We start from the raw sequence: 56,601 nt of genomic DNA on the forward strand, positions 1-56,601 counted from the left end.
GCCCCCCCCCCCCCCCCCCCCCCCGGGGGGGGGAACCGGCTGCGCACGGGCTTCATCGCCTCCCGGGCTCGGCCCGGCGTCGAAGGATCCGCACCGGTGACCACGCAGGCGGCGATCACCGGGCCGCGACGGCTAGAGGACGCTCCGGTACACCTCGAGGGTCGTCTCGGCGATTGATCCCCAGTCGAAGTGGCGTTCAGCACGCTCCCGTCCCGCTGCGCCCATCTCCCGGGCCCGTCCGGGATCACCGACCAGGGCGTTCAGCGCGGCTGCGAAATCCGCGACGAAGCGCTCGGCGTCCAGCGGGGTCCCCGTACCGTCCTGCACCTGCTCCAGCGGCACCAGGGTGCCGGTCACGCCGTCGTCGACGACCTCCGGGATCCCCCCGGTGGCCGAGGCGACGACGGCTGCGCCGCACGCCATGGCCTCGAGGTTGACGATCCCGAGCGGCTCGTAGATGGACGGGCAGGCGAAGACGGTGGCGTGGCTGAGGATCTGGACGACCTCGCGCCGCGGCAGCATCCTCTCGATGAGGATCACGGAGTCCTCACGACCCCGCTGCTCGCGGAGGGTGCGGATGAGCACCTCGGTCTCCGCGGCCAGCTCCGGGGTGTCCGCAGCGCCGAGGCAGAGCACCAGCTGGACCTCGGCGGGCAGGTGCACTGCTGCGCGCAGCAGATACGGGACGCCCTTCTGGCGGGTGTTGCGTCCGACGAAGACGACGCTGGGCCGGCCCGGATCGATGCCGTGGGCCCGGAGGGCGTCGTCGTCCTCGTCCCGCGTCCAGGTCGCCACGTCGATGCCGTTGTGCACCACGTGCACCTTCGCCGGGTCGACGTCCGGGTAGCTGCGGAGGATGTCGGCGCGCATTCCGGCCGAGACGGCGATGACGGCTGCCGCGGCCTCGTAGGAGGTCTTCTCGGCCCACGAGGAGAGCGCGTAGCCGCCCCCGAGCTGCTCGGCCTTCCAGGGGCGCAACGGCTCCAGGCTGTGGGCGCTCAGCACATGCGGGATGCCGTGCAGCAACGAGGCGAGATGCCCGGCCATGTTCGCGTACCACGTGTGGGAGTGGACGAGGTCCGCCCCACCGATGCCGTCGAGCATCTGCAGGTCCGTGCCCAGCGTCTGCACCGCCGCGTTGGCCTGCGCGAGGCCTTCCGGCACCCCGTAGGAGAACACGGCCGCGCCGTGGTAGTCCCCGGGACGCGGCGTGCCGAACGCGTGCACCCGCAGGTCGACCTGCGGCGCGAGCACCCTACTGAGCTCGGCGACGTGCACCCCCGCGCCACCGTAGATCTCGGGCGGGAACTCCTTGGTCACAATGTCTACTCGCACCGAACCAACGTAGTGCAGTGCGGCGGAGTCCTCTAGTGTGAAGTGACCGGAGGGGTTCCGGAACGCGGACCTACGCTTGATCGACCACCGGTCGTGGACGCAGAACACTCGAGGAAGAGCGGGGGGTCACCAGTGGCACCGAAGAAAGTACTTGCCGTGGTCTTGGCAGGCGGAGAAGGCAAGCGGCTCATGCCGCTGACCGCGGACAGGGCCAAGCCGGCCGTCCCGTTCGCGGGGAGTTACAGGCTCATCGACTTCGCCCTCTCCAATCTCGTCAATTCCGGCTACCTGCAGATCGTGGTGCTGACGCAGTACAAGTCGCACAGCCTCGACCGCCACATCTCCGAGACCTGGCGCATGTCCACCCAGCTGCAGAACTACATCGCGTCCGTCCCGGCGCAGCAGCGACGCGGCAAGAGCTGGTTCCTCGGCAGCGCCAACGCCATCTACCAGTCGCTGAACCTGATCCACGACGCGCAGCCCGACATCGTCGTCGTGATCGGCGCCGACCACGTCTACCGCATGGACTTCGAGCAGATGGTCGACGCCCATGTGAGGAGCGGGGCATCCGTGAGCGTCGCGGCCGTCCGGCAGCCGATGAACCTCGTGGACCAGTTCGGCGTCATCGAGACAGCGCAGGACGATCCGGGCAGGATCGCGGCCTTCGTCGAGAAGCCGGACTCCACCCCCGGCCTGCCCGACGACCCGAACAGCTTCCTGGCCTCGATGGGCAACTACGTCTTCACGACGGACGCGCTCGTGAAGGCACTCGAGGACGACGCCGCACGGCTGGACACGAAGCACGACATGGGCGGGGACATCATCCCCTACTTCGTCGAGCGCAACGACGCCGCGGTGTACGACTTCACGCAGAACGACATCCCCGGGGCCACCGACCGGGACCGGCAGTACTGGCGCGACGTCGGCACCATGGACTCGTACTACGACGCGAACATGGACCTGATCTCGCCGCTGCCCCTGTTCAACCTGTACAACCTGCAGTGGCCCATCTACACGCGGCAGAGCGTGTCCCCACCCGCGAAGTTCGTCCGCAGCTCCTCGGGCCAGTCCGGCGAGGCGCACGACTCCATCGTCTCCGCGGGCGTGGTCGTGTCCGGTGGCGCCGTCCAGAGCTCCATCCTCGCGACCGACGTCTTCATCGCGGAATCGGCCGAGGTCACCGGGAGCGTGCTCCTCGACAAGGTCAACGTCGGAGCGGGCGCCGTGGTGCGCCGGGCCATCATCGACAAGAACGTCCGCATCCCCGCAGGGGCGACGATCGGCGTGGATCCGGAGCTGGACCGGCGCCGGGGCTTCTCCGTCACGGAATCGGGACTGACGATCGTCAGCAAGGGACAGGCCGTGGAACCGGCCTGATCGGACAGCCGACGCGCCGGCACGAGGCGCCGTCAGAGCGAGAGCCCCGGCGTCCGCCGGGGCTCTCGCTGTGTCAGGACCCCACGTGACCGGATCCGACGTGACCGGATCCGACGGCCGGTAGCACGGCCGGCTACGCGACGCGCGTGATGGCCACCGTGACGTTCAGGGTTGATCCGCCGCCGCCGGACAGGATGCCCTTCAGCGGCGATACGTCCCGGTAGTCACGCCCGCGGGCCACGGAGACGTGGAAATCGCTGACGGGCCCGCTGTTCGTCGGATCCCAGCCGCGCCATTCGCCGTCGTACCACTCGACCCAGGCGTGGGACTGTCCGGCGACCGTCTCACCGACGGCCGCCGAGCGGCGCGGATGCAGATAGCCGGAGATGTACCGGGCGGGGATGCCGAGGCTGCGGAGCGCTCCGATCGCGACATGGGCGAGGTCCTGACACACACCCTTCCGCTCGGCCCACGCGTCCTGCGCGTTGGTCTGGACGCCCGTGGCCCCCTGCACGTAGTCGATCTCGGACCGCAGCCGGTCGAACACCGCGCGCGCGGCCTCGTGCGGGTCGAGGCCGCGCGCGGTCTCCGCCACGAGCTCCCGCACCTCGTCCCCGGGCTCGCTGAGCGCCGTCTGGCCGAGCCAGTCGGCGAAGTCGTTGGTGAGGGCCGGTGAGGCGAGGTCCTCCCAGGAGAGGATGTCGCCCTCGGCCGGGACGCGCTCCGTCCGACTGACCTCGACGGTGGAGACCGCAGTGACCTCGAGATGCTCGTGCGGCACGTGCACGTCGAAGGACGTCACCCTGGTGCCCCAGTAGTCGCGGTAGGTGGCGACGGCGGCACTGGACGGGGTGACCTTCAGCGTCGACTCGAGCACCACCTGCTGGGGATCGGTCAGCGGCGTCATGCGCGCCTCGTTGTAGGACAGGGACACCCGGCGGAGGTAGTCGTAGCCGGTGCGGTGTTCGATCAGCAGGCGTGTCATGAGACCTCTCCGACCCAGGGCAGCTCGTCGGCCTGGGAAAAGTACGTACGGGACACGGCGTCGGACGCCTTGGCGCAGGCCTTCTGCACGCGGTCCATGTGCTCGGGCAGCTCCGCCATGAGGTCCCGCGTCTGGTGGAACTCGAGGAAGGTCCTCGCCTGACCGACGATCCGGCTGGCGTCGTTGATGAAGCCGACACGCTGATAGGCCGGATTGAGCTGGGTCAGGCACTTCTCCGCGTCACTGAGCGCGTACACGATCGATCGCGGGAAGAGCCGGTCCAGCAGGAGGAACTCCGCTGCCTGCTGGTCGCCGAAGGCCGCCCGCCGGGTCCGCAGGAAGGACTCGTAGGCGCCGGCGCACCGCAGCATGTTGACCCAGGACAGTCCGGCCGCGTGGACGTCGTGGGTCGAGAGCATGCGCGCGGTCATGTCCGCCCGCTCGAGACTGCGCCCGAGCACGAGGAACTGCCAGCTCTCGTCGTGGCTCATGGTCGTGTCGGACAGGCCGCGCACCATGGCGGTGCGCTCCACCACCCAGTGGCAGAAACGGTAGGTCCCGACGACGTCCTTGCGGTGCTGGGTGAGGCCGTACCAGGTGGTGTTCAGGCTCTCCCAGACGCTGCTGGAGACGGTCTCGCGGGCCCGCCTGGCATTCTCGCGTGCGGCACCGAGCGCGCCGGCGATCGACGTCGCGCTCGTGCGGTCGTACGCAAGTGCCTGGAGGAGGTCCGAGAGCTCCAGGTCCTGCTTCTCCGGGCGGCTGCCCATGACGCCGAGCAGCTGGCGCGACGTCTCCCGCTGCTGCGGGAGCGGCATCTGGTTGAGCCGTTCGAGGTGCACGTCGAGGATGCGCGCGGTGCCGTCGGCCCGCTCCACGTAGCGGCCGATCCAGAAGAGCGATTCAGCGATGCGGCTGAGCATGGGTCCTGCCTTTCCGAAGGGGTGCTGGGACGTCCGGCGCTGGAAAACGGGTCATTGCTGCTGCTGTTCCGACTGCTTGTCCTGCCAGTTGGTCTCGATCGGCCACACGCTGGTCCGTTCCCGCACGCTGACGGAGGGCCGCTCGGCGGGGACGCTGCCGTCCGCGGGGCGCCGCACCTCGCCGTCGACCACCCACGTGTCCTTCGAGCCGCCGCCCTGGCTCGAGTTGACGATCAGCGAGCCCTCCTTCATGGCGACGCGCGTGAGCCCGCCCGGCAGCACCCAGACGTCCTCGCCGTCGTTGACCGCGAACGGGCGCAGGTCCACGTGGCGCGGGCTGAACTGGCCGCCGGACATCGTGGGCACGGTCGAGAGCTGCAGGACCGGCTGGGCGATCCAGCCGCGCGGGTCCTCGAGCACCTTCGCGCGCAGCGCGTCGAGTTCGGCCCGGGTCGCGTCCGGCCCGATCACGAGGCCCTTGCCGCCGGAACCGTCGACGGGCTTGACGACGAGTTCGTCGAGGCGGTCCAGCACCTCCTCGCGCGCGGGGGCGTCCTCGAGGCGGTAGGTGTCCACGTTGGCGATGATCGGGTCCTCACCCAGGTAGTAGCGGATGAGGTCCGGCACGTAGGTGTAGACGAGCTTGTCGTCCGCGACACCGTTCCCCACCGCATTGGCGATGGTGACCATCCCGGCACGTGCGGCGTTCACGATGCCGGGGCAGCCGAGCACGGAGTCCGCACGGAACTGCAGGGGGTCGAGGAACTCGTCATCGATCCGCTTGTAGATGACGTCGACACGCTGCTCCCCCGCCGTCGTCCGCATGTACACACGGTTCCCGCGGCAGATGAGGTCGCGGCCCTCGACGAGTTCGACACCCATCAGCCCCGCCAGGAGCGTGTGCTCGAAGTAGGCGGAGTTGAACACTCCAGGGGTGAGGACGACGACGGTGGGGTCGTCCACGCCCGGAGGCGCCGTCTTCCGGAGGGCTGCGAGGAGACGTCGCGGGTACTCCTCCACGGGGCGGATGTGCTGCTGGCCGAACGCCTCCGGCAGGCCCTTGGCCATGGCCCGGCGATTCTCCAGCACGTAGCTGACGCCGCTCGGGACCCGGACGTTGTCCTCGAGCACCCGGAAGGTGCCCTGCTGGTCGCGGACGACGTCGATGCCCGAGATGTGCACGCGCACGCCGCCCGCCGGGCTGAACCCGGCGACCTCCCGGTGGAAATGGGCGCTCGAGGTGATCAGCCGGCGGGGGATGACACCGTCGGCCACGACCGCCATCTTGTCGTAGACGTCGCCCAGGAACGCCTCGAGGGCTCGTACCCGCTGGGCGACACCGCTCTCGAGGACGTCCCAGTCGTCCCCGGCGATCACGCGCGGCACGATGTCCAGGGGGAAGGGCCGCTCCTCCCCGGCGAAATCGAAGGTGACGCCGCGGTCGAGGAAGGTTCGCGCCATGGAGTCCGCGCGGGCCGTCACATCGGCCAGGTTCAGGGCATCCAGGGCTGCCGCCACCTGGCCGTACTCGGTACGCGGTGACTGCCCGACATCGAACATCTCGTCGAACGCGGGCGTCTTGCGGGCGGCGGCTGCATAGTCAGCGAAGAGCTCGGACATGGGTCAACAGTGCCATGGATGACCCCGCCGGACACAGCCGTACACACCGCCTCCGTCACCGTTAACCTCCCGGAAACAGCCGCTGGGCCCCCTGCGGGCGCGTGGTTGAATGGCCGGATGGAGAACGAGAACCTGAGCCGGGACGAGGCGGCCGCCCGATCGGCGCTGCTGCGGACCGAGACCTACGCCGTCGAACTGGACCTCTCCGAGGCGCGGGACGCCCGGGAACGGACCTACCGGACCACCACCACGGTGGTCTTCACCTGCCGGGAGCCGGGTGCCTCGACCTTCCTCGACTTCATCGGCGACGTCACCGCCGTGGAGCTCAACGGAACGGCCCTCGACCCCTCCTCCGTCCGGGACGGAGCCAGGATCCACCTCGAGGCACGTGCCGGGCGGAACACGGTCACGGTCACCGGCCAGGCGCACTACAGCTCCAGTGGCGAAGGGCTCCACCGCTTCGTCGACCCCGCCGACGGCGAGACCTACCTCTACACGCAGTACGAGCCGGCCGACGCGCGCCGCGTCTTCGCCACCTTCGAGCAGCCGGACCTGAAGGCGTCCTTCTCCTTCACCGTGCTGGCCCCGAGTGGCTGGACGGTCGCCTCCAACGGCAGCGAGAGCGCCAGGGAGCAGGTCTCGGACACTGCGGCGCGCTGGACCTTCGCGCCGACCGAGCGCATCTCCACCTACATCACCGCCGTGCTGGCGGGACCGTACCACCGGGAGACGGACGTCTGGACCGGTACGGCCGGCACGGCGGGAGAGGGCCTCAGCATCCCGTTGGCCCTGTACAGCCGCCGCTCCCTCGCCCCTGCGTTCGATGCCCCGGAGATCTTCGACACCACCAGGCGCGGGCTCGATTTCTTCCACACCCTCTTCGACTACCCCTACCCGTTCGGGAAGTACGACCAGGCCTTCGTCCCCGAGTACAACCTCGGCGCGATGGAGAACCCCGGGCTGGTGACCTTCACCGAGAGCTACGTGTTCCAGTCGGCCGCGACCGACGCCCAGCGCGAGGCACGCGCGAACACGATCATGCACGAGATGGCGCACATGTGGTTCGGCGACCTCGTGACCATGACCTGGTGGGACGATCTCTGGCTGAAGGAGTCCTTCGCCGACTACATGGGGGCGCTCGCCGTGGCGGAGGCGACCCGGTGGAGCACGTCGTGGGTCAGTTTCGCGAATCGCCGCAAGTCCTGGGCCTACGTGCAGGACCAGCTGCCGACGACGCACCCCATCGTCGCCGATATCACCGACCTCGAAGCCGCCAAGCAGAACTTCGACGGCATCACCTACGCGAAGGGCGCCTCGGTCCTGAAGCAGCTCGTCGCCTTCGTGGGTCGGGACGCCTTCACCGACGCGGCCCGCCGGTACTTCCGCCGGCACGCGTACGGGAACACCACGCTGGCCGATCTGCTCGACGTGCTGGCGGAAGCCACGGGCCGCGACCTGACCGCCTGGTCGCGGTCCTGGCTGCAGACCTCGGGGGTCCCCGCGCTGCGCGCCGAGGTCGCGGTGCAGGACGGTGTCCTCACGGACGTGACCGTGGTCCAGGACGCCGTGGACCCCGTGACCGGCATCGACGAGTACCGGCCGCACCTCGTGCGCGTGGGCCTGTACGCGTTCGACGACGACGGCGCCCTCGTCCGGTCGGGATCCGAGGAGGTCACGGTCGACGGCGGACGCACGCGGGTCGCCGCACTGGTCGGTGTCCGGCAGCCGGACCTGCTGCTGGTCAACGACGACGACCTCACCTACGCCAAGCTGTCCTTCGACGAGCGATCGCTCGCCACGCTCCTGACCTCGATCGACCGGCTGCAGGATCCGCTGGCCCGCGCAACGTGCCTCACCGCGCTGTGGTCGAGCACGCGCGACGCAACCCTGCCCGTGCCGTCCTACCTGGACGCCGTCATGCTCGCCGCACCGGCTGAGACCGGCGTCGGGGTCCTCCAGGTCCTCCTCGCCAATGTCCGGACGGCCATCGGCAGCTTCGCACCCGCTTCCGAACGACCCGGGCTGTGGGAACGCGTGGGCGCCTTCCTCTGGGACGGCCTGCGTGGCGCGGAGCCGGGCTCGGACCTCCAGCTCGCCTGGGCGCGGGCGCTGGCTGCCACGGCGCGCTCGGCCCCCGCGGCGGCGGACCATCTGCGTTCGGTGCTCGACGGCGAGGAGAAGGTGCCGGGCCTGCGGCTCGACGCCGAACTGCGCTGGTTCTTCCTCCAGGGCCTCGCCGCGCAGCAGCGCGTCCTGCCCGGGGAACTGGAGGCGGAGAAGAGCGCGGACCCGACGGCGTCAGGACGGGTGGGCTTCGCGCTCGCGTCGGCCGCACTGCCCGACGCGGCGATCAAGAAGGCCACGTGGGACGAGGCCGTGCACGGGACGCGTCTGTCCAACGACCTCCTCAGCGCCGCCGTCGAGGGGTTCATGCTGGGGTCCCGGGACCTGCTCGGGGCGTACGAGGAGCCCTACTTCGCAGCGCTGCGCGACGTCTGGGCGACCCGTGGCATCGAGATGGCCAGCAGGATCGTGCGCGGACTGTACCCGGGTCACCAGGACCTCGAGGGTGAGCCCGCGGACCACTCCGTCGTCGTCCGGACCGACGACTGGCTGGCCGCCAACGCCGAGGCGCCCGCCGCGCTCCGCCGCATCGTCGTCGAGGAACGGGACCACCTGCTCCGCGCACTGCGCGCACAGGCTCAGGGGACGCGGTAGAGCCACTCCTCGGTTCCGAACTTCCGCTCCACGAGGTCCTCGGCCCGCTGGAGCTCGGTGGCGGACAGGGTGGCGTCCACGGCTCCGTAGCGCCGGCGGAACGTGGAGATCATCACCTGGATGATCTCCTCGCGGGTGATCCCGGTCTGTCGCCGCAGCGGGTCCACCCGCTTCTTCGCGCTGCGCGTGCCCTTGTCGGACATCTTCTCCTTGCCGATCCGCAGCACCTCGAGCATCTTGTCCGCATCGATGTCGTAGCTCATGGTGACGTGGTGCAGCATCCCGCCGTTGGCCAGGCGCTTCTGCGCGGCTCCCCCGATCTTCCCGAGGTCCGTCGCGATGTCGTTCAGGGGCTGGTACCACGCGGTGATGCCCAGCTTCTCCAGCGCCTCCATCACCCATGCGTCGAGGAAGGGGTAGGACTCGGCGAAGCTGAGGCCGTCCACGAGGGACTGCGGGACGTACAGCGAGTAGGTGATGGCGTTCCCGTGCTCCATGAACATGGCGCCTCCGCCGCTGATCCTCCGGACCACCGTCACGCCGTGGCGTTCCGCTCCGGCCGGATCCACCTCGTTGCGCATCGACTGGAAGCTCCCGATCACCACCGACGGGGACTGCCACTCCCAGAAGCGCAGGGTCGGGTTGTGCGCGCCCGTGCCGACGTCGTGCGTCAGGACCTCGTCCATGGCGACGTGCATCGCCGTGGACAGGGGCGTCGGCGGGATGATCTCCCACTGGTGGTCAGCGAAGCCGGTGGCCCGCCCGAGTGCACGGCGGACCGCCGTCGCGATGGCCTCGGCCGAGAACCCGAACAGGACCGCCGACGGGTCGAGCCGTGCGGTGACGGCTGCGGCGATCTCACCCGGTGCCGTGTCGGCGGGCAGGCCCTCGAGGGCGGCATTGATGTCCAGCAGCGCCTCGTCCGGTTCCAGGAAGAAGTCGCCGTTGACCGAGACCCCGGACAGCCGACCGTCGCGGACCGCGAGGTCGACGGCCGTGAGCTTCCCGCCCGGTGTCTTGAACTCGCCGTGCAGGCCGTCGGCGTCGGGGTGCTGGGCCATGGTCTGGTCCTCTCGTGTCGATCCGGCCGCGGCGGTCGGTACCGGCCGGCGGTCGGGGTGCTTCTCCTGGGTTAACGCAGCAGGAGCCGCGCCGGACCGGCGTGGCTCCTGCTGGTGGACCAGGGCATGCGCCCTCGGTCCGTGTCCCGTCGGGGACGTCCTACTTCTTGCCGCCGAAGCCCTTGAAGCGGGCGTTGAAGCGCTCGACGCGACCGGCGGAGTCCATGATGCGCTGCTTGCCCGTGTAGAACGGGTGCGACTCGGACGAGATCTCGACCTCGATGAGGGGGTAGGTGTTGCCGTCCTCCCATTCGATGGTCTTCGCGGAGCCGACCGTGGACTTGGTCAGGAACGCCTTGTCGGAGGCCAGGTCGCGGAAGACGACGGACTGGTACTTGGGGTGGATATCAGACTTCACAGGACTACCTTCTCTGGTTGCCTGGATTTTGCCAGGCACGGGACGTACGAAAGGGTGGCGGATGCGCCAGCTGTCCATACTAGCGCAGCCCGTGGCGGGCGGCTAAACGGCGGCTAGACGGTGGAGGACGCCGACGGCCCTGCCGGCGCGGAGCGGCACTCCCAGAAGGCGACGGCGGCAGCGGCGGCGACGTTCAGCGAGTCCACCCCGCCGTGCATGGGGATGGTGAGGGCGACGTCGGCTGCACCGAGGGCGTCCGCGCTCAGTCCGTCGCCCTCCGTCCCGAGGAGCAGGGCGAGGCGCTCGTGGTCGCGGCCGGCGAAGGCGTCGAGGCTGACGGCGCCCGGCACCAGCGCGAGCGCGGCGATGGTGAAGCCGGCGGCCCGGACCTCGGCGAGGTCATCGGGCCAGGAGGCGAGCCGGACCCAGGGAACCTGGAAGACACTGCCCATGCTGACCCGGACGGCCCTGCGGTACAGCGGGTCCGCGCTGCGGGGGCTGAAGAGGACCGCGTCGATCCCGAGGGCCGCCGCCGAACGGAACACCGCTCCGAGGTTCGTGTGGTCGACCATGTCCTCGATGATGGCGACACGGAGCGCGGTCGCGAGCACGTCGCCCAGGGTCCGGCCCGGCGGACGGTTCATCGCGGCCAGCGCACCCCGGTGCAGGTGGAAGCCCGTGATCGCTTCGAGGGTCGATTCAGGGGCGACGAACGCGGGCGCGGCGGGGAAGCGGCCGACGACGTCCTCGAGGTCAGGCAGCCACTTGGGGGCCAGCAGGAAGGACCGGGGAGCATGCCCCGCGTCGATCGCCCGGCGCAGGACCTTCGAGCTCTCCGCGATGTAGAGGCCTTCGGCGGGTTCCCTGGCGAGCCGCAACTGGACGTCGGTCAGGTTCCGGTAGTCGGCGAGCCGGGGGTCATCGACGGAATCGAGGTGGACCAGCATCAGGACCCCGGGGACGGAGAGCCTGCCGCGGTGCGGCAGGTCACGCCCGCGCGACCGCGCTGTAGCGGCCGTTCTCCTCCGTGACCTTCAGCGCGACGTCGAACGCGGCGCTCAGGTTGTCCTCGGTGAGGACGTCGGCGAGGGGTCCTGCGGACACGACCTTGCCGTCGCGCAGGAGGAGGGCGTGGGTGAAGCCGGGCGGCACCTCCTCGAGGTGGTGCGTCACGAGGACCATCGCCGGCGCGTCCTCGTCACGTGCCAGGTCCGTCAGACGGCGCACGAGGTCCTCGCGTCCCGCGAGGTCGAGGCCAGCGGCGGGTTCGTCCAGGAGCAGCAGCTCGGGATCGGCCATGAGTGCCCGCGCGATCTGCACGCGCTTGCGCTCCCCCTCGCTCAGGGAGCCGAAGGAACGGTTCATGTAGCGGGACATGCCCCACGTGTCCAGCAGGCGGAAGGCCCTGCGCTCGTCGAGGCGCTCGTACTGCTCGCGCCAGCGGCCGGTGACGCCGTAGGAGGCGGTGACGACGACGTCCAGCACGGTCTCGTGGTCGGGCACCTGCGAGGCGAGGGCCGCCGAGGCGAGTCCGATCCGCGGCCGGAGTTCGAAGACATCGACGGCACCCATGACCTCGTCGAGGATCCCGACGATGCCGCGCGTGGGGTGCAGCCGTGCGCCCGCGAGCTGCAGCAGTGTGGTCTTGCCCGCCCCGTTGGGGCCCATGACGACCCAGCGCTCACCCTCGCCGACCTGCCAGTTGATCCCGTCGAGCAGGGTCTTGCCACCCCTGACGAGGCTCACTCCCGCCAGTTCCAGAACGTCACTCATGGTCCTAGACACTAGGCTAAGGAGCGGCTTCGTGGCGAAACCACCGGCCTTTCGGGAGAGGCGCCGACCGCGGCGGGACAGGAGCGTACGGAGTGATCAAGGCACGGGTGGTCGCCTGGGCGGCGCGGCTCGACGACGCCCACCGCGACGGGCTGGCCACAGGACTCGAGCGCGCCGGCGCCGTCGTCGAGGTCGGGTCCCTGCACCGCGGCGCGACGTACGACGTCCTGACCCTGGAGGTGCGGGCCGGAGACCTCGACGCGTCGTTGCGGACCGGACTGGCCGCGTGGAGCGCGGCCTCCGGCATCGGCGCCGCCCTCGTACCGGAACCCGTCTATGCGCCCGCGCGCAAGCTGCTCATCATGGACGTCGATTCCACGCTCATCAAGCAGGAGGTCATCGAACTGCTCGCGGCCCATGCGGGACGCGAGGCCGAGGTCAGGGCCGTGACGGAGGCAGCGATGCGGGGCGACCTCGACTTCTCGCAGTCCCTGCACCAGCGGGTCCGTGCGCTCGAGGGCCTGCCCATGTCCGTGATCGACGAGGTGGTGTCCCGGATCGAGCTGAGCGACGGTGCGGAGCAGCTCGTCGCCGCCTACCGGGACGCCGGCCATGTGGTCGGCGTGGTCTCCGGCGGGTTCTCCCAGGTCCTCGCGCCTGTGGCGGAGCGGCTGCGCCTGTCCTTCGCGCGCGCCAACGAGCTGGGGCTCCAGGACGGGATGCTGACCGGCCGGGTGTCCGGCGCCGTCGTGGACCGTGCGGAGAAGGAACGCGTCCTGCGCTCGGAGGCGGAGCGTGCAGGGGTCCCCCTGGCCTCGACCATCGCGGTGGGTGACGGCGCCAACGACCTCGACATGCTCGCGGCCGCGGGACTCGGCGTGGCGTTCAATGCCAAGCCGGCCGTGCGTGCGACCGCGGATGTCGCGCTGGACCTGCCGGACCTCGACGTCGTCCGCCACCTGTCAGGACTCTGACAGGGCTGCAGCGCCGGACCTCGGACCGGCGCAGACGGCCCGGATCCTGCGGCGGACAGCGGCCCGGAACGAGCACGCTGCGATCCGCGCGGCGCGGCCAGCGGCCTGTGCTGCTCGGCCCCGCGCGGCCGGCGACCCGACGACGCCCATTCCGCGTCGGTCCGCGGTCACGCTGCGACCGCCCGCCCCGAGCCGGCCGCAGCGTCCCGCCGTGGGTGGACGTCAGCTCTTGGCGAGGAAGTCCTCCGCACCGCCGACGTACTCGGTGTGTCCGGTGGCGATGTCGGCCGTGGCCATCCGGACGATCTCCGTGGCGAACTCCGCCACGGAGTACAGCCGACCGGCTTCCTGGCGGCGGGCCTCGATGGCGCCGGGGGTGGCGCGGTCCAGCAGCGTGGCCGTCACCGTCCCCTCGATCATGTCGCCGGACACGACGACGAGCGAGATGCCCCTGGCCTCGAGGTCGGGTATGAGTGCGCGGAGCGCGTCCTCGCCCGCGCGCTTGCTGCGCGCAACCGGCTCGTAGGCATCCATCGTCTCGACCTTCTCGATGAAGTGTGCCTGGTGGCTCGTGATGAAGACCACGCGGGAGCCGGCCGGCATGACCTCTACGGCTGCGGTGAGCATGGCCACCTGCGCGTCGCGGTTGAGCCGGAGTGCGTAATCCTCCCCCATGGAGGTCTCCATGCCCCCGGACGCGTTCAGCACCAGGAGGTCGAGCCCACCGAAGGTCGAGACGGCGGCGTCGACGAGGGCCGCCGGGCCCTCCGGCGTGGTGAGGTCCGCGCCCACGGCGACGGCTTTGCCGCCGGCTGCCTCGATGCCGGCGACGACCTTCGTGGCGCGCGGTGCCTTCTGCCGGTAGTTGACGACGACGGCAGCGCCCTGCGCTGCGAGTTGCTGGGCGACATCGGCGCCGATGCCGCGCGACGAGCCGGTGACGATTGCAGTGGTTCCCTCGAGGGTGGACATGGTGCTCCTTGTTCTGGGGGCTGGTGCGGAAAAGGGTGCTTCGGGTGGCCGGGGCGAGCCTTCTGCGTCAGTGCCCCATGCCGAGGCCGCCGTCGACCGGGATCACGGCGCCGGAGATGTACCCCGCGTCCTCACCGGCGAGCCAGGACACGACACCGGCCACCTCCTCCGGCGAGGCGAACCGGCCGGCCGGGATGGTGGCGAGGTAGCTCTTGCGGGTGTCCTCGTGAAGTTCCGCCGTCATGTCGGTGTCGATGAACCCGGGCGCGACGACGTTGGCCGTGATGCCGCGCGAGCCGAGCTCCCGCGTGAGGGAGCGGGCGATTCCGATGAGCCCCGACTTGGAGGCCGAGTAGTTGATCTGTCCGGGCGCGCCGTACAGGCCGGTCACGCTCGAGATGAGGATCACCCGACCCCGGCGGAGCCGGATCATGCCACGGGAGGCGCGCTTGACCACACGGAAGGCACCGGTGAGGTTGGTGTCGATGACATCGGTAAAATCGCTCTCCGTCATGCGCAGGAGCAGCGTGTCCCGCGTGATGCCGGCGTTGGCCACGAGGACCTCCACCGGACCGTGCTCGGCCTCGACCCGGGTGAAGGCGGCGTCGATCTGCTCCTCGCTGGTGACGTCGGCCTTGACGCCCAGCATGCCCTCGGGAATGTCACCACTTCGGTAGGTGATGGCAACCTTGTCGCCGTTGGCTACGAATACCTTGGCGATGGCCAGTCCGATCCCACGGTTACCCCCGGTGATGAGGACGCTGCGGCCGGTGGCCGTCGTCGTGTTGTCTGCACCAGATGCCACGGGAAGAACTCCTCTGTCTGCGGGCCGGAAAGGGGTCCGCGTTGTCCGTATCGACGATCGTCGCGAGCGATCCGGCGGGGATGTACCGCGTCCCGCCGGCCCCGTCCGCGCATGTCCGTCGAACTATCCCGACGATCCTATCGGCGCATCCCTCGACTTCGGGAACGAAGCCCGAAGTGAGACAATAGAGGGAGTCTCTTTGGAGTGTGATGAGTAAACAAACGAAGCACAACACAGACGTCCACAGCATCTCAGACGCACGTGAATCACACAGCGATGAAATGCGAACCCGAATGATCCGCTACACGGTCTCGATGAGTATCCGCCTCGTCTGCTTCATCCTGGTCTTCGTCGTTCCCTACGGCTGGCTGTCCTGGGTCATGATCGCGGGCGCGGTCTTCCTGCCGTACTTCGCGGTCGTGGTCGCCAACGGCGGCGGTGACACGAGCAACATCCGGCACAGCGATGCGCTGATCGACCGTGCGCCGGTCCGCGAGATCGAGGCGAAGGTGGTCGACGCCGGTCCCGAGGACGACGACGACATCCTGAGTGGCGAGATCGTCGACGACAGCGTCGACCCTGCCCATCACGGATCACGCGCGGCGCGCACCGGAGGACCGGGCACGGATGCCTGACGTATCACCGCTCCCCCGACCCGCGGTCACCCCGACCGCGGGTCTCGGTCTGTTCGGTGTGCACCCGGCACCCGGCGACGCTCCGGTCTGCTCCCGCAAGGGATGCCGCGAGCGGGCCACCTGGCAACTGCTCTGGAACAATCCGCGGATCCATGCACCCGGGCGACGCAAGGCCTGGGCCTCCTGTCCCGAGCACGTGACGTGGTTCGAGGAGTACCTGCGCGAGCGCGGGCTGTGGAAAGAGACGCTGCCCCTGACCGCCGGCCGGCCGATGGGAGCCCGCTAGATGTACCGGTTCCTCTTCTCCGCACGCTGGTTCGGCTGGCTCGCCATGGTGATCGTGCTGGCAGCCGGCTGCGTGGGGCTCGGCCGCTGGCAGCTCGACCGGCGGGAGGCCGTCGTGGAGGACATCCAGCGCATCGAGGCGAATTACGACGCGGCGCCCCAGCGCTACGTCCCGGGCGAGAACGGCTTCGACAGGTACGACCCAGCACGCGAGTGGACCCCCGTGACCTTCATCGGTACCTATGACGTGGACAACCAGGTCGTGGCACGGAACCGTCCCCTCAACGGCCAGCCCGGATACGAGGTGCTCACGCCGTTGCGGCTCGACGACGGCACGGCCGTCATCATCGACCGCGGCTGGCTGCCGATCGGGAACATCGAGGCTGGCCGGCCCGATGAGATCCCGGCCCCTCCGTCCGGGCAGGTCGAGGTGACCGCGAGGATGAAGCCGGGTGAGCCGGCCGTCAACCGCGGAGCGCCGGAGGGCCAGGTGGCGTCGATCGACCTCGTCGCGCTGTCCGACCGCCTCAACTACCCACTGCAGGACGCGGCCTACGGACTCCTCGCGCTCGAGCGGCCAGGAGCCGCAGTCACGCCCGTCGCGGCCCCCAAACCGTCGATCGACGAGGGCCCGCATCTGTCCTACTCCCTGCAGTGGTTCGCCTTCGGGGTCCTGGCCTTCGTGGGCCTCGGGTACGCAGCCCGGCAGCAGCGACGCAGCAATGCCGAGCTGGACGGGACCGCCCCCGACCTGCCGACGCGGCAGCGCCGTCGTCCCTCGTCCGAGGAGGAGGAGGACGCCATCCTCGACGCACAGGGGATCCGCTAGCTCCGGATGCCGGGCTTCCGTCAGCGACGGAGCCAGCCGAGCGCAGCACGCTGGACCACGGGCAGCGACGAGACGACGAGGTCGTAGGAGTCCTCGATCAGGTCGCGGAGCATCTCCTCGTCCAGGGCGCCGTCGAGACGCACACCGTTCCAGTGCTTCTTGTTCAGGTGCCATGCGCCGGTGATCTCCGGATGGGCGGAGCGGAGCTGCACGGCGAGGGCGGGGTCACATTTGAGGGAGATGGAGAGCGGTTCCACCTCCACCCGGACGAGGGCGAAGATTCTGCCCGGGCCGGGCGGTGCGGCCCGTCCAGGGACCCGCACCCGGAACACGGCGATCTCCGGGCCGAACGGATAGTCCTCATAGGCACCGGTGAGTCCCAGGCAGGCGGCCCGGAGCCATTCGACGTCCATACGGCCACCCTAGTCCTGACGTCCGTGACTGCGCCGCCGGACCGGTGGAAAGTCGTCCGAGAAACGTCGGAGCTGATCGGTTCGACAGCCCCCTGAGGAGTTATGCTGACGGACCCTCGTGCTGATCACCTCGTGACCTGATCCGAGATCATCCCTTCTGGATACTCAGCAGTGCGATCGCGCTTTCGGCCCCGCCCCTCCGCTGGAAGGCGAACCTTGAAAAGCAGCAGTACAGCACGCCATGCCCACTCCCGCCCGAGCCGACGGGCGCCCGGCGCCCTGGCGGCGGGGGCGCTCGTCTTCACGCTGCTGGCCACGGCCAGCGGCCCCTGGTCGGCGTCCGCCGCCGAAGCCCCCGTGGGCCTCGGCACGGCCGGGTCCTACTCCGTCCTCGGCGGTGAGACCGTCACCAACACCGGTCCCACCACCCTCACCGGCAACCTCGGCGTCAGCCCCGGGTCCGCGATCACGGGCTTCCCGCCGGGCGTCGCGTCCGGAACGATCAATACCGCGAACGCCGAAGCACTTCAGGCGCAGTCCGACGTCGGGATCGCCTACGACGACGCCGCGAGCAGGGCCCTCACCGAAAGCGTTGCGGGCGATCTGGTGGGGCGCACGTTCCCTGCGGGCGTCTACAACTCCACCGGCCCGCTGGCGCTCAGCGGCACGGTGACCCTCGACGCGCAGGGCGACCCGAATGCCGTCTTCATCTTCCAGGTCGCGTCGACGCTCATCACGGCGTCCGCGAGCAACGTCGCCCTCATCGGCGGGGCCAGCGCCTGCAACGTCTTCTGGCAGGTCGGTTCTTCCGCGACCCTCGGGACCGCTTCCTCCTTCACGGGCACGATCCTCGCCCTCAGCTCGATCGCGGTGACGACATCCGCCACCGTCGACGGCCGGGCGCTCGCGCGGACCGGTGCCGTCACCCTCGACGACAATGTCTTCGTCACCGACTCGTGCGCCGCCGTACCGACGGCGGAGCCCACCGGGAGCCCCAGTGCGACGCCGACCGCCACGCCGACCGTGCCCCCCACGGCCACGCCGACGGTCACGGCCACGCCGACGCTCACACCGACACCCACGGCCACTCCCACTGCCACACCGACACCTACGGCCACTCCTACTGCCACTCCGACGGCCACTCCTACGCCGACGCCCACTGCCACGGCCACGCCGACACCCTCCCAGCAGCCGACCGCTCCCCAGCCGACGACCGGTCCCTCCGACGCGCCCGGCGCACCGATCCTGCCGGGCACTGGGGACGGTACCGGTGGTTCGGGCGGCACGGGCGACGGCTTCGGCGGATCGGGCGGTCTGGGCGGCGGCACCGGTGGTTCGGGCGGTATCGGCGGCGGCTCCAGCGGGTCGACCGACGATACGGCCGGCGGCGGCAGCAGGTCGCTCGGCATGAATCGCGGGACGAACGTCCAGACCTCGGCCACTGTCGCGGGCCCGTCGACGCCATTCACTCCGACGTTCGCCGGCGCTGCCCTGCTGTGCGCGGTCGCCGCGCTCGGCTCGCTTAAGGACGTGGGAATCAGGCGCACGGCGCGATCGCACCGCCGGCACTGACCCGCATCGGGCCACGGACCGGGCGCATCATCCGTCCGGCGTCGCGGCTGTTCTCGGGCCCCAGGTCGGTCGACGTCGGCCCGGACAGACCTGTCCACCGGTGCGAGGGTGCGGCCTCCGGGCCCACCCTCGTCCCTGTGGGTCCGCCGTCTCGGCTCAGCCGGTGACGGCGAGAGCAGCCGCTGACCTGTTGTTCCCCGCCGGTGGTTCGCCGCCGGTGGTTCGCCGGCGGTCGTTCCGCGGTCGATGGATCCATGTCACCGGCGCGTCCGTTCCGCGGACCGCCGCCGGGTGACGCGGATCAGGCCACCTGACGGATCAGGCCAGGGTGACGAGCTCCAGGTAATCCTGGTTCCAGAGGTCCTCGACGCCGTCGGGCAGTAGCACCACCCGCTCGGGGTCGAGCGCATCGACCGCACCCTCGTCGTGACTCACCATCACCACGGCACCGCTGTAGTTCTTCAGCGCCCCGAGGATCTCGGCGCGGCTCGCGGGATCGAGGTTGTTGGTGGGCTCGTCCAGGAGCAGCACATTGGCCGAGGAGGCGACGATCGTGGCGAGGGCCAGGCGGGTCTTCTCACCACCGGACAGCACTCCGGCCGGCTTGTCGACATCGTCACCCGAGAAGAGGAACGAGCCGAGGATGCCGCGTACTTCGGCGTCCTGCATGTCGGGGGCCGAGGACTTCATGTTCTCGAGCACGGAGCGTTCCGTGTCGAGCGTCTCGTGCTCCTGGGCGTAGTAGCCGACCTTGAGACCGTGACCGGCGATGACCTTGCCGGTGTCCGGCGTGTCGACGCCCGCGAGCATGCGGAGCAATGTCGTCTTGCCGGCTCCGTTGAGCCCGAGGATGACCACCTTGGAACCGCGATCGATGGCGAGATCGACGTCGGTGAAGATCTCGAGCGACCCGTAGGACTTGCTGAGCCCCTCGGCCGTCATCGGGGTCTTGCCGCAGGGCGAGGGCTCGGGGAAGCGGAGCGCCGCCACGCGGTCCGAGGCGCGGACGGCGTCGAGCCCGCCGAGCAGCCGCTCGGCCCGCTTGGCCATGTTCTGCGCAGCGACGGCCTTCGAGGCTTTCGCGCGCATCTTGTTCGCCTGGTCCATGAGGACCTGCGCCTTCTTCTCCGCGTTGGCGCGCTCGCGCTTCCGCGCGCGCTCGTCCGTCTCGCGCTGCAGCTGGAATCGCTTCCAGCCCATGTTGTAGATGTCGATCGTGCCGCGGTTCGCGTCGAGCTGGAACACCTTGTTGACGGTCGCCTGCAGCAGTTCCACGTCGTGGCTGATCACGATCAGGCCGCCCTGGTGGTTCTTCAGGAATTCACGCAGCCAGGTGATGGAGTCGGCGTCGAGGTGGTTGGTGGGTTCGTCGAGGAGCATCGTCTCCGCGCCGGAGAAGAGGATCCGCGCCAGCTCGACCCGGCGGCGCTGGCCGCCCGAGAGCGTCTTCAGCGGCTGGTTCAGGATGCGCTCCGGCAGGGCGAGGTTGGAGGAGATGGCCGCGGCCTCGGCCTCTGCCGAGTAGCCGCCACCGGCGAGGAATGCCGCCTCGATGCGGTCGTAGCGGGCCATGGCCTTGTTCCGCACCGACGTCTTCTCGCTCGCCATGTCCTCCTGCGCCTGGCGCAGTTCGGTCACGACGGCGTCCAGGTTCCGGGCGGAGAGGATGCGGTCCCGGGCGAGCTGCTCCATGTCGGGCGTGCGCGGGTCCTGGGGGAGGTAGCCGATCTCGCCGGACCGGGTGACAGTGCCTCCTGCGGGCAGCGACTCCCCCGCCAGGACCTTGGTCAGCGTCGTCTTGCCTGCGCCGTTCCGGCCCACGAGGCCGATCTTGTCGCCCTTGTCCACGCGGAAGGACACCTCGTCCATGAGCAGGCGAGCGCCGGCCCGGAGCTCCAGGTTCGATACGTTGATCACGGTCAGGGCCTTTCGATGGTGTGCCTGAGACGGCGGTTTGTTGTAGGAATCCCACAAGGGATCCCCTGGTGACCGGCGCTAGTCTCGGTACAGAAGCAGTTACGGCTGGAGGAAGTCGACAAATCACCGGAGCAACCGGTGCGACTCCGGCCCGCTGGAGGAGCGTGTGCCATGCAGCCGACCGAGAAGACCTCTCCCGGACCTGTCACCGACGGCCGTCCGTCGTCCCGCAAGCGGTGGGACACCACCGATCTCTCGCTGGTCGCGGTCTTCGCCGCCCTCATCGCCGCCCTTGCAATCGTACCCGGTATCCCGGTCGGCCCGCTCGGCGTGCCGATCACCCTGCAGACGCTCGGCGTCATGCTCGCCGGAGCGGTCCTGGGTCCAGGGCGCGGGACCGCCGCCGTCCTCCTGTACCTCGCCGCCGGACTGATCGGCCTCCCCGTGTTCAGTGGCTTCAGCGGCGGCTTCGGCGTCCTCGCCGGACCGTCCGCCGGCTACCTCATCGCCTTCCCGCCGGCGGCACTCGTCGCAGGACTGCTCGCCAGGGCGGTCCTGCGCAGTGCCACCCGTTTCCGCGCCGTCCTGCTCTTCCTCGCGTGCGTCGTCGCGAGCCTGTCGACCATCCATCCGCTCGGCGTGGCGGGGCTCATGGTGAACGCCGAGCTGTCCCTCCGTGACGCCGTCCTCGTCGACGCCGCATACCTGCCGGGTGATGTCGTCAAGAACGTCCTCGCGGCCCTCCTCGCGGTGTCGGTGCATCGCGCCTTCCCGCGGCTCCTCGCCCGACCCCGTGCCTGAGCGCCCCGACTGCCGAGCCCGCCGACGATGATCGAGTTCATCGGAGCGGCAGTGCGGTCGGACGACGACCGGCGCACGCTGCTGCACCCGCTGACCCTGTCCCTGGTGGAACGACGGATCTCCGTCATCGGCGCCAACGGCTCGGGCAAGTCGACCCTCCTCCGCCTCGTCAACGGATTGCGGCTGCCCTCGCAGGGGCGGGTCGAGGTCCTCGGTCGGGACACCCGGAAGGCCGGCAGCACCGTCCGCAGATCGGTGGGGTTCGTCTTCACCGATCCACTCTCGCAGCTGGTGATGCCCACGGGACGCGAGGACGTCGAGCTGTCCCTCCGGACCCGCAAGCTGCCTGCCGCGGAGCGCCGGCTGCGCGCCGGCGAGGTGCTGCGGCACTTCGGCCTGGAGCACCTCGCCGACCGCAGCATCTACGACCTCTCCGGCGGTGAACGGCAGATCCTCGCCCTCGCCGTGGTCCTCGCGGTCGAGCCGCACATCCTCCTGGCCGACGAACCGACCACGCTGCTCGACCTGCGGAACGACAGGGCCGTGCGAGCCCTGCTCGCCGGCCTCGGGCAGCAGGTGGTGTTCACCACCCACAACCTCGACTTCGCCCGGGAGGCGGAGCGTACCCTCGTCATCGACGGCGGACGGGTGGTGTTCGACGGCAGGCCCGACGACGCGGTGTCCTTCTACCGGGCGTTGTCCGCCCAGCCCGACGGCGGCCCGGCGGGCGACGGACACCTCCTGCCGTGAGGGGATTCGGCAGCACGCTCGGCCTGTACCGTCCGGGAGCGGGCCTCCTGTACCGGTTGCCGCTTGCACCGAAAGCGGCGGCGTCACTCGGTTGCGCGATCGCCGTCGTCGGGTGGGGTTCCGTGCCCACCACGAGCACCGTCCTGGTACTCGCGCTCGCCGGCCTGCTGATCGGCGCCCGACAATCCGTGCTGCAGACGGCGCGGATGCTGCTTCCGGTGGCCCCCGTGCTCGGGATCCTCGCGCTCTACCAGGGCTTCTCGCAGGGCTGGGTCCAGGCGTTCGTCGTGGTGGGCGGGATCGCGGGATGCCTCCTCGCGGCGCGGTCGGTGACGCTGACGACTCCCCTGCAGGTGCTGCTGGACGGCACCGCGTCGCTCGCCCGCCCGTTCCGGCGACTGGGCGCCGACCCGGAACGCTTCGCCCTGGCCCTGTCCATCATGCTGCGGAGCATCCCCTACCTCGCAGGCCTGTTCGTCGACGTCCGGGAGGCAGCACGCGCCCGGGGCCTGGAGCGGAGCCCCCGGGTCGCGGTGACCCCGCTGGTCCTCGGCGCCGTCGCCTACGCGCACCGGACGGGTGAGGCGCTGGCCGCCCGGGGGCTGGGTGAGCACGACGACGAGGAGGACGACCGCGGGCAGGACCACGGGAGCGTCGTCGGATGAAACCGCCGGGTCCGCAGAAGGGCGGTCCCGGTCGTCGCCGGAACCGCCCTCCATGTCCATCACGCCCGTCTGCAGCCGACATCGGCAGCCGGCGTCGGACGATCAGATGTTGAAGCCGAGTGCCCGCATCTGGTCGCGGCCGTCCTCGGTGATCTTCTCGGGACCCCACGGCGGCATCCACACCCAGTTGAGGCGCCACTCGTCCACGACGCCGTCCAGCGCCTGGCCGACCTGCTCCTCGAGCACGTCGGTCAGCGGGCAGGCCGCCGTCGTCAAGGTCATGTCGATCAGGAGGGCACCGTCCTCCGCGTACTTCAGGCCGTAGAGGAGGCCGAGATCGACGATGTTGACGCCCAGCTCGGGGTCGATCACATCACGGAGCGCTTCCTCGACGTCGCCCAGCGCGGTCTGCGCCTGCTGCACATCAGTCATCGAACTGTTCCTTTCGCGTATCCCGACGGCGGTCGGGAGATCGGAGTGGTCCTAGGCCTCGACCGGAGTCTGGGCCGTGAACCGATCGTAGCCCTCGGCCTCGAGCTGGTCGGCGAGTTCGGGCCCGCCCTGCTCGGCGATGCGACCGGCGACGAACACGTGGACGAAGTCCGGCTTGATGTAGCGGAGGATCCGCGTGTAGTGCGTGATGAGGAGCGTGCCCATCTCGCCCTTCGAGTGCTCACGGTTGATACCCTCGGAGACGACCTTCAGGGCGTCGACGTCGAGGCCGGAGTCGGTCTCGTCGAGGATGGCGAACTTGGGGCGGAAGAGCTCGAGCTGCAGGATCTCCACGCGCTTCTTCTCACCACCGGAGAAGCCCTCGTTGACGTTGCGCTGGGCGAAGTCCGCATCGATGCGCAGCTGGGCCATGGCGGTCTTGACGTCCTTGGTCCAGTGGCGGAGGCTCGGCGCCTCGCCGTCGAGGGCGGTCTTCGCGGTCCGCAGGAAGTTGGTCATGGTGACGCCCGGGACCTCGACGGGGTACTGCATCGCGAGGAAGAGGCCGGCACGCGCACGCTCGTCGACGCTCATGGACAGGACGTCCTCGCCGTCGAGCGTGATGGAGCCGCTGTCCACCGTGTAGCGGGGGTGGCCGGCGATGGTCGACGCGAGGGTCGACTTGCCGGAGCCGTTGGGCCCCATGATGGCATGGGTCTCGCCCGTGTTGATGGTCAGCGTGACGCCCTTGAGGATGGGGACATTCCCCTGCTCGGTGTCGATGCTGACGTGCAGGTCCTTGATTTCAAGTGTGGACATCGTGTTCTTTCTCCTTCGCCTGCTGGTGCAGGAAGAGTGCAGGAAGTAGGGGGTGCGGGACGGCGTTCCGTCAGCCGAACTGCGGTGCCGGCGCCCCGTTGGTGACGGTGGTGACATCGACGTAGACGTTGCCGTCGTGGATCTCCAGCGCGAAGACCGGGACCGGCTCGTACGCCGGGAGCTGCAGGGGGGCGCCGCTGCGCAGGTCGAACTGGGAACCGTGGCCCCAGCACTCGATGGCGCACCCCTCGACATCGCCCTCCGAGAGGGAGATGTCCGCGTGGGAACAGGTGTCCCCCAGCGCGTGGATCTCCCCGTCGGAGTCACGGACGACGGCTACGGGGTAGTCGTCGATGAGGACCCTCAGGGCCTGCTTGACCTGGATGTCGTCGACGCTGCAGATCAGCTCGCCGCGGGGTTCGGCAGCCATCAGAGGTTGCCCGCAGCGAGCTCGCGCTCGACGGACTCCGACAGGCGCTCCTCGAGGGCGGGCACCTTGATCTGCTGGATGACCTCGGTGAGGAACCCGCGGACCACGAGGCGGCGTGCAGCCTTCTCGGGGATGCCGCGTGCCATCAGGTAGAACAGGTGCTCGTCGTCGAAGCGGCCGGTGGCGCTGGCGTGGCCGGCACCCTCGATCAGGCCGGTCTCGATCTCGAGGTTCGGCACGGAATCCGAGCGCGCACCGTCCGTGAGAATCAGGTTGCGGTTGGTCTCGTAGGTGTCGGTACCCTCGGCGGCCTTGCGGATGAGGACGTCGCCCACCCAGACGGTGTGCGCGTCGTCGCCCTGCAGGGCGCCCTTGTAGGTGACGCGGGACTTGCAGTTGGGTACGGCGTGGTCCACCAGGAGGCGCTGCTCGAGGTGCTGGCCGGCGTCGGCGAAGTACAGCCCGTACATCTCGACCTCCGCGCCGGGCGCGGTGAAGATCGACGACGGCGTCAGCCGCACGAGGTCGCCGCCGAGGCTGACGACGACGTGCTTGTAGCGCGCGTCGCGGCCCACCTTCGCCTGCTGCGAGGAGACGTGCACGGCGTCGTCGTCCCATTCCTGGACGCTGACGACGGTGAGCTCCGCGCCGTCGCCGACCACGATCTCGACGTTCTGCGCGAGCGTCGCCGAGCCCTGGTGGTCGAGGACGACGACGGCCTTCGAGAAGGCCTTCGCGTCGATGAGTATGTGCTGCGCCGAGGCTTCGGCGTGCGTCCCCCGGACGCTGACCATGACCTCGCCGTCGGCCACGGTCTCCTGCGGGACGGTGATGACGGTGGCGTCACCGAAGGCGTTCCACGCGGCGGCGGACACGCGGTCCTCGGGGGTCGCCGAGGCGCCGAGCCGGACGTCGTCGCGACCGACCGTCTCGACGGTCACGTTGCCGGCCCCGGTGACCTCGACCGCCGGCGCAGCGGCGGACAGCGCCTCCGTGTGCAGGCCGCGCAGGCGCTTCAGCGGGGTGAAACGCCAGTCCTCCTCGAGCCCCGTGAGGGTCGGGAAGTCCGCGATGTCGAAGGACCTGCGACGCTCACCGCGAGACGCCTCCGGGATCACCGGGGCATTGCCGTGGCTGTGCTTCTTCAGGCCGAGCTGCTCGCTGCCGGTGTCCCCGGTCGAGAGGGACTCGCCCTCCTCGGTGAAGCCGTCGATCGCTCTCGAGCGGTCGACGGCGCCTGCGGGAGCGCCGAGGCGCGCCTTCTCGTCGAGGTCGCCGAGATCGGTGACCTCGGCGTCAGGCGCGGTGTCGGGTGTGGATTCCGTGTGGGTGGTCTCAGCCATTACTAGCCTACGGCCCCTTCCATCTGCAGTTCGATCAGCCGGTTGAGCTCGAGCGCGTACTCCATGGGCAGCTCGCGTGCGATGGGCTCGATGAACCCGCGCACGATCATGGCCATGGCCTCGTCCTCCGGCAGGCCGCGGGACATCAGGTAGAACAGCTGCTCCTCGCTGACGCGCGACACCGTCGCCTCGTGGCCCATGGTGACGTCGTCCTCGCGGATGTCGACGTACGGGTACGTGTCCGACCGCGAGATGGTGTCCACCAGGAGGGCGTCGCACCGCACCGTGTTCGCGGAGTGCTTGGCTCCCTCGCGGACCTGGACCAGACCGCGGTACGCGGCGCGGCCACCGCCACGGGCGACGGACTTCGAGATGATCGAGGACTTCGTGTTCGGCGCGATGTGCACCATCTTCGACCCGGTGTCCTGGTGCTGGCCCTCGCCGGCGAAGGCGATCGAGAGCGTCTCACCCTTGGCGTGCTCGCCGACCAGGTAGACGGCCGGGTACTTCATGGTGACCTTCGACCCGATGTTGCCGTCGATCCACTCCATGGTGGCGCCCTCGTGCGCGATGGCGCGCTTGGTCACGAGGTTGTACACGTTGTTCGACCAGTTCTGGATGGTCGTGTACCGGACGCGCGCGCCCTTCTTGACCACGATCTCGACGACGGCCGAGTGCAGGGAGTCCGAGGTGTAGATCGGGGCGGTGCAGCCCTCGATGTAGTGCACGTAGGAGTCCTCGTCCGCGATGATCAGCGTGCGCTCGAACTGGCCCATGTTCTCGGTGTTGATGCGGAAGTAGGCCTGGAGGGGGATCTCCACGTGGACGCCCTTGGGGACGTAGACGAAGGAACCGCCCGACCACACGGCCGTGTTGAGCGACGCGAACTTGTTGTCCCCGACGGGGATGATCGTGCCGAAGTACTCCTTGAAGATCTCGGGGTGCTCGCGCAGCGCGGTATCGGTGTCGAGGAACAGGACACCCTGGCGCTCCAGGTCCTCACGGAGCTGGTGGTACACCACCTCCGACTCGTACTGGGCAGCGACGCCGGACACGAGGCGTGCACGCTCCGCCTCGGGGATGCCGAGCTTCTCGTACGTGTTGCGGATGTCCTCGGGGAGGTCTTCCCACGTGTTCGCCTGCTTCTCCGTGGACCGCACGAAGTACTTGATGTTGTCGAAGTCGATGCCGGAGAGATCTGCACCCCAGGCGGGCATGGGCTTGCGGTCGAAGTACTTCAGGCCCTTGAGGCGGAGGTCGAGCATCCACTGGGGCTCGTTCTTCTTCGCGGAGATGTCACGGACGACCTCCTCGCTCAGGCCGCGGCGGGCGTTGTCGCTCACCTCGTTCTTGTCGGCCCACCCGTACTGGTAGGTACCGATGCCCTCGAGCTCCGGGTTCTTCTCCAGGATGTCGCTGATCACCGACTCCGGCACTACCGACGCGGCTGGCTTGCGGTCTACTTGATCCGTCATCACGGCCTTCCTTGCTGATGGATAGAAGGGGTTGCTGGATTGCTGGGCGGCGCGGCTTCCGCAGCCGCCGTGGATTCGGCGGCGCCGGGAGCATCCGGGCTGGCCGGCGCGGCAGGTGCCGCCGTCGTCCGTCCCAGGGGAATGTGGGTGGTGCAGACGTGGCCGCCTGCCGCCAGGGTGGAGAGGCGCCGGACGTCGACGCCGAGCAGCCGGGAGAACACGCCGGTCTCCTGCTCGCAGAAGGCGGGGAAGGCCGAAGCGAGCCCCTGGATGGGACAGTGGCCCTGGCAGAGCTGCACGCTCAGCATCACCGGCCTGGCCGAGGACGCGACGGGGCGGGAGCCCCGAAGCTGCGGCAGTCCGACGGTCTTGGTCGACCCGACGAAGCCGTCAGCGGTCAACGCACCGGCCAGCGCCCGGGCCCGTGCCTCGAGGTCCGGACCCGCGGCCTCGACGACGGGCCGGTAACGCTCCTCCATCCCGGAGAAGCGCGCACGGGCGAACTCCTCGATGGCCTCCGGGCCCGCGGCCGCACCGAGCTGCGCCAGCGCAGCGGTGGCGATGTCGAGGTAGTCGTCGCCCATCTCGGTCTGGCCACGCCGGCTGAGCACGTAGCGGCGTGCGGGGCGTCCCGCGCCGGTGGCGGAGCTCCGCGCGCGCTTCACCTCGATCAGGCCGTCCTGCGACAGTGCGTCCAAGTGCCGCCGCATGGCTGCGGGGGTGAATCCGAGACTGTCACCGAGTTCCGCGGCGCTCACGGGGCCGCACTCGAGGACCGCGGACAGGACCCGGTCCCTGGTGCGCTCGTCGGGATCCGGGGAGACGATCTGGGCCGTCCGTTGCGCTCTGCGCGGGCCGGCCGCCGTCGCGGGATCCGGAGTGGAGAAGGCGGCGCGTGGCGATACGGTCACAGTCCATTCCTTCCGTCGGCGACAAAATACACAACACAAGCATGACCTAATGTATTCCGGCCGACCACTTAGGCGAGGCTACCCATCGAGGACCCTCCGCAGCACTACTACCTGTCGTAGAATATGAGGGTGCCGACTACTGCCCCCGCCCTCGAGATCGACGGCCTGATCAAGGACTTCGGTCCGGTCGGCTCCCTCGACGGGCGCATGGTCCGCGTGCTGGACGGCGTGCACCTCCGGGCGTCGCACGGGGCGGTGACCGTGCTCCTCGGCGCGAACGGAGCAGGCAAGACGACCACTCTCGAGTGCGCGCAGGGACTCCAGCGCGCCGACGGCGGCGTGGTGCGACTCCTCGGCCAGGACCCGTATCGTGCATCGCCGGACCTGCGCGCCCGCGTCGGCGTGATGCTGCAGGACGGCGGATTGCCTCCGTCGGTGCGGCCGCTGGCACTGCTCCGCCACGTCGCCTCGATGTACAGCGATCCCCTGCCGGTCGACGACCTCGCCGGGCGCCTCGGGCTCGACGAATTCGGCGCCGTCTCGATCCGCCGGCTCTCGGGCGGGCAGAAGCAGCGCCTGGCCCTCGCCTGCGCCCTGGTGGGTCGGCCCGAGGTGGTGTTCCTCGACGAACCCAGTGCAGGTCTGGACCCCCAGTCGCGGACCATCGTGTTCGATCTCATCAGGGAACTGCGAGCGGACGGCCTCGCGGTCGTCCTGACCACGCACCTGCTCGACGACGCCCAGAAGCTGGCCGACTACGTGTACATCGTCGAGGGCGGCCGGACCGTCGCCGAAGGGACCGTCGCGGAGCTCACGGCCGACAGCGAGACGGACGGGATGCGCGAGCTGCGCTTCGAGACCGTCCCCGGGCTCACACTCCCGCCCGGCCTCCTCCCCCATCTGCACCAGCTCGAATCCGAACCCGGGCAGTACGTCCTGCGGGGCACGCTCACGGCGGAGGACGTCGCACACCTGGCCACCTGGTGGGCCTCCTGCGGCGTCATGCCCACGACCATCTCCCTGGCGCCCCGATCCCTCGAGGACGTCTTCCTGGACATCTCCGGACGGAGCATCCGATGAGCCGCCCCGACACGGCCTCCGGCCTTCCTGCCGCGCCCCTCCCCCGCGGCAGGACGACGTCGGGGACGGCCGCGCCACTGTCCGCGCGGGTGCTCCGGCACGGCGGCTACGAGGCGCTGGCGATGCTGCGCAACGGGGAGCAGCTGGTGCTCGCGATCGTGCTGCCGCTGCTCGCCCTCGTGGCCCTCGTCGTCACCCCCCTGCTGGACGCCTACGGGCCGAGCCGCATCGACGTCGCCGCCCCGGGAGTCCTGGCCCTCTGCACCATGTCGACGGCCTTCACGGGCCAGGGAATCGCCACGGGCTTCGACCGGCGGTACGGGGTGCTCCGCTTCCTCTCGACCACTCCGCTCGGTCGATCGGGCCTCATCCTCGGCAAAGCCGTCGCCGTGGCCGCCGTCCTCGCCGTGCAGCTCGTGGTGATCGGCGGAGCCGCGCTGCTGCTGGGATGGTCTCCCCGGCCGGAGGGGATCCTCCCCGCCGCCCTCCTGCTGCTCGTCGGCTCCGCGGCGTTCACCTCCCTCGGACTCCTCGTCGCCGGCACGCTGCGGCCCGAGGCGACCCTCGCGGTCACCAATCTCGTCTGGATCCTCCTCGCCGCCGCCGGCGGCGTGATCATCCCGGCCACGGGCCTCCCCGCCGCCGTCGAACCGTTCGTCTCGATCCTGCCGTCCTCCGCACTCGGCGACGGCCTGCGGAACGCCCTCGTGGACGGCGCCCTCGACCCTCTCGCGTGCCTGGTGCTCCTCGCCTGGGCCACCCTCGCCGGCCTGGCGGCCATCCGCTGGTTCAAATGGAGCTGATCTCATGACCTTCCCCGCACTTACCCGCCTCACCGGCCGCCTGCCGAGGACCACCACACCGCTGGTGCGCCGCCTCGCGATCGCATCCCTCGTGTCCCAGATCGCCATCGTCGTCACCGGCGGGGCTGTCCGCCTGACGGCCTCGGGGCTCGGGTGCCCCGAGTGGCCGCGCTGCACGCCGGAGTCGATCGTCACCACGCCCGAGATGGGCTTCCACGGGGTCATCGAGTTCGGCAACCGCCTCCTGACCTTCGTGCTCGTCATCATCGCCGTCGCCATGATCGTGGCCGTGCTCGGGATGCGGCGGGAGCGCAAGGACCTGTTCAGGCTCTCCGTGGGACTGTTCCTAGGCATCCCGGCGCAGGCCGTGATCGGCGGCATCACGGTATGGACGGGGCTGAACCCCTGGATCGTGGGACTGCACTTCATCGTCTCGATGGTCCTGGTGGCGCTCGCGACCGTCCTCGTCAACCGCGCACGGCTGACGACGGAGCAGTACGCGATCCGCAGGCCCGCGGCAGCCCCGGCACTCCTGCGGCAGCTCCTCGTCACCTCGACCGTGCTGACCTCGGTAGCCGTCGTCCTCGGCGTGATCGTGACGGGTTCGGGGCCGCACGCGGGGGACCACGGTGCCGCGCGCAACGGCCTCGACTCCGACCTCATGACGCGTCTCCATGCGGTCCCGGTGTACCTGCTGGTCGCCACGGTGGCACTCGCCGTCGTCGTCGCCTACCGCACGGACGTCCACGCGAAGCTCCGCAAGGCGCTCGTCCTGCTGACCGCCGTCGTGCTCGTCCAGGGAGCCATCGGCTACACCCAGCACTTCCTGCATCTGCCGGTCGTGCTCGTGGCGCTGCACATGCTCGGCGCGTCGCTGCTGATGGCAGCTGCGGTGCACGCGCACTACACCGGGACGACCCGACGCACCCTCCCGGGGACGGTCGCGGCGACGAGGGTCCCGCAGCCCGTCGCATAGCGCGACCGCCGGCATCGCGAGGTGATGCGCGAGTCCGGCGGCCACGTCGGCGGCCACGCCGGACGGACGGTCCGCGTCAGTCGTCGTCGAACTCGCCCTCGAGCACGTCGAGCAGCCGGCCGAGTTCGCGCAGCTCGGACCCCGGGCTCGGCAGCAGGGGCGGCCGCGGATCACCGGCGGCCACCCCGCACGCCCGTGCCAGGAGGTGGAGCCCGCTGATCTTCCGGAGGCCGGCCACATGGTCGACCAGGGGGGCGAGGACGTGCCGCACCCGGTCGATCTCCCTCTGCTCGCCGTCCACCACGGCAGACCTGAGGCGGGCGTAGACGGTGGGCAGCAGTGCTGCCGGACCACTGTGCCACGCGTCCGCAGCGACCTCGCCGGACATCATCAGGACATCCCCGCTGACGCCGTGGCTGAAGGATCCGCCGACCAGCGACCGCAGTGCACGGTGCCGCGCGTTGAAGGTCGCGGCGTCGGGCGCGGTGTCCTTGAACGCGACGACCTGAGGGAGCGCGGCCACCTCGGCGACCACGTCGAGCGAGTAGTCGAACTGGGTGGTACCGGGGTTGTTGTAGAGGCAGATCGGCAGGTCGGTGGCTGCGCACACCGCATGCACCTGCGCCACCACCTCGTCATCCGTGAGCGGCACGTAGGAGACCGGGGAGAGGACGAGTCCGGCGGCACCGGCCCGCTCGGCGTCGACCGCGGACTCGAGGACCTCCCGCGTGCCGACCGAGCTGATGCCCACGGCGACGGGTCTCCTGCCGCCCACCGCGTCGATGGCGGTGCGTGCCACCTCGGCCCGTTCGGTGCGGTCGAGGTAGGCGAAGCTCCCCGAGGATCCGAGGACCGTGATCGCGTCGACGTCCGACGCCGCCAGGCCGTCGAGGAGGGAGCGGAGGTCCGCGTGGGCCACGCCGCCGTCCGGGTCGAAGGGCGTGAGTGGGTAGGCGATCAGGCCGGTGAAGTCCATGCCGACAGCCTAGGGGCTCGCCCCACCGGTCCTCGACCGTGCGGGCGGATCGGCCGGCAGAAGATCAGGGCAGGACGGCCGATCCGACGAACGGATCGACGGCGAGGGCGAGGAAGAGAACCGTCAGGTAGCTGATCGACCCGTGGAAGACCTTCATCGCGGCCTTGTTGCTGAGCTCGCCCTGCTGTGCCAGGGAGTGGAGGCGGTGGGATTCGCGGATGAACCAGGCACCGCCGACGAGGGCCGCGACCGAGTACACCCAGCCGGCACCGGCGGGGATCAGCAGGAGCGAGCACGCGACCATGGCCCAGGCGTAGAGGACCACCTGGACGGACACCGTGCGGGCCCCGGCGATGGCTCCGAGCATCGGTACGCTGGCGGCGTTGTAGTCGTCGCTGTACTTCATGGACAGGGGCCAGTAGTGCGGCGGGGTCCACAGGAAGATGATGAGGAACAGCACGACGGCGGGCCAGTCCACGGAACCGGTGACCGCGGCCCACGCGATGAGCACGGGCATGCAGCCCGCTGCTCCACCCCAGACGATGTTCTGGGAGGTGCGACGCTTCAGGACCAGCGTGTACACAACCACGTAGAGGAAGATGGCTGCGACACCGAGCATGCCCGCGAGCGGGTTCGCGCCGAACCAGAGCACGGCGATCGCCACGATGCTGAGGACCCAGGAGAACACGAGTGCCTCGCGCGGGGTGACCTCCCCCGTGACGAGGGGCCGGTTCTCCGTGCGGTGCATCAGCTTGTCGATGTCGCGGTCGATGTAGCAGTTGAAGGCGCCGGCGCTACCGGCTGCGAGGGCCCCGCCGACCATCGTGGCGAGGATCAGCCCGAGGGGAGGGAACCCGCCCTGGGCGAAGATCATGGTGGGAAGTGTGGTGACCAGGAGCAGCTCGATCACGCGGGGCTTCGTCAGCGCGAGGTAGGCCTTCGCTTTGCGACCGAAACCCTGACGGGCCTGCGGGGAACGTGCCGGAGCAGGAGCCTGCTGGGTCTTCACAAGGCAACACTTTCGTTTCTTCCGGAGTAAAAGACAAGGCCCATCATACCCTTTTACGCTGTGTAGAAATCGGTGGGCAGCGGGGACGGCGGGCGGTTGCGGGACCGTGACGCTCCTTCCCGCGGGTCGGGCGTCACGGACGCCTACCGTCCTCGCCGCGCAGACCCCTCCTCCGGCGCCGGATGCAACCGCCGGATGTGAGCAACGACATTCTTGGACTCCCACGGACGTGAGCGGAGCTGAAGGGATAGTGTGGGTTCGAAAGCCCGCCGCGGATGCGCGCCCGGAATAGATTGCCGGGGCACAGTGCTGTCGCCGTGCGGAGCCTTACATGCAGTATTCAACGGTGAACGGCCAGTCCAACGGCATGCCAGCAGGCATGCCCGTCATCAGCTGAGCGGCCGTTCCGGACAGAGAGGGGCCCGGAAACGTGCCACAGACGCAAGAGCAGGAACTGACCTGGACCGAGCTGGACCAGAAGGCGGTCGACACCGTCCGCATCCTCGCGGCGGACGCCGTGGAGAAGGTGGGCAACGGACACCCGGGGACGGCGATGAGCCTCGCACCGGCGGCCTACCTCCTCTTCCAGAAGCTCATGCGGCACGACCCCTCGGACCCCGAGTGGACCGGACGCGACCGCTTCGTCCTCTCCCCCGGCCACACCTCACTGACCCTCTACATCCAGCTGTTCCTCTCCGGGTACGGACTGGAGCTCGACGACCTCAAGGCGCTGCGCACCTGGGGTTCACTCACGCCTGGGCACCCCGAGTACCGCCACACCAAGGGCGTGGAGATCACCACCGGCCCGCTGGGTCAGGGCCTTGCGACGTCCGTCGGGTTCGCCTACGGCCAGCGCCGCCAGCGCGGCATGTTCGACGCCGACGCCCCTGCCGGCACCAGCCCGTTCGACCACACCATCTGGGTCATCGCCTCGGACGGTGACCTCCAGGAGGGTGTCACGGCGGAAGCGTCCTCGCTCGCCGGTCACCAGGAGCTCGGCAACCTCGTGGTCATCTACGACCAGAACCACATCTCCATCGAGGACGACACCGACATCGCGTTCTCCGAGGACGTCCTCAAGCGGTACGAGGCCTACGGCTGGCACGTCCAGCGCGTCGACTGGACGAAGACCGGTGAGTACGTCGAGGACGTCGCCGAGCTGTACTCCGCGCTGGTCGAGGCCAAGAACGAGACCTCCAAGCCCTCGATCGTCGCCCTCCGCACGATCATCGGGTACCCCGCGCCGAACAAGCAGAACACGGGCAAGATCCACGGGTCCGCCCTCGGCAAGGACGAGGTCGCGGCGGTGAAGGAAGCCCTCGGCTTCGACCCGGAGAAGCACTTCGACGTCGACCCGGAGGTCCTCGAGCACGCCCGTGGCGTCGTGCAGCGCGGCGCGGAGGCCCACGCCGAGTGGCAGCAGGGCTTCGACGCGTGGGCAGCCGCCAACGCCGACCAGGCGGCCCTGCTGGAGCGCATCCAGGCCCGCACGCTCCCCGAGGGCTGGGAGGCGAGCCTGCCCAGCTTCGAGGCGGGCAAGGACGTCTCGACCCGCGCAGCCTCGGGCAAGGTCCTCACCGCGATCGGTCCCGTGCTCCCCGAACTCTGGGGCGGCAGTGCGGACCTCGCCGAGTCGAACAACACGACCATCGAGGGATCGCCGTCGTTCATCCCCGAGAGCCGCCAGACGAACGCCTGGTCGGGGAACCCGTACGGCCGGGTCCTCCACTTCGGGATCCGCGAGCACGCGGCGGCCGCGATCGTCAACGGCATCGTGATGCACAGCAGCACGCGCGCCTTCTCCGGCACCTTCCTCATCTTCAGCGACTACCAGCGGCCCGCCGTCCGCCTCGGAGCGCTCATGGGCGTCCCCGCGATCTACGTGTGGACCCACGATTCCATCGGCCTCGGGGAGGACGGCCCCACCCACCAGCCCGTGGAGCAGCTCTCCTCGCTGCGCACCATCCCCGGTCTCGACGTCGTCCGCCCCGGCGACGCGAACGAGGTCGCCATCGCCTGGCGCACCATCCTCGAGAACACCGATAACCCCGCCGGGATCGTGCTCACGCGCCAGAACATCCCCACCTACGAGCGGGGCGACGGCGTCGCATCGGGAGACACGTTCGGCTCGGCGGAGGGTGTGGCAAAGGGCGGGTACGTCCTCGCGGAGGCGAAGGACGGCGCCCCAGACGTCATCCTGATCGGTACGGGCTCCGAGGTGCAGCTGGCCGTCGAGGCCCGCGAGCAGCTCGAGTCGCAGGGCATCTCTGCGCGCGTCGTGTCCATGCCGTGCCTCGAGTGGTTCAACGCCCAGGACCCCGCGTACCGCGACAGCGTCCTGCCGCGCACCGTCCGTGCCCGCGTCTCCGTCGAGGCCGGCGTGTCCCAGAGCTGGCACGGGATCGTCGGCGACGCCGGACGCAGCGTGTCCCTGGAGCACTTCGGCGCGTCCGCCGACTACAAGACGCTGTACCGGGAGTTCGGCATCACCAGCGACGCCGTCGTGGCCGCCGCGAAGGACTCCCTCGAGGCCGTCGCCGCCGACCCCCTGGCACCGAACGGCACCGCCGCCATGGCCTCGGGCCACCAGTCCACCGAGACCGGCGACCAGCAGTAGCCTGCACCGCACGTCCTGCACCAGCACCCACCAGCACTCATCCGCAGCAGCGGACAAGGAGCACATCATGACCACAACACCCACCGCCGACCTCTCGGCCGCCGGCGTCTCCATCTGGCTCGACGACCTCTCGCGGGAACGCCTCAACTCGGGAGGCTTCAAGCGCCTCATCGAGGACCTGAACGTGGTCGGCGTGACCACGAACCCGAGCATCTTCGCCGCCGCCCTCAAGAACGGCGACTCGTACGCCACCCAGGTCGGCGCCCTCGCCGAGGCCGGAGCCGACGTCGACCGGGCCGTCTTCGACATCACGACCCACGACGTCGCCCAGGCCTGCGACCTCTTCGCCGCGGAGGCCAAGCGCACCGACGGCGCCGACGGTCGCGTCTCCATCGAGGTGGACCCCCGCCTGTCCCGCGACACGGCGGGAACCATCGCCGAGGCCAAGCGCCTGCACGCCAAGGTGCAGCGCACCAACGTGCTCATCAAGATCCCCGCGACGGTCGAGGGCCTGGAGGCCATCTCCGAGACGCTCGCCGCCGGCATCAGCGTCAACGTCACCCTGATCTTCTCCCTCGAGCGCTACCGGGCGGTGATCAACGCCTTCATGATCGGTCTCGAGCAGGCGAAGGAGAACGGGCACGACCTCGCCACGATCCACTCGGTCGCCTCCTTCTTCGTCTCGCGCGTCGACGCGGAGATCGACGCGCGGCTCGACGCCGTCGGCAGCGACGAGGCCACGGCGCTCAAGGGCAAGGCGGGTCTCGCCAATGCACGCCTCGCCTACCAGGTCTTCCAGGAGCAGTTCTCGTCCGAGCGCTGGCAGGTCCTCGAAGCGGCCGGGGCGAATGCCCAGCGCCCGCTCTGGGCCTCGACCGGCGTCAAGGATCCGAACCTCCCCGACACGCTCTATGTGGCGGGACTCGTCGCCGCGAACGTCGTGAACACCATGCCCGAGAAGACGCTCGACGCAATGGCCGACCACGGCGTGGTCGAGGGCGACACCATCACCGGCTCCTACGCGGAGGCCGCCGACGTGCTCGACGCCCTCGACGCCCTCGGCGTGTCCTACCAGGAGGTCGTCGAGAAGCTGGAGACAGAAGGCCTCGACAAGTTCGTGACCAGCTGGTCGGAGCTCCTCGAGACCGTCCAGACCGCGCTCGACGCAGCGAAGGGCTGACCCCCATGGGCTCCTTCGCTCTGACCGCCTCCGGCGATGCGCTCGCCGCCGTTGACGCCGCGGTACCCACGCTCGTCGCCGATCGTTTCGCCTCCCGGCTGATGGCCAAGGACGCCACCCTGTGGGGCGCCGACGCCGAGCCAGAGGCGTCGATCCGCCTCGGCTGGATCGATCTGTTCGACGGTTCCCGCGCGCTCCTGCCCGAGATCGCCGGGCTGCGCGCGGACCTCAACGGCGAGGGCGTGGACCGGATCGTCCTGTGCGGCATGGGCGGCTCATCACTCGCGCCCGAGGTCATCACCAAGGAGGCCGGAGTCGAGCTCGTCGTCCTCGACGCCACCGATCCGGAGCAGGTCCGGGCCGCCCTCGAGGAGGGGCTGCAGCGCACCGCCATCGTCGTGTCGTCCAAGTCGGGATCCACGGTGGAAACCGACTCCCAGCGCCGCGTGTTCGAGCAGGCCTTCACGGACGCGGGTATCGACGCCGCATCGCGCATCATCGTCGTCACCGACCCGGGCTCGCCCCTGGAGGAGGCCTCGAGGGCTGCCGGCTACCGCAGGGTCTTCACAGCCAACCCCGAGGTGGGCGGCCGGTACTCCGCGCTGACCGCGTTCGGCCTCGTGCCCTCGGGGCTCGCGGGTGCGGATATCGAGACGCTGCTCAACGATGCCGAGGACAGCGCCGAGTTCCTCGGTGACGACGACGCCGGCAACGTCGGGCTCCAGCTGGGTGCCGTCCTCGGAGGTACCGCTCCCCTGCGCGACAAGATCGTGTTCGCCGATGCAGGTTCCGGGCTCCCCGGCTTCGCCGACTGGGCGGAGCAGCTCATCGCGGAATCCACCGGCAAGCTCGGCACGGGCCTCCTGCCCGTCGTCGCGTCGATGGACGCTCCGGAACTGGCCGATGTCGCCGACGACGTGCTCCCGGTGGTCCTCGCCCCGTTCGACGAGGCGCCGAGTGACGAGTCGACGACCGGGACGCGGGTGACCGTCAGCGGGAACCTGGGCAGCCAGATGTTCGTCTGGGAGTACGCGGTCGCCGTGGCGGGCCGACTGCTCGGCATCAACCCCTTCGACCAGCCGGACGTCGAGGCCGCGAAGAAGGCCGCCCGCGGCCTGCTCGACGCCCAGCCCGAGCCCACGCCGGCCGCCTTCACCGACGGCGCCGTCGACGTGCGCGGCGACGCCGGACTGCTGGGGTCGGCCAGCACCCTCGCGGAGGCGCTCGAGGCACTCCTCGCGGCCATCCCCGCGAACGGTTACCTCTCGGTCCAGGCGTACCTCGACCGGCACCAGCAGTCGGAGCTCGAGGACGTCCGTGGCCCCCTCGCCGCTGCGACCGGACGCCCGGTCACCTTCGGGTGGGGTCCGCGCTTCCTGCACTCCACCGGTCAGTACCACAAGGGTGGCTCCGCCATCGGCGCCTACCTGCAGCTCACCGGTGCCGGCAGCACCGATCTCGCGATCCCGGACCGTCCGTTCACCTTCGGCGAGCTGATCGCGGCCCAGGCCGCGGGTGACGCCCAGGTCCTCGCGGACCACGGCCGTCCGGTCCTCCGGCTGCACCTCACCGACCGCACCGCGGGCGTCGCGCAGCTGCGGGACGTCGTCGCCTCCCTCGCCGCCCCCGGCGAGGTCCGTGGGAACGGCTGAGGATGGCTGACAGCGCACCGACCCGTGGCGGGAATCCGCTCCGCGACTCCCGTGACCGCCGGCTCAGCAGGATCGCGGGACCCTCGTCCCTGGTCCTGTTCGGCGTCACGGGCGACCTGGCCCGCAAGAAGCTCATGCCGGCGATCTACGACCTGGCGAACAGGGGCCTCCTGCCCCCGAGCTTCGGGCTCGTCGGCTTCGGCCGCAGGGACTGGAGCAACGAGGACTTCGTCCAGCAGGTCCGGGACTCCGTGACGCAGCATGCCCGGACGCCGTTCAACGAGACGGTCTGGGAGCAGCTCTCGGCGGGCATCCGCTTCGTCAGGGGGGAGTTCGACGACGACGACGCCTTCCGCGACCTGAAGGAGTGCATCGAGGAACTGGATGCGAGCCGGGGAACGCGGGGCAACCACGCGTTCTACCTCTCAATCCCGCCCAACGCCTTCGAGACGGTCTGCCAGAAGCTCTCCGAGCACGGCCTGGCCCAGCCCGACGACGGCGAGTGGCGCAGGGTGGTCATCGAGAAGCCCTTCGGCCACGACCTCGAGTCGGCGCGCGAGCTGAACAGCATCGTCGAGGAGGTCTTCCCTCCGGATGCCGTGTTCCGCATCGACCACTACCTCGGCAAGGAGACGGTCCAGAACATCCTGGCGCTGCGCTTCGCGAATCAGCTCTTCGAGCCGCTGTGGAACGCCAACTACGTGGACCACGTGCAGATCACCATGGCCGAGGACATCGGCATCGGCAGCCGCGCCGGGTACTATGACGGCGTCGGAGCGGCACGTGACGTCATCCAGAACCACCTCCTGCAGCTGCTCGCCCTCACGGCCATGGAGGAGCCCATCTCCTTCGACGCCCACCACCTGCGGTCCGAGAAGGAGAAGGTCCTCGCGGCCGTCTCCCTGCCGGAGGACCTGTCCGGGCGCTCCGCCCGCGGACAGTACGAGGCAGGCTGGCAGGGCGGTGAGCGGGTCAACGGGTTCCTCGAGGAGGACGGCATCCCCGCTGACTCCACGACGGAGAGCTTCGCGGCCCTCCGCCTCGACATCAACACCCGGCGATGGTCCGGGGTGCCCTTCTACCTGCGCGCGGGGAAGCGCCTCGGACGCAGGGTGACGGAGATCGCCGTCGTGTTCAAACGGGCACCGAACCTGCTGTTCCGGGACCACAACGAGGAGGACTTCGGTCAGAACGCCGTCGTCATCCGCGTCCAGCCCGACGAGGGCGTCACCATCCGCTTCGGGTCCAAGGTCCCCGGGACCCAGACCGAGGTGCGCGACGTGACGATGGACTTCGGGTACGGCCACTCCTTCACGGAGTCCAGTCCCGAGGCCTACGAGCGCCTCATCCTCGACGTGCTGCTCGGCGAACCGCCGCTGTTCCCCCGCCAGGAGGAGGTCGAGCTGTCGTGGAAGATCCTCGACCCGTTCGAGAAGTACTGGGCCACCCTCGACGGCCAGCCCGAGCCCTACGTGCCCGGTAGCTGGGGCCCCACATCCGCCGACGAGCTGCTCGCAGCCGATGGACGTACCTGGAGAAGGCCATGATCGTGGAACTGCCGGACACCACCACCTCGAAGGTGTCCAAGGAACTGATGGCGATGCGTGAACGCGGTGGCGTCGTCGCGCTCGGGCGCGTCCTCACACTCGTCGTCATCACGCGTTCCGGGTACGAGGAGGAGGCGATCGACGCGGCGAACGACGCGAGCCGAGAGCACCCGTGCCGCATCATCGTCCTCGCCGAGGGATCGCCCGACGAGCCGACCAGGCTCGACGGCCAGATCCGGGTGGGAGGTGACGCCGGCGCCTCGGAGGTGATCGTCCTGCGCGGGTACGGCGACCTCGCGGACGAGAACGAATCCCTCGTCTCCGCCCTGCTGCTCCCGGATGCGCCGATCGTCGCCTGGTGGCCCCATGGCGCGCCGGAAGCCGCCGCGCAGACGTCGATCGGCAGCATCGCGCACCGTCGCATCACCGACTCCGCCAATGAGGAGGACCCCACAGCGGCCCTGTTCACCATCAGCAGCACGTACACGGCCGGGGACACCGATCTCGCCTGGACGAGGCTGACGAACTGGCGCATCCAGCTCGCGGCGGTCATGGACCAGGTGAAGGGTGACCAGCCCGTCACCGCCGTCACGGTCGAGGGCGCCTCGGACTCCCCCAGCACCGTCCTGCTCGCGGCGTGGTTGACCATGACGCTGGACGCCCCCGTCACCATCGCGGCGGGACCCGCCGGCACGGGCCTGAAGCGGGTCCGGCTGAAGCGCAGCGGCGGGGACATCGAACTGCACCGTCCCGGTCACGACGTCGCCGAGCTGTACCAGCCCGACCAGCCGGTGCAGCGCATCTCGCTACCCCGCCGCGGGCTGCGTGACTGCCTCGCGGAGGAGCTGCGGCGCCTTGACCCGGACGAGGTCTTCGGCGAGGTCATCACCGAGGGATTGTCCCGCACCAACCTGAGGAGTGTACGAACGAGTGAGCGCTGAACCGAAAGTCAGCATCCATCCGTCCCAGACCTCGCTCGCGGCAGCCGTCGCGGCCCGGCTCATCACGAGACTCGTCGACGTGCAGAGCGACCGGGGCACCGCCACCGTGGTGCTCACCGGGGGCTCGATCGGTACCGCGGCACTGAGGGCGGTCGCCGAGTCCCCGGCGCACACCGCCGTGGACTGGTCCAACGTGCACGTCTGGTGGGGTGACGAGCGCTTCCTCGCGGCCGACGATCCCGAGCGGAACGCCGTCCAGGCCCGTGCGGCCCTCCTGGACAAGGTCGGCGTCGATCCGGCGAAGGTCCACGAATTCGGTGCGAGTGATGCGTTCGACGACGAGGATGCCGCAGCAGCGGACTATGCTGTCCAGCTCGCCGCTGCCGCCAGGGCCGAGCTCGACGCCGATCCTGATGCCGTGCAGACGGATCCCCGACTCCCCCGATTCGACGTCCTCCTGCTGGGCGTGGGGCCGGATGCCCACATCGCCTCGTTGTTCCCCGAGATGGCGGGCATCCGCACGAAGGGTTCGACGACGGTGGGCGTGGCAGATGCGCCGAAGCCACCGCCGAAACGCGGCTCCCTGACGCTGGAGACGATCAACACCGCCCAGGAGGTCTGGCTGTCGGTGAGCGGCAGCGACAAGGCCGGCGCCGTGGGCCTCGCCCTCGCGGGCGCCGGCCACGTCCAGGTGCCGGCCGCCGGCGCACGCGGGCTCCGGAAGACCCTGTGGCTCATCGACCAGGACGCGGCACAGAAGCTCCCCGGCCGGCTGATCGACCACGACGAGGAGCAGGCCGGCTGACGGCCGCCACCTCGGGAACGACAAGAGAGCCCCCGCTTCGTCGAAGCGGGGGCTCTCTTGTCGTTTCGGAAGGGTCAGGATTCGCCGGCGAACCGCTGGATCAGGCCGAGTGCCACGATCACGACTCCCCAGGCGAGGCCGAGGGCCACCGTGAAGCGATTGAGGTTGCGCTCGGCTACACCGGAGGATCCCATGCTCGAGGTCATCCCGCCGCCGAACATGTCCGACATTCCGCCACCACGGCCCTTATGCAGCAGGATCAGCAGGGTCAGCAGGAGGCTGGTGATCCCGAGCAGGACGAGCAGGATGATACGAAGGATGTCCACGGGGCCCTTTCAAGGCTCGGTAAGCCGCTCGTCGGAGCGGCAGGCGCAGGAACTAGTCTGTCACCAGATGCTGTTCGAACCTGACAATACTAGCAAATTCGGAGACGTCGAGGCTCGCACCGCCGACGAGCACGCCGTCGACGTCGCGCTCCTTCAGGATGCTCGCGGCGTTCGCGGCCTTGACCGATCCGCCGTAGAGCAGGCGTGTCTTCGCCGCTGTGTCGGCGTCGAAGAGGGTTGCAAGCTCGGCGCGGATGGCGGCACACATCTCCTGCGCGTCCTCGGGCCCGGCGACCTCGCCCGTCCCGATGGCCCAGACGGGCTCATAGGCGACGACGAGCTTTCCTGCCTGATCCGCATCGAGACCGGCGACGCCCTGGCGCAGCTGCTCGAGGGTGTGGGCGACGTGCGTGCCGGCCTGGCGGATCTCGAGTCCCTCACCCACGCACAGGACGGGCACGAGGTCGTGGCGGTAGGCCGCCTGCACCTTGCGGTTCAGGACCTCGTCCGACTCGTGGTGGATGGTACGGCGCTCGGAGTGGCCCACGAGCACGTAGGTGCAGTCGAGCTTGGCGAGGAACTGGCCGGAGATGTCGCCGGTGTAGGCACCGGAGTCCTCGGGTGAGAGATCCTGGCCGCCGAAGACCACCTCGAGGTTGTCGCCCTTCACGAGGGTCTGCACGCCCCGGAGGTCGGTGAACGGAGGGAAGACCGAGACCTCGACGCGTGAGAAGTCGTGGCCGGCGTCGTCGAGGGTCCAGGCGAGCTTCTGCAGGAACGTGATCCCCTGCATGTGGTCCAGGTTCATCTTCCAGTTGCCCGCGATGAGCGGCCGGCGATCGAACGCGCCGTTGGTCGAGGTGGTCATCGTCTTCTCCATCATGGTCGTGTCATGGCGGCGGGATCCGGTGCCCTGGGGCTCCGGATCCCGCCGGTGTGGATCGTGCATCGGGACCGCCGGACGGATCCGGACCGGCCCCGTCGGGCCCTACCCGCGCTCGAGGGCGCTGAGGCCGGGCAGTTCCTTGCCCTCGAGGTATTCGAGGCTCGCACCGCCACCGGTCGAGATGTGCCCGAACTGGTCATCGGCGAAGCCGAGCCCCCGGACGGCTGCGGCGGAGTCGCCACCGCCGACGACGGTGAGGGCACCGGCGCCCTGCGCATCGACGAGCGCCTGGGCCACGGAGCGGGTGCCTCCGGCGAAGGAATCGAACTCGAACACGCCCATCGGGCCGTTCCAGAAGACCGTCTTCGCCTCGGCGATGTTCGCCGCGAAGTCCTGCGCGGTCACCGGACCGATGTCCAGCCCGAGACCCCCCGCGCCGTACGGCCCCGATTCGATGGCGTCGGCGGCGATCACGCTGCTGCCGGCATCCGCGGCGAACGTCTCCGCCACCACGATGTCCGTCGGCAGCACGAACTGCGTGCCGTCCCGGGGGCCACGCTCGAGGTAGCCTCGCACCGTCCCGATCTGGTCCTCCTCGAGGAGGCTGGCGCCGACGCGGTGACCCTGGGCTGCGAGGAACGTGAACACCATGCCGCCGCCCACGAGGATGCGGTCGGCGGTGCCGATCAGGTTCTCGATCACGGCGAGCTTGTCCGAGACCTTCGACCCCCCGAGTACCACGACGAACGGCCGCTGCGGGTCCTTCGTCAGCCGCTCGAGGACCACGAGCTCCGCCCTGACCAGGTCCCCCTGGTGGGCGGGCAGCAGCGCTGCGATGTCGAAGACGCTCGCATGCCGGCGGTGCACGGCACCGAAGGCGTCGTCCACGTACGCAGCGTCCTCGCCGGCGAGCTCGGCCAGCTCCCGCGCGAAGGCCGTGCGGTCGCCGTCGTCCTTGCTCGTCTCGCGGGCGTCGAAGCGCACGTTCTCCAGCACGAGCACCTCACCCTCCTTCAGCGCGGCGGCAGCGCTCCGCGCCCCCTCGCCCGTGGTGTCGGTCGCGAGGCGGACCGGGAAGTCGGCCAGCTCGCGGAGGACGTCGACAGCCGGCGCTAGGGAGTACTTCGCCTCGGGCGCCCCCTTGGGCCGGCCGAGGTGTGCCATCACGATCACGGCCGCCCCTGCCTGGACCAGCTTGCGCAGGACGGGCAGGGACGCGCGGACACGGCCGTCGTCGGTCACCGTCATGGACGGGACCTCCCCCTCGAGGGGGACGTTGAGGTCGGAGCGGACGAGGACGCGACGTCCCCGGACGCCCTCGGCGAGCAGGTCGTCGAGCGATGCGTAGGCCACGGGCGGATCCGCCTAGGAGAGCTTTGCCGCGACGATTTCGGTCAGGTCGACCAGGCGGTTCGAGTAGCCCCACTCGTTGTCGTACCAGCCGACGACCTTGACCTGGTTGCCGAGGACCTTGGTCAGGCCGGAGTCGAAGATGCACGACGCCGGATCCGTCACGATATCCGAGGAGACGATGGGGTCCTCGGTGTAGGACAGGTAGCCCTTCAGCGAGCCGTCGGCAGCTGCTGCCTTGTAGGCGGCGTTGACCTCGTCCGCGGTGACCTCGCGGCCGACCGTCACGGTCAGGTCCGTCGCGGAGCCGGTGGGGACCGGGACGCGGATGGCGTAGCCGTCCAGCTTGCCCTTCAGCTCGGGCAGGACCAGGCCGATGGCCTTCGCCGCTCCCGTGGAGGTGGGGACCATGTTGATCGCGGCGGCGCGCGCACGGCGGAGGTCCTTGTGGGGACCGTCCTGCAGGTTCTGGTCGGCCGTGTAGGCGTGCACCGTGGTCATGAGGCCGCGCTCGATGCCGAAGGAGTCGTTCAGCACCTTCGCGAGGGGGCCGAGGCAGTTGGTGGTGCACGAGGCATTCGAGATGATGTGGTGGTTCTCGGGGTCGTAGTCGCCGTCGTTGACGCCGAGCACCACGGTGAGATCCTCGTCGGAGGCGGGAGCCGAGATCAGGACCTTCCTCGCACCGGCGTCGATGTGCTTCTGCGCGTCGGAGGCCTTGGTGAAGAAGCCGGTGGACTCGATGACGATGTCGACACCGAGGTCCTTCCAGGGGAGGTTCGCAGGATCGCGCTCGGCCAGCACCTTGACGCGCTTCCCGCCGACCACGAGGTCACCGCCGTCGACCTCCACGGAGGCCTTCAGGCGCCCGGTGACGGAGTCGTACTTCAGCAGGTGCGCGAGGGCCTCGGGGCTCGTGAGGTCGTTGACGGCCACGATCTCGAGGTCGGCACCCTGCTCCAGGGCGGCGCGGAAGTAGTTGCGGCCGATGCGGCCGAAGCCGTTGATTCCAACACGGGTAGTCACGGGTTTCCATCTCCTTGATAGGTGGTGCCGTCGGCACTCCCTCTCGGGTGACGCCGGCGACGAATACATCTTGTACCGGGCACCCCTTCGTGCCGACGTTGATCGGGTCCTGCGGGCTCCTTGCGGAGCCGGACATCCGTTCGGAGCCGTGCGGGGATCTCTCCCTGCACGGCTCCAACCTTACTCAGCGCTGCGTTCCCGCACGCACTCGTGACGCGGGGTTGCCCCGCCGGTCAGCGCGTGGTGGCTTCCGGAGGTCGAAGCGCGCCGGATGGTGCGCGGTCGGGTGGCTAGTGGCCGGGGGTGATCAGGCTCGACGCCCCGGTCCTCGCGGCCTGGAAACGGGCCTGAACATCGGCCCAGTTCACCAGGTTCCACCACGCCTTCACGTACTCGGGCTTCACGTTCACGTAGTCCAGGTAGAACGCGTGCTCCCACATGTCCAGCATCAGCAGCGGGACGGTGCCCACGGGCACGTTGCCCTGCTGGTCGTAGAGCTGCTCGATCACGATGTTCTTCCCCAGCGGCTCATACGCCAGCACCGCCCACCCCGACCCCTGCAGCGACGTCGCGGCGGCGGTGAAGTGCGCCCGGAACGCGTCGAAGGACCCGAACGCGTCATCCAGCGCCGCGGCGAGCTCACCCTCGGGCTTGTCCCCGCCCTCGGGCGACATGTTCTTCCAGAAGATGCTGTGGTTGATCACACCACCCACATGGAACGCCAGATCCTTGGAGAGCTTCGGGATCGTCCCGAACTCGCCCTTCTCACGGGCCTCGGCCAACTGGGCCAGGGCATCATTGGCGCCCTTCACATAGGTGGCCTGGTGCTTGGAATGATGCAGCTCCATGATCCGGCCCGAGATGTGCGGCTCCAGGGCCGCGTAGTCGTAGTCAAGATCCGGCAGTACGTAGTCGCTCACGTAGTCCTCCATGTAGTGATCCCGTGTACCCGCGCTGCCCGCAGCCCCTCACGGGCTCCGAACGGCGGGAGTCCCGCCGGATCAGCTATCGACCGCGAGCGGGCTTGCTCTTCCATCCTATGCACTCATTCACTCGTCGAGCATGTCCGCGGTCACATTGGCGTCGGTCCCCGGGATGCCGATGTCCGAGGCCCTCTTGTCGGCCATCGCGAGGAGCCTCCGGATACGGCCGGCGATGGCATCCTTCGTCATGGGCGGGTCCGCGAGGCGACCCAGTTCGTCGAGACTGGCCTGCTTGTGGGCCACCCTCAGCTCCCCGGCATAGCGCAGGTGCTCCGGGACGGTCTCACCGAGGATCTCGAGTGCGCGCTCCACGCGGGCCCCGGCGGCGACGGCTGCCTGGGCGGAGCGGCGCAGGTTGGCGTCGTCGAAGTTCGCGAGGCGGTTCGCCGTCGCCCGCACCTCCTTGCGCATGCGCCGTTCCTCCCACACCATGAGGGCGTCGTGTGCGCCCATGCGGGTCAGGAGCGCGGCGATCGTGTCACCGTCCCGGATCACGACACGGTCGACGCCGCGTACCTCGCGGGCCTTCGCGGCGATGTCGAGGCGGCGGGCGGCACCGACGAGTGCGAGGGCGGACTCGGGGCCGGGGCAGGTGACCTCGAGCGACGACGAGCGCCCGGGCTCCGTCAGCGATCCGTGGGCGAGGAAGGCACCACGCCAGACGGCCTCGGCGTCCGCGGTCGAGCCGTTGACGACGGCGGAGGGCAGTCCCCGCACGGGGCGGCCACGGGTGTCGAGCAGTCCGGTCTGTCGCGCGAGTGACTCCCCGTCGCGCACCACGCGCACCACGTAGCGGTTACCCCGCTTGAGGCCACCGCCCGTGACCACGATGATCTCGCTGTTGTGGCCGTACACCTCGGCGATCGCGGCGCGGAGGCGGCGCGCGGTCGACGCGAGATCCACCTCGGCCTCGATGACGATCCGGCCGGAGATGATGTGGAGTCCTCCGGCGAATCTCAGCAGCGCGGACACCTCGGCCTTGCGCACCGAGGACTTCTTGACGTCGAGGTGCGAGAGCTCCTCCTTGACGTCGGCGGTCAGGGCCACAGATACACTCCTAGTTCTCCCCAAACATGTCGTTGTAGGACGTCGCCAACCGCAACGGATCATGGACGGGCTTTCCGGTCGAAACTCCCACTGTACCGAAGACGGCACGCCCGCCCATCCCGGCGACGGCCCGCTCGAAGGCGGCACGGTCCGCCACCACGGCGGGGTCGACGAGGACGACGTCGACCGTGAATTCCGGCGCGTAGCGCGAGATCACCCTGAGGTGGTCGATGGCGCTCATGCCCTGCGTCTCCTTCGTGTCGTTGCTGAGGTTCATGGTGAGGCAGCGCCGGGCCGAGGTGCGGCAGAGGGCGTCCCGCAACTCGGGGAGGAGCAGGTGGGGCAGCACCGACGTGTACCAGGAGCCGGGCCCGAGCACCACCCAGTCGGCGAGTTCGATCGCCTCGAGAGCGTCCTGGCAGGCAGGGGCCGACGCCGGGAGGAGCCGGACGTTGCTCACGTTGCCGGTCTCGGCCGCGACGGCGAGCTTCGCCTGGCCGGAGACGTTCGTCACGCGCAGGGCACCGTCCACCTCGCTAAGGACGTCCCCCTCGATCGTCAGGGGGACACTCGCCATCGGGAGCACGCGCCCGCGCGCACCGAGGAGCGCACCGGCCCACTGCAGACCGGCCACCGGGTCGCCGAGGAGCTCCCACAGCGTGACGATCAGCAGATTCCCCATGGCGTGGTGGTCGAGCGACCCCTCCACGCCGGGACGGGAGGTGAACCGGTGCTGCATGACGTCACGCCAGGTGCGGCCCCAGTCGGTGTCGTCGCACAGGGCCGCCAGTGCCATGCGGAGGTCCCCCGGCGGCAGCACCCCCAGTTCGTGGCGGAGGCGCCCCGAGGATCCGCCGTCGTCCGCCACCGTCACCACGGCGGTCAGCTCCTGCGTCAGGAGGCGCAGTGCGGAGAGGGAGGCGGACAGCCCATGGCCTCCGCCGAGGGCGACGACGGTCGGCCCGGGGCCCTGGCCCTCACCGGTCTGGCGCGCCGCCGGTGGGATGAGGGGCAACGGACCCGAGAACAGGGCCACTACTCACGCCCGAGGTCGCGGTGGTGGGCCGTGACCTGCACTCCGGGCAGCTGCGCCAGGCGCTGCGCGATCTCCTCGGTCACCGCGACCGAGCGGTGCTTCCCGCCCGTGCAGCCGACGGCGATGGTGGCGTAGTGCTTGTTCTCCCGGCGGTAGCCGTCGAGGACGGGGACCAGGGCGTGCACGTAGCGGTCGATGAAGTCGCCGGCCCCCTGCGCCCCGAGGACGTAGTCGCGGACCGGGGCATCCAGCCCGGTCTGCGGACGGAGGACCGGCACCCAGTGCGGATTCGGGATGAAGCGGACGTCGGCGACGTAGTTGGCGTCCACCGGCAGTCCGTACTTGAAGCCGAAGCTCATCACGTTGAGGCGCAGGACGATCGGGCCGGACTCCGAGAACAGCTCGGTGACGCTGGTGGCCAGCGCGTGGACGTTGAGCTCGGTCGTGTCGATCACGATGTCCGAGGAGTGCTTGAGCTCCTTCAGGACCTCGCGCTCGGCCGCAATGCCGTCGAGGATGCGCCCGTCCCCCTGCAGGGGGTGCGGTCGGCGCCCCTGCTCGAACCGGCGGACCAGCACGGCGTCGTCGGCGTCGAGGAACAGCACGCGGTAGTTGACGCCGGCGGCGCGCAGGGCGGCCAGCGAGGCCCGGATGTCGCTGAAGAGTTCCTTGCCACGCACGTCGATGACGACGGCCAGCTTCGGGATGGACTGGGGCGTCCGGGCCACGAGTTCCGTCAGCGTGGACAGCATCTGCGGGGGGAGGTTCTCCACGACGTACCAGCCGTGGTCCTCGAGCGCATTGGCCGCCGTGCTGCGGCCGGCGCCCGACATGCCGGTCACCACCAGCAGCTCGGACTCGGTGGGTTTGACCGGAGTCAGGCTCGTGGCCTCAGTCATCGTGGTGCATCCGTTCCGGATCGACGGGGGCCCGGTCCCGCTGGAAGCCCCGATGTTTGCGGTCTGTGGTCAGCTCGTGATCGGTGCGGCCTTCGAACCCACCGCTCCTTCAGCCTAGCTAATCCTCGATGATCTCGCCCGTGGTCATGTTCACGGCCGGTGCGGGAACATTCCCGGGCTCGACGGCGAGCGAGCTGAGGACGGTCTCGGCGAGTGCGGGCCCGATGCCGGGTACCGCGAGGAGCTCGTCGACGGACGCCGCGCGGATCCTCTTGACCGACCCGAAGTGCTTGAGCAGGGACTTCCGCTTGGCGGGCCCGAGCCCGGGGACGTCATCGAGGGCGGAGGCCGTCATCGACTTCCCCCGTTTCTGGCGGTGGAAGGTGATCGCGAAGCGGTGTGCCTCGTCCCGGATGCGCTGCAGCATGAACAGGCCCTCCGACGCGCGGGGCAGGATCACGGGGAACTCGCTGTCCTGCACCCACACCTCCTCGAGGCGCTTGGCGAGCCCGACGACGTGGACGTCGTCGATCCCCAGGTCCTCCAGGGCACGCGCCGCTGCGGCCACCTGCGGCGGGCCACCGTCCACGACCACCAGACTCGGGGGGTAGGCGAACCGGTTCCGGGTGACCGCCGTCGTCGTGTCCCGCATCGGCTCGCCCGCCCCGTCGACCTCCGGATGGTCGAGGACCGAAGCGGCGTCGTCCACGGGGTCGGTCTCCGGATCCGGCAGGTCCGCGGCGGCGTCACGCTGCTCGCCCGCCTTGCCGGCCAGGTAGTTGCGGAAGCGGCGGTGAATGACGTCGTACATCGACGCGGTGTCGTCCCGTGCCGCGTCACCCGTGATGGAGAACTTCCGGTACTCGGACTTGCGGGGCAGCCCGTCCTCGACGACGACCATCGAGGCGACGACGTTGGTGCCCTGGACGTGGGAGATGTCGAAGCATTCGATGCGCATGAGCGGCTGGGGCAGGTCCAGGGCCTCCTGCAGTTCCTGCAGGGCGGCGGAGCGCGTGGTGATGTCACCCGCGCGGCGGCTCTTGTGCAGGCGCAGCGCATCCGCGGCATTCTGTTCGACCGTGCCCATGAGGGTCGCCTTGTCCCCGCGCTGCGGCACCCGCACGTCGACGCGTCCGCCGCGCAGTCCGCGCAGCCACTCGAGCATCTGCTCACCGTTGCTCGGGAGCACGGGTACGAGCACCTCCCGCGGGATCTCCTCGTTGCTGCTGCTGCCCTCGCCGTAGACCTGCTGGAGCAGGTGCTCCACGAGGTCGGCCGTGTCCATGTCCTCGACCTTCTCGACGACCCAGCCGCGCTGGCCGCGGATGCGGCCGCCGCGCACGTGGAAGACCTGCGCGGCGGCCTCGAGCTCGTCCTCCCTCAGGGCGAAGATGTCGGCATCGGTGTCCTCGGAGAGGACCACGGTGTTGCGCTCGAACACCCGCCGGAGCGCCGCGATGTCGTCCCGCAGGCGTGCCGCTGCTTCGAAGTCGAGCTCGGCGACGGCTTCGCCCATCTTCCGTTCCAGGCTCGAGATGAACTTCTTGGAGTCCCCCGCCATGAAGTCGCAGAAGTCGCGGGCCAGCGCGCGGTGGTCGTCGGGGCTGATGCGTCCGACGCACGGCGCCGAGCACTTGTCGATGTAGCCGAGGAGGCAGGGCCTGCCGCTCCGCTCCGCGCGCTTGAAGACGCCGCTGCTGCAGGTCCGCACCGGGAAGACCCGGATCATCGTGTCCACCGTCTCGCGGATGGCCTTGGCGGGGTAGAACGGCCCGAAGTAGCGCGTGTCCTTCCTCTTGTCACCGCGCATCACCTGCACGCGAGGGTACTTCTCCCCCATCGTGACGGCCAGGTAGGGATAGGACTTGTCGTCGCGGAACATGATGTTGAAGCGCGGATCGAACTCCTTGATCCAGGTGTACTCGAGCTGCAGGGCCTCGAGTTCACTGCCGACCACGGTCCACTCCACGCTGGCAGCGGTGAACACCATGGAGCGCGTCTTCGGCAGCAAGCCCTGGGGGTTCGCGAAATAGGAGTTCAGGCGGGAGCGGAGGTTCTTGGCCTTGCCGACGTAGATGACCCGGCCGTGCTCGTCACGGAAGCGGTAGACCCCGGGATCGAGCGGGATCTCGCCGGTCTTCGGACGGTAGGTCACTGGGTTTGCCACGCCATCAATCCTAGGGCTGCGCGGTGACACGCCCCGACCGTACGGGCCCCTGTCCGCTGACGGCTGCACCACCGTCCGGCCGGCGCCGGCAGGGGTGCGGGGGCCTACTCCGCGGGCGGGCTCTGGTTGTAGTGGCCCACGCGTTCCTGGCCGCTCAGAGCCGCGATGCTGTCCATGATCGTTTCCGTCGCGTTCCGACGGGCCGGCAGCGGGTGGCCCGGACCCGTCCGGGCGAAGACGAGGGGCTCACCGATCCGCAGGGTGAAGTGCTGGGGCCGGACGCCCCGGCGCCCCGCGGGCTGCAGGGCGTCGGTCCCGATGAGGCCGACGGGCACCACGGGTGCGCCGGTGGTGAGGGCCAGCCATCCGACGCCGGTCCGGCCCCGGTACAGCCGGCCGTCCCGCGAGCGGGTGCCCTCGGGGTAGATGCCGACTCCGTCGCCCTGCTCCAGCAGGTCCAGGAGCGTCCTCAGTGCGGCGACGCTCGCCGCCTGCTGGCCCCGCTCCACCGGGATGGACCCGACGCCCTCGAAGAACGACTTCATGAGCGAGCCCCTGATCCCCGTGCCGGTGAAGTACTCGGCCTTGGCGAAGAACGCGACGGGCCGCGGCATGAGCGCCTGGACGAGGACGCTGTCGAGGAAGGACAGGTGGTTGGGCGCCACGATGAACGGACCGGTCCTGGGTACGTGGTGCAGGCCCTCGACCGTGGGACGGCACAGACCGGCGATAAGTCCCCGCGTGGTGCTGCGTGTCAGGTCATAGACCCCCACGGAGCACCTCCAGTAACTGCTCGGCCGTGTGCACGACGGCGGCCGCCCCCGCCTCCTCGAGCTCGCCGGGGGCGGCGAAGCCCCACGTGACGCCGACACCGGGGAGGCCGTTGGCACGGGCGCCTTCGACGTCGTGCAGCCGGTCCCCGACCATCACGGCGCGCTGAGCCGCAGCGGGGTGGGCGTCGAGTGCGGCCCGGATGATGGTGGTCTTGCCCGTCGCTGCCCGGCGCTCGTCCCGCGGGGACCCGTGGACCGACGCGAAGAGGGACCGCAAGCCCTGCGCCTCGAGCAGTTCCTCGGCCAGCCATTCCGGTTTCTGCGTGGCCACGGCGACGACCGCCCCGGCCTCCGCGAGCGTCCCGACGCACCGCGCCACCCCCGGGTACGGACGGCTCTGCTGGATGCCGGTCGACCGGTAGCCGGCCCGGTAGGTCGCCATGACGGCACCGATCAGCGGAGCCGGGACCCCGGCGATGCCGCCGAGCGAGTGGAGGAGGGGCGGGCCGACCATGGACTGCAGGGCGTCCTGGTCGGGGACGGCGAGGCCGTGGGCACGCAGGGCCCCGCTGATCCCCCCGGTGATGGCGCCGGCCGGGTCGACGAGGGTGCCGTCGAGGTCGAAGAGGATCAGCGAATACGGAGGATGCACCGGGCAAGCTTGCCATAGTCCCCGGGCGGCATGCATCATGCATGCCGTCCCGGGAATACCAACTGGAGCCGGGTGGGTCAGACCGCGGCTTTGTCGAAGATCTCCTTGAGGAACGTCCCGGTGTAGCTGCGATCGCTCTTCGCGACCGCCTCGGGCGTTCCTGTCGCGATGATCTGACCTCCACCCGAACCGCCGTCGGGTCCGAGGTCGATCACCCAGTCGGCGCTCTTGATGACGTCGAGGTTGTGCTCGATCGTGATGACGGTGTTGCCCTTGTCCACGAGTCCCTGCAGGACGATCAGCAGCTTGCGGATGTCCTCGAAGTGCAGGCCCGTGGTCGGTTCGTCCAGCACGTAGATGCTGCGGCCGTTCGACCGCTTCTGGAGCTCACTGGCGAGCTTGACGCGCTGCGCCTCGCCGCCGGAGAGCGTCGTCGCCGGCTGGCCGAGCCGCACGTAGCCGAGCCCCACTTCCACCAGGGTGTTCAAGTGCCGCGCGATCGGGCTGAACGCCGCGAAGAACTCGGCACCCTCCTCGATCGGCATGTCCAGCACGTCCGCGATGGTCTTGCCCTTGTAGTGCACCTCGAGCGTCTCGCGGTTGTACCGCGCGCCGTGGCACACCTCGCACGGGACGTAGACATCGGGCAGGAAGTTCATCTCGATCTTCAGCGTGCCGTCACCGGAACACGCCTCGCAGCGGCCGCCCTTGACGTTGAAGGAGAACCGCCCCGGCAGGTAGCCGCGGACCTTCGCCTCGGTGGTCTCGGCGAAGAGCTTGCGGATGTTGTCGAAGACGCCGGTGTAGGTCGCCGGATTCGACCGGGGTGTCCGGCCGATGGGGCTCTGGTCGACGTGGATGACCTTGTCGAGATGCTCCAGCCCGTCGATCCGCTTGTGCCTCCCGGCGACCTGCTTGGCACCGTTGAGCTTGTTCGCCAGAACCTTGTAGAGGATGTCGTTGACCAGGGTGGACTTGCCGGACCCGCTGACGCCGGTCACGGCGGTCAGCACGCCCAGGGGGATCGTGGCGTCGAGGTTAGTCAGGTTGTGCTCACGCGCACCGACGATCTTGAGTTGGCGCGACCGGTCGATCTTCCGCCGCTTCTTCGGGATCTCGATCTTCCGTCGCCCCGAGAGGTAGTCGCCCGTCAGCGAGTTCTCGTTGGTCAGCAGGTCCTCGAGGAGACCGGAGTGGACCACCTCGCCGCCGTGCTCGCCGGCGCCGGGTCCGATGTCCACGATCCAGTCCGCCTCGGCGATCGTGTCCTCGTCGTGCTCGACGACGATCAGCGTGTTGCCGAGGTTGCGGAGCCTCGTGAGCGTCTCGATGAGGCGCCGGTTGTCGCGCTGGTGCAGGCCGATCGACGGCTCGTCGAGGACGTAGAGCACCCCGACGAGGCCGGAGCCGATCTGCGTGGCCAGGCGGATGCGCTGGGCCTCGCCACCGGACAGCGTGCCGGAGGCCCGCTCGAGGTTCAGGTACTCCAGTCCGACGTCGAGGAGGAACGTCAGGCGGGCCTGGATCTCCTTGAGCACCTGGTTGGCGATCTGCGCCTCGCGTCCGGTGAGGACGAGGTTGTCGAGGAAATCCGCGCAGTCCCGCATCGGCATGGCCGAGACCTCGGCGATGGACCGCCCGTTGATGAGCACCGAGAGCGACGCTGGGTTCAGCCGCGCCCCGCCGCACGTGGGGCAGGGGATCTCCCGCATGTACTCCTCGTAGCGGTCCCTGGCGTGGTCCGACTCGGTCTCGAGGTGCTTGCGGTGGATGTACTGGATGGCACCCTCGAAGCCCGTGCTGTACTTCCGCTCGCGCCCGAAACGGTTCTTGTACTGCACCACCACCTTGTGGTCCTTGCCGTACAGCGCCGCCTCGCGGGCGCGGTCCGGCAGCTTGCGCCACGGCGTCGTGATGTCGAACTTCAGCTCCGAGGCGAGGCCCTCGAGGAGCCGCGTCCAGTACTCGAGGGTCGCGGTCCCGAGCGACCACGGTGCGATGGCACCCTCGGCGAGGCTGAGATCCGGGTTGGGGACCACGAGCTCCTCGTCGACCTCGAGCTTGGTGCCGATGCCGGTGCAGGCGGGGCAGGCACCGAAGGGGTTGTTGAACGAGAAGGAGCGCGGCTCGATCTCGTCGATGGCGAGCGGGTGCTCGTTCGGGCACGCCAGATGCTCCGAGAAGGCGTGGAGGCGCTTCTCGTCGTCCTCGGGGAGGTCGACGAATTCCGCGAGGACACGACCGTCCGCGAGCTTCAGTGCCGTTTCGACCGAGTCGGTGAGGCGCTGCTGGATTCCGCCCTTGACCACCAGGCGGTCGACGATGACCTCGATGGTGTGCTTGTACTGCTTGCCGAGCTTCGGCGGATCACTGAGCTGGATCAGCGTGCCGTCGACGCGGGCACGCGAGTACCCCTTCGCCGTCAGCTCCTGGAAGAGGTCGACGAACTCGCCCTTGCGTGCGCGCACGACTGGCGCGAGGACCTGGAAGCGGGTCCCCTCGTCGAGTTCGAGCAGCTGGTCGACGATCTGCTGGGGGGTCTGCTTGGCGACGGGCTCGCCGCACACCGGGCAGTGCGGCCTGCCGACGCGCGCCCAGAGCAGACGCATGTAATCGTAGATCTCGGTGATGGTGCCCACCGTGGAGCGCGGGTTCTTGCTCGTCGACTTCTGGTCGATCGACACCGCGGGCGAGAGGCCCTCGATGAAGTCGACGTCGGGCTTGTCCACCTGGCCGAGGAACTGGCGCGCGTAGGCCGACAGCGACTCGACGTACCGCCGCTGACCCTCCGCGAAGATGGTGTCGAAGGCGAGCGAGGACTTCCCGGAACCGGACAGACCGGTGAACACGATCATCGCGTCACGCGGGAGGTCGAGGTCCACGTTGCGCAGGTTGTGTTCGCGGGCGCCCTTGACGATCAGACGCGAGAGGTCCTGGGGAGCGGGGTCCGGGTGATGGGCATGCTGCTCGAGAGAATGTGCTGTAGCCACCCGTCCACTGTAGGGGAAAAGGGGTTCGAAGACATATTCGAATAGGACATCTTCCGCCCTGATACTGCGCGGGGAACGGACCCGTTCACGCTCGGCGCAATGCGGCCCTGATGATCGCCACCGCGTCGGCCTCGGAGAGGCCCACCGAGCGGACCGTCTCCGCGAATTCCTCGGCGGCAGCACCCACCTTCTGCCGTGCGTCGTCGCTCCCCGCCGCGATGACGGTGCCTGCCCTGCCGCGCGTCTCCACGACCCCCGCCTGTTCGAGTTCGCGGTAGGCCCGGGCCACCGTGTTGGCCGCGATGCCCAGGTGGGTGGCGAGCACGCGGACGGGTGGCAGGCGGGTTCCGACGGCGGCCCTGCCGGAGTTGGCCGCGGCCATGACGGCGTGCCTGACCTGCTCGAAAGGCGGGACCGCACTCGTCGGATCCAGCCTCAGCCAACGGGGGATGTCCTGCTCCATGCGTGTCCTTCCGTGGAGGCCGGCAACGGGTGGGCCTGGTACCTGCACCCTATCCCCGGCCGCGGAGTTGCCTCGGCCCTCCGTACCCCGGACCTCCGATCGCCGTGCTTCCTGCGGGCCCCGCTCCCCTGCCTACACTGAACCCATGCACCAGCTCAGCGAAGTGACCATCCGTTCGA

The 56,601-nt window shown here is 69.6% G+C and carries 53 protein-coding genes (1 of these 53 only partly in view); 20 read left to right on the plus strand and 33 right to left on the minus strand.

Features of this window, described 5'->3' with window-relative positions; genetic code table 11:
• Positions 1-132 precede the first annotated feature (132 nt).
• On the minus strand, positions 133-1,335 hold the full coding sequence (gene glgA / locus ACTIMO_RS05270; RefSeq protein WP_448181704.1) for a glycogen synthase: 1,203 nt from the start codon (positions 1,333-1,335) through the stop codon (positions 133-135).
• Positions 1,336-1,467: 132 nt separating this feature from the next.
• Here glgA and glgC point away from each other — a divergent pair, with 132 nt between their 5' ends.
• Positions 1,468-2,712 carry a glucose-1-phosphate adenylyltransferase gene (gene glgC / locus ACTIMO_RS05275; protein ID WP_157365956.1) on the plus strand — a complete coding sequence of 415 codons (1,245 nt, stop codon included), beginning with the start codon at positions 1,468-1,470 and terminating at the stop codon, positions 2,710-2,712.
• Between the two features lie 133 nt (positions 2,713-2,845).
• Here the strand turns inward: glgC and ACTIMO_RS05280 are convergent, their stop codons facing one another.
• From ACTIMO_RS05280 to ACTIMO_RS05290, 3 genes are read right to left on the minus strand one after another with little or no spacing between them, the layout of a single operon-like run.
• Positions 2,846-3,697, minus strand: coding sequence for a transglutaminase family protein (locus tag ACTIMO_RS05280; protein ID WP_422391843.1), 852 nt, complete (start codon positions 3,695-3,697; stop codon positions 2,846-2,848).
• Complete coding sequence (locus ACTIMO_RS05285) at positions 3,694-4,620, minus strand: alpha-E domain-containing protein (RefSeq protein ID WP_448181705.1); 927 nt, start codon at positions 4,618-4,620, stop codon at positions 3,694-3,696. Before ACTIMO_RS05285 ends, ACTIMO_RS05280 begins: the two co-directional genes overlap by 4 nt.
• 51 nt (positions 4,621-4,671) lie before the next feature.
• The gene (locus ACTIMO_RS05290; RefSeq protein WP_448181706.1) at positions 4,672-6,240 is read right to left on the minus strand and encodes a circularly permuted type 2 ATP-grasp protein; all 1,569 of its coding nucleotides are present in this window, start codon (positions 6,238-6,240) and stop codon (positions 4,672-4,674) included.
• Between the two features lie 117 nt (positions 6,241-6,357).
• Between ACTIMO_RS05290 and pepN the strand changes: the two genes are divergently transcribed.
• Positions 6,358-8,958 carry an aminopeptidase N gene (gene pepN, locus ACTIMO_RS05295; protein ID WP_448181707.1) on the plus strand — a complete coding sequence of 867 codons (2,601 nt, stop codon included), beginning with the start codon at positions 6,358-6,360 and terminating at the stop codon, positions 8,956-8,958.
• Here pepN and ACTIMO_RS05300 read toward each other — a convergent pair.
• The 4 genes from ACTIMO_RS05300 to ACTIMO_RS05315 form a co-directional block, all read right to left on the minus strand.
• A complete protein-coding gene (locus tag ACTIMO_RS05300; RefSeq protein WP_448181708.1) occupies positions 8,943-10,019 on the minus strand; it encodes a lipoate--protein ligase family protein in 1,077 nt (358 codons plus the stop codon). The genes pepN and ACTIMO_RS05300 overlap by 16 nt on opposite strands.
• Positions 10,020-10,179: 160 nt before the next feature.
• A complete protein-coding gene (locus tag ACTIMO_RS05305; protein ID WP_055773464.1) occupies positions 10,180-10,437 on the minus strand; it encodes a type B 50S ribosomal protein L31 in 258 nt (85 codons plus the stop codon).
• Positions 10,438-10,550: 113 nt separating this feature from the next.
• On the minus strand, positions 10,551-11,384 hold the full coding sequence (locus tag ACTIMO_RS05310; protein WP_448181709.1) for a TrmH family RNA methyltransferase: 834 nt from the start codon (positions 11,382-11,384) through the stop codon (positions 10,551-10,553).
• A 40-nt stretch (positions 11,385-11,424) separates the two neighbouring features.
• Positions 11,425-12,210 (minus strand): ABC transporter ATP-binding protein, encoded by a 786-nt coding sequence (locus ACTIMO_RS05315; RefSeq protein WP_448181710.1) that lies wholly within the window; start codon positions 12,208-12,210, stop codon positions 11,425-11,427.
• A gap of 92 nt (positions 12,211-12,302) precedes the next feature.
• Between ACTIMO_RS05315 and serB the strand changes: the two genes are divergently transcribed.
• The gene (serB, locus tag ACTIMO_RS05320; protein ID WP_448181711.1) at positions 12,303-13,184 is read left to right on the plus strand and encodes a phosphoserine phosphatase SerB; all 882 of its coding nucleotides are present in this window, start codon (positions 12,303-12,305) and stop codon (positions 13,182-13,184) included.
• 222 nt (positions 13,185-13,406) lie between these two features.
• Here the strand turns inward: serB and ACTIMO_RS05325 are convergent, their stop codons facing one another.
• Together ACTIMO_RS05325 and fabG are read right to left on the minus strand one after the other, a co-directional pair.
• Positions 13,407-14,156: an SDR family oxidoreductase gene (locus ACTIMO_RS05325; RefSeq protein ID WP_448181712.1), complete on the minus strand. Its 750-nt coding sequence runs from the start codon at positions 14,154-14,156 to the stop codon at positions 13,407-13,409.
• A gap of 67 nt (positions 14,157-14,223) precedes the next feature.
• Complete coding sequence (gene fabG / locus ACTIMO_RS05330) at positions 14,224-14,961, minus strand: 3-oxoacyl-ACP reductase FabG (protein WP_448181713.1); 738 nt, start codon at positions 14,959-14,961, stop codon at positions 14,224-14,226.
• 209 nt (positions 14,962-15,170) lie between these two features.
• On the opposite strand from fabG, the gene ACTIMO_RS05335 reads away from it, so the two are divergent.
• Genes ACTIMO_RS05335 through ACTIMO_RS05345 form a run of 3 tightly spaced genes read left to right on the plus strand, consistent with a single transcriptional unit; the run spans position 15,171 to position 16,710 of the window.
• Positions 15,171-15,596: a DUF3099 domain-containing protein gene (locus ACTIMO_RS05335; RefSeq protein ID WP_055773478.1), complete on the plus strand. Its 426-nt coding sequence runs from the start codon at positions 15,171-15,173 to the stop codon at positions 15,594-15,596.
• A complete protein-coding gene (locus tag ACTIMO_RS05340) occupies positions 15,589-15,882 on the plus strand; it encodes a hypothetical protein (protein ID WP_422391833.1) in 294 nt (97 codons plus the stop codon). Before ACTIMO_RS05335 ends, ACTIMO_RS05340 begins: the two co-directional genes overlap by 8 nt.
• Positions 15,883-16,710 carry an SURF1 family cytochrome oxidase biogenesis protein gene (locus ACTIMO_RS05345; protein ID WP_422391832.1) on the plus strand — a complete coding sequence of 276 codons (828 nt, stop codon included), beginning with the start codon at positions 15,883-15,885 and terminating at the stop codon, positions 16,708-16,710.
• Positions 16,711-16,730: 20 nt separating this feature from the next.
• Here ACTIMO_RS05345 and ACTIMO_RS05350 read toward each other — a convergent pair whose 3' ends face one another.
• On the minus strand, positions 16,731-17,123 hold the full coding sequence (locus ACTIMO_RS05350; RefSeq protein ID WP_422391831.1) for an MmcQ/YjbR family DNA-binding protein: 393 nt from the start codon (positions 17,121-17,123) through the stop codon (positions 16,731-16,733).
• Between the two features lie 216 nt (positions 17,124-17,339).
• Here ACTIMO_RS05350 and ACTIMO_RS05355 point away from each other — a divergent pair, with 216 nt between their 5' ends.
• Positions 17,340-18,695, plus strand: a complete 1,356-nt coding sequence (locus ACTIMO_RS05355; protein WP_448181714.1) for an ice-binding family protein — start codon at positions 17,340-17,342, stop codon at positions 18,693-18,695.
• A 318-nt stretch (positions 18,696-19,013) separates the two neighbouring features.
• Here ACTIMO_RS05355 and ACTIMO_RS05360 read toward each other — a convergent pair whose 3' ends face one another.
• Positions 19,014-20,612 (minus strand): ABC-F family ATP-binding cassette domain-containing protein, encoded by a 1,599-nt coding sequence (locus tag ACTIMO_RS05360; protein ID WP_055773488.1) that lies wholly within the window; start codon positions 20,610-20,612, stop codon positions 19,014-19,016.
• 171 nt (positions 20,613-20,783) lie between these two features.
• Between ACTIMO_RS05360 and ACTIMO_RS05365 the strand changes: the two genes are divergently transcribed.
• Genes ACTIMO_RS05365 through ACTIMO_RS05375 form a run of 3 tightly spaced genes read left to right on the plus strand, consistent with a single transcriptional unit; the run spans position 20,784 to position 22,828 of the window.
• Complete coding sequence (locus ACTIMO_RS05365) at positions 20,784-21,413, plus strand: biotin transporter BioY (protein ID WP_448181715.1); 630 nt, start codon at positions 20,784-20,786, stop codon at positions 21,411-21,413.
• Between the two features lie 27 nt (positions 21,414-21,440).
• Positions 21,441-22,163, plus strand: a complete 723-nt coding sequence (locus ACTIMO_RS05370; RefSeq protein ID WP_448181716.1) for an energy-coupling factor ABC transporter ATP-binding protein — start codon at positions 21,441-21,443, stop codon at positions 22,161-22,163.
• On the plus strand, positions 22,160-22,828 hold the full coding sequence (locus ACTIMO_RS05375) for an energy-coupling factor transporter transmembrane component T family protein (protein WP_422391827.1): 669 nt from the start codon (positions 22,160-22,162) through the stop codon (positions 22,826-22,828). Before ACTIMO_RS05370 ends, ACTIMO_RS05375 begins: the two co-directional genes overlap by 4 nt.
• A gap of 102 nt (positions 22,829-22,930) precedes the next feature.
• On the opposite strand, the gene ACTIMO_RS05380 is transcribed toward ACTIMO_RS05375, so the two are convergent.
• The 6 genes from ACTIMO_RS05380 to ACTIMO_RS05405 form a co-directional block, all read right to left on the minus strand.
• On the minus strand, positions 22,931-23,260 hold the full coding sequence (locus ACTIMO_RS05380) for a metal-sulfur cluster assembly factor (RefSeq protein WP_055773495.1): 330 nt from the start codon (positions 23,258-23,260) through the stop codon (positions 22,931-22,933).
• Positions 23,261-23,311: 51 nt separating this feature from the next.
• Complete coding sequence (gene sufC / locus ACTIMO_RS05385) at positions 23,312-24,079, minus strand: Fe-S cluster assembly ATPase SufC (RefSeq protein WP_448181717.1); 768 nt, start codon at positions 24,077-24,079, stop codon at positions 23,312-23,314.
• Positions 24,080-24,149: 70 nt separating this feature from the next.
• Positions 24,150-24,509, minus strand: a complete 360-nt coding sequence (locus tag ACTIMO_RS05390; RefSeq protein WP_055773499.1) for a non-heme iron oxygenase ferredoxin subunit — start codon at positions 24,507-24,509, stop codon at positions 24,150-24,152.
• Positions 24,509-25,852 carry a Fe-S cluster assembly protein SufD gene (gene sufD / locus ACTIMO_RS05395; RefSeq protein WP_448181718.1) on the minus strand — a complete coding sequence of 448 codons (1,344 nt, stop codon included), beginning with the start codon at positions 25,850-25,852 and terminating at the stop codon, positions 24,509-24,511. Before sufD ends, ACTIMO_RS05390 begins: the two co-directional genes overlap by 1 nt.
• Before the next feature lie 2 nt (positions 25,853-25,854).
• Complete coding sequence (sufB, locus tag ACTIMO_RS05400; protein ID WP_448181719.1) at positions 25,855-27,327, minus strand: Fe-S cluster assembly protein SufB; 1,473 nt, start codon at positions 27,325-27,327, stop codon at positions 25,855-25,857.
• Positions 27,327-28,238, minus strand: a complete 912-nt coding sequence (locus ACTIMO_RS05405; protein WP_448181720.1) for a helix-turn-helix transcriptional regulator — start codon at positions 28,236-28,238, stop codon at positions 27,327-27,329. The genes sufB and ACTIMO_RS05405 overlap by 1 nt, the downstream gene beginning before the upstream one ends.
• A 123-nt stretch (positions 28,239-28,361) precedes the next feature.
• Here ACTIMO_RS05405 and ACTIMO_RS05410 point away from each other — a divergent pair, with 123 nt between their 5' ends.
• From ACTIMO_RS05410 to ACTIMO_RS05420, 3 genes are read left to right on the plus strand one after another with little or no spacing between them, the layout of a single operon-like run.
• Complete coding sequence (locus ACTIMO_RS05410) at positions 28,362-29,318, plus strand: ABC transporter ATP-binding protein (RefSeq protein ID WP_448181721.1); 957 nt, start codon at positions 28,362-28,364, stop codon at positions 29,316-29,318.
• Positions 29,315-30,121, plus strand: coding sequence for an ABC transporter permease (locus ACTIMO_RS05415; RefSeq protein WP_448181722.1), 807 nt, complete (start codon positions 29,315-29,317; stop codon positions 30,119-30,121). The genes ACTIMO_RS05410 and ACTIMO_RS05415 overlap by 4 nt, the downstream gene beginning before the upstream one ends.
• 4 nt (positions 30,122-30,125) lie before the next feature.
• Entirely contained in the window at positions 30,126-31,097 is a 972-nt protein-coding gene (locus ACTIMO_RS05420) for a COX15/CtaA family protein (protein WP_448181723.1), read from the plus strand.
• Between the two features lie 76 nt (positions 31,098-31,173).
• On the opposite strand, the gene ACTIMO_RS05425 is transcribed toward ACTIMO_RS05420, so the two are convergent.
• Both ACTIMO_RS05425 and ACTIMO_RS05430 read right to left on the minus strand, forming a co-directional pair.
• Positions 31,174-32,073, minus strand: coding sequence for a dihydrodipicolinate synthase family protein (locus ACTIMO_RS05425; protein ID WP_055773506.1), 900 nt, complete (start codon positions 32,071-32,073; stop codon positions 31,174-31,176).
• Positions 32,074-32,137: 64 nt separating this feature from the next.
• Complete coding sequence (locus ACTIMO_RS05430; RefSeq protein WP_448181724.1) at positions 32,138-33,082, minus strand: heme o synthase; 945 nt, start codon at positions 33,080-33,082, stop codon at positions 32,138-32,140.
• 430 nt (positions 33,083-33,512) lie between these two features.
• On the opposite strand from ACTIMO_RS05430, the gene tkt reads away from it, so the two are divergent.
• From tkt to pgl, 6 genes are all read left to right on the plus strand, one after another.
• On the plus strand, positions 33,513-35,699 hold the full coding sequence (gene tkt / locus ACTIMO_RS05435; RefSeq protein ID WP_448181725.1) for a transketolase: 2,187 nt from the start codon (positions 33,513-33,515) through the stop codon (positions 35,697-35,699).
• Positions 35,700-35,766: 67 nt separating this feature from the next.
• Entirely contained in the window at positions 35,767-36,879 is a 1,113-nt protein-coding gene (gene tal, locus ACTIMO_RS05440) for a transaldolase (protein ID WP_055773512.1), read from the plus strand.
• Between the two features lie 5 nt (positions 36,880-36,884).
• Positions 36,885-38,531, plus strand: a complete 1,647-nt coding sequence (locus ACTIMO_RS05445; protein ID WP_448181726.1) for a glucose-6-phosphate isomerase — start codon at positions 36,885-36,887, stop codon at positions 38,529-38,531.
• A gap of 2 nt (positions 38,532-38,533) precedes the next feature.
• Positions 38,534-40,078: a glucose-6-phosphate dehydrogenase gene (zwf, locus tag ACTIMO_RS05450; RefSeq protein ID WP_448181727.1), complete on the plus strand. Its 1,545-nt coding sequence runs from the start codon at positions 38,534-38,536 to the stop codon at positions 40,076-40,078.
• Positions 40,075-41,019, plus strand: a complete 945-nt coding sequence (locus ACTIMO_RS05455; RefSeq protein WP_055773516.1) for a glucose-6-phosphate dehydrogenase assembly protein OpcA — start codon at positions 40,075-40,077, stop codon at positions 41,017-41,019. Before zwf ends, ACTIMO_RS05455 begins: the two co-directional genes overlap by 4 nt.
• The gene (gene pgl / locus ACTIMO_RS05460; RefSeq protein WP_448181728.1) at positions 41,009-41,824 is read left to right on the plus strand and encodes a 6-phosphogluconolactonase; all 816 of its coding nucleotides are present in this window, start codon (positions 41,009-41,011) and stop codon (positions 41,822-41,824) included. Before ACTIMO_RS05455 ends, pgl begins: the two co-directional genes overlap by 11 nt.
• Before the next feature lie 74 nt (positions 41,825-41,898).
• Here pgl and secG read toward each other — a convergent pair whose 3' ends face one another.
• From secG to ACTIMO_RS05525, 13 genes are all read right to left on the minus strand, one after another.
• Positions 41,899-42,150, minus strand: a complete 252-nt coding sequence (secG, locus tag ACTIMO_RS05465) for a preprotein translocase subunit SecG (protein WP_055773518.1) — start codon at positions 42,148-42,150, stop codon at positions 41,899-41,901.
• Positions 42,151-42,202: 52 nt separating this feature from the next.
• Positions 42,203-43,018, minus strand: coding sequence for a triose-phosphate isomerase (gene tpiA / locus ACTIMO_RS05470; RefSeq protein ID WP_448181729.1), 816 nt, complete (start codon positions 43,016-43,018; stop codon positions 42,203-42,205).
• Between the two features lie 120 nt (positions 43,019-43,138).
• Entirely contained in the window at positions 43,139-44,389 is a 1,251-nt protein-coding gene (locus tag ACTIMO_RS05475) for a phosphoglycerate kinase (RefSeq protein ID WP_448181730.1), read from the minus strand.
• A 12-nt stretch (positions 44,390-44,401) separates the two neighbouring features.
• Positions 44,402-45,412 carry a type I glyceraldehyde-3-phosphate dehydrogenase gene (gene gap, locus ACTIMO_RS05480; RefSeq protein WP_055773523.1) on the minus strand — a complete coding sequence of 337 codons (1,011 nt, stop codon included), beginning with the start codon at positions 45,410-45,412 and terminating at the stop codon, positions 44,402-44,404.
• A gap of 290 nt (positions 45,413-45,702) precedes the next feature.
• Positions 45,703-46,332, minus strand: coding sequence for a superoxide dismutase (locus ACTIMO_RS05485; RefSeq protein ID WP_422391814.1), 630 nt, complete (start codon positions 46,330-46,332; stop codon positions 45,703-45,705).
• Positions 46,333-46,461: 129 nt separating this feature from the next.
• On the minus strand, positions 46,462-47,442 hold the full coding sequence (whiA, locus tag ACTIMO_RS05490) for a DNA-binding protein WhiA (protein ID WP_055771628.1): 981 nt from the start codon (positions 47,440-47,442) through the stop codon (positions 46,462-46,464).
• Positions 47,443-47,452: 10 nt separating this feature from the next.
• Entirely contained in the window at positions 47,453-48,478 is a 1,026-nt protein-coding gene (locus ACTIMO_RS05495) for a gluconeogenesis factor YvcK family protein (RefSeq protein WP_448181731.1), read from the minus strand.
• The gene (gene rapZ / locus ACTIMO_RS05500; RefSeq protein WP_448181732.1) at positions 48,478-49,377 is read right to left on the minus strand and encodes an RNase adapter RapZ; all 900 of its coding nucleotides are present in this window, start codon (positions 49,375-49,377) and stop codon (positions 48,478-48,480) included. The genes ACTIMO_RS05495 and rapZ overlap by 1 nt, the downstream gene beginning before the upstream one ends.
• A 118-nt stretch (positions 49,378-49,495) precedes the next feature.
• Positions 49,496-51,544, minus strand: coding sequence for an excinuclease ABC subunit UvrC (gene uvrC, locus ACTIMO_RS05505; RefSeq protein ID WP_448181733.1), 2,049 nt, complete (start codon positions 51,542-51,544; stop codon positions 49,496-49,498).
• 104 nt (positions 51,545-51,648) lie between these two features.
• Positions 51,649-52,317, minus strand: a complete 669-nt coding sequence (locus tag ACTIMO_RS05510; RefSeq protein ID WP_448181734.1) for a lysophospholipid acyltransferase family protein — start codon at positions 52,315-52,317, stop codon at positions 51,649-51,651.
• Positions 52,304-52,969 (minus strand): HAD hydrolase-like protein, encoded by a 666-nt coding sequence (locus tag ACTIMO_RS05515; RefSeq protein ID WP_448181735.1) that lies wholly within the window; start codon positions 52,967-52,969, stop codon positions 52,304-52,306. The genes ACTIMO_RS05510 and ACTIMO_RS05515 overlap by 14 nt, the downstream gene beginning before the upstream one ends.
• 77 nt (positions 52,970-53,046) lie before the next feature.
• On the minus strand, positions 53,047-55,959 hold the full coding sequence (uvrA, locus tag ACTIMO_RS05520) for an excinuclease ABC subunit UvrA (protein ID WP_448181736.1): 2,913 nt from the start codon (positions 55,957-55,959) through the stop codon (positions 53,047-53,049).
• Between the two features lie 85 nt (positions 55,960-56,044).
• A complete protein-coding gene (locus tag ACTIMO_RS05525) occupies positions 56,045-56,422 on the minus strand; it encodes a GntR family transcriptional regulator (protein WP_055771645.1) in 378 nt (125 codons plus the stop codon).
• A 145-nt stretch (positions 56,423-56,567) separates the two neighbouring features.
• Here ACTIMO_RS05525 and ACTIMO_RS05530 point away from each other — a divergent pair, with 145 nt between their 5' ends.
• Positions 56,568-56,601, plus strand: the 5' portion of a protein-coding gene (locus ACTIMO_RS05530; protein ID WP_055771648.1) for an MBL fold metallo-hydrolase. 605 nt of this gene lie beyond the right edge of the window; only the first 34 of its 639 coding nucleotides appear in the window; it begins with the start codon at positions 56,568-56,570; the stop codon falls past the right edge of the window.

Source organism: Arthrobacter sp. CP30, assembly GCF_053470025.1.

What these genes read in the sequence shown, in the direction of transcription:
- ACTIMO_RS05390 (WP_055773499.1), bottom strand. Translation starts at nt 24,509, where the DNA reads ATGGCTGCCGAACCCCGCGGCGAGCTGATCTGCAGCGTCGACGACATC.
- ACTIMO_RS05425 (WP_055773506.1), bottom strand. Translation starts at nt 32,073, where the DNA reads ATGGACTTCACCGGCCTGATCGCCTACCCACTCACGCCCTTCGACCCG.
- ACTIMO_RS05380 (WP_055773495.1), bottom strand. Translation starts at nt 23,260, where the DNA reads ATGACTGATGTGCAGCAGGCGCAGACCGCGCTGGGCGACGTCGAGGAA.
- ACTIMO_RS05445 (WP_448181726.1), top strand. Translation starts at nt 36,885, where the DNA reads ATGGGCTCCTTCGCTCTGACCGCCTCCGGCGATGCGCTCGCCGCCGTT.
- tpiA (WP_448181729.1), bottom strand. Translation starts at nt 43,018, where the DNA reads ATGACCACCTCGACCAACGGCGCGTTCGATCGCCGGCCGCTCATCGCG.
- ACTIMO_RS05455 (WP_055773516.1), top strand. Translation starts at nt 40,075, where the DNA reads ATGATCGTGGAACTGCCGGACACCACCACCTCGAAGGTGTCCAAGGAA.
- ACTIMO_RS05300 (WP_448181708.1), bottom strand. Translation starts at nt 10,019, where the DNA reads ATGGCCCAGCACCCCGACGCCGACGGCCTGCACGGCGAGTTCAAGACA.
- ACTIMO_RS05290 (WP_448181706.1), bottom strand. Translation starts at nt 6,240, where the DNA reads ATGTCCGAGCTCTTCGCTGACTATGCAGCCGCCGCCCGCAAGACGCCC.
- ACTIMO_RS05325 (WP_448181712.1), bottom strand. Translation starts at nt 14,156, where the DNA reads ATGTCCACCCTCGAGGGAACCACTGCAATCGTCACCGGCTCGTCGCGC.
- ACTIMO_RS05415 (WP_448181722.1), top strand. Translation starts at nt 29,315, where the DNA reads ATGAGCCGCCCCGACACGGCCTCCGGCCTTCCTGCCGCGCCCCTCCCC.
- ACTIMO_RS05315 (WP_448181710.1), bottom strand. Translation starts at nt 12,210, where the DNA reads ATGAGTGACGTTCTGGAACTGGCGGGAGTGAGCCTCGTCAGGGGTGGC.
- sufD (WP_448181718.1), bottom strand. Translation starts at nt 25,852, where the DNA reads ATGGCTGAGACCACCCACACGGAATCCACACCCGACACCGCGCCTGAC.
- ACTIMO_RS05335 (WP_055773478.1), top strand. Translation starts at nt 15,171, where the DNA reads ATGAGTAAACAAACGAAGCACAACACAGACGTCCACAGCATCTCAGAC.
- sufC (WP_448181717.1), bottom strand. Translation starts at nt 24,079, where the DNA reads ATGTCCACACTTGAAATCAAGGACCTGCACGTCAGCATCGACACCGAG.
- rapZ (WP_448181732.1), bottom strand. Translation starts at nt 49,377, where the DNA reads ATGACTGAGGCCACGAGCCTGACTCCGGTCAAACCCACCGAGTCCGAG.
- ACTIMO_RS05420 (WP_448181723.1), top strand. Translation starts at nt 30,126, where the DNA reads ATGACCTTCCCCGCACTTACCCGCCTCACCGGCCGCCTGCCGAGGACC.
- ACTIMO_RS05370 (WP_448181716.1), top strand. Translation starts at nt 21,441, where the DNA reads ATGATCGAGTTCATCGGAGCGGCAGTGCGGTCGGACGACGACCGGCGC.
- ACTIMO_RS05365 (WP_448181715.1), top strand. Translation starts at nt 20,784, where the DNA reads ATGCAGCCGACCGAGAAGACCTCTCCCGGACCTGTCACCGACGGCCGT.
- ACTIMO_RS05310 (WP_448181709.1), bottom strand. Translation starts at nt 11,384, where the DNA reads ATGCTGGTCCACCTCGATTCCGTCGATGACCCCCGGCTCGCCGACTAC.
- ACTIMO_RS05345 (WP_422391832.1), top strand. Translation starts at nt 15,883, where the DNA reads ATGTACCGGTTCCTCTTCTCCGCACGCTGGTTCGGCTGGCTCGCCATG.
- ACTIMO_RS05410 (WP_448181721.1), top strand. Translation starts at nt 28,362, where the DNA reads ATGAGGGTGCCGACTACTGCCCCCGCCCTCGAGATCGACGGCCTGATC.
- ACTIMO_RS05280 (WP_422391843.1), bottom strand. Translation starts at nt 3,697, where the DNA reads ATGACACGCCTGCTGATCGAACACCGCACCGGCTACGACTACCTCCGC.
- zwf (WP_448181727.1), top strand. Translation starts at nt 38,534, where the DNA reads ATGGCTGACAGCGCACCGACCCGTGGCGGGAATCCGCTCCGCGACTCC.
- ACTIMO_RS05525 (WP_055771645.1), bottom strand. Translation starts at nt 56,422, where the DNA reads ATGGAGCAGGACATCCCCCGTTGGCTGAGGCTGGATCCGACGAGTGCG.
- ACTIMO_RS05285 (WP_448181705.1), bottom strand. Translation starts at nt 4,620, where the DNA reads ATGCTCAGCCGCATCGCTGAATCGCTCTTCTGGATCGGCCGCTACGTG.
- sufB (WP_448181719.1), bottom strand. Translation starts at nt 27,327, where the DNA reads ATGACGGATCAAGTAGACCGCAAGCCAGCCGCGTCGGTAGTGCCGGAG.
- tal (WP_055773512.1), top strand. Translation starts at nt 35,767, where the DNA reads ATGACCACAACACCCACCGCCGACCTCTCGGCCGCCGGCGTCTCCATC.
- ACTIMO_RS05340 (WP_422391833.1), top strand. Translation starts at nt 15,589, where the DNA reads ATGCCTGACGTATCACCGCTCCCCCGACCCGCGGTCACCCCGACCGCG.
- ACTIMO_RS05350 (WP_422391831.1), bottom strand. Translation starts at nt 17,123, where the DNA reads ATGGACGTCGAATGGCTCCGGGCCGCCTGCCTGGGACTCACCGGTGCC.
- pepN (WP_448181707.1), top strand. Translation starts at nt 6,358, where the DNA reads ATGGAGAACGAGAACCTGAGCCGGGACGAGGCGGCCGCCCGATCGGCG.